General features: G+C 45.1%; 43 protein-coding genes and 1 tRNA gene (1 of these 44 running past the window's edge). 12 read left to right on the top strand and 32 right to left on the bottom strand.

The window, feature by feature from the left end:
* Positions 1–143: 143 nt before the first annotated feature.
* The 15 genes from AC1DFM_RS32415 to AC1DFM_RS32485 all read right to left on the bottom strand — a co-directional run bounded on the left by AC1DFM_RS32415 (position 144) and on the right by AC1DFM_RS32485 (position 14,977).
* Complete coding sequence (locus AC1DFM_RS32415; protein ID WP_477080936.1) at positions 144–1,988, bottom strand: hypothetical protein; 1,845 nt, start codon at positions 1,986–1,988, stop codon at positions 144–146.
* A complete protein-coding gene (locus tag AC1DFM_RS32420) occupies positions 1,988–2,476 on the bottom strand; it encodes an ABC-three component system middle component 2 (RefSeq protein ID WP_477080937.1) in 489 nt (162 codons plus the stop codon). Before AC1DFM_RS32420 ends, AC1DFM_RS32415 begins: the two co-directional genes overlap by 1 nt.
* Positions 2,467–3,546 carry an ABC-three component system protein gene (locus AC1DFM_RS32425; protein ID WP_477080938.1) on the bottom strand — a complete coding sequence of 360 codons (1,080 nt, stop codon included), beginning with the start codon at positions 3,544–3,546 and terminating at the stop codon, positions 2,467–2,469. The genes AC1DFM_RS32420 and AC1DFM_RS32425 overlap by 10 nt, the downstream gene beginning before the upstream one ends.
* A 270-nt stretch (positions 3,547–3,816) precedes the next feature.
* Positions 3,817–4,179: a hypothetical protein gene (locus tag AC1DFM_RS32430; protein ID WP_477080939.1), complete on the bottom strand. Its 363-nt coding sequence runs from the start codon at positions 4,177–4,179 to the stop codon at positions 3,817–3,819.
* A 17-nt stretch (positions 4,180–4,196) separates the two neighbouring features.
* Positions 4,197–4,880, bottom strand: coding sequence for a hypothetical protein (locus AC1DFM_RS32435; RefSeq protein ID WP_477080940.1), 684 nt, complete (start codon positions 4,878–4,880; stop codon positions 4,197–4,199).
* Positions 4,801–5,697 (bottom strand): hypothetical protein, encoded by an 897-nt coding sequence (locus AC1DFM_RS32440; RefSeq protein ID WP_477080941.1) that lies wholly within the window; start codon positions 5,695–5,697, stop codon positions 4,801–4,803. The genes AC1DFM_RS32435 and AC1DFM_RS32440 overlap by 80 nt, the downstream gene beginning before the upstream one ends.
* A complete protein-coding gene (locus tag AC1DFM_RS32445) occupies positions 5,697–5,975 on the bottom strand; it encodes a helix-turn-helix domain-containing protein (protein ID WP_477080942.1) in 279 nt (92 codons plus the stop codon). The genes AC1DFM_RS32440 and AC1DFM_RS32445 overlap by 1 nt, the downstream gene beginning before the upstream one ends.
* Positions 5,976–6,134: 159 nt before the next feature.
* On the bottom strand, positions 6,135–7,394 hold the full coding sequence (locus AC1DFM_RS32450) for a hypothetical protein (protein WP_477080943.1): 1,260 nt from the start codon (positions 7,392–7,394) through the stop codon (positions 6,135–6,137).
* A gap of 360 nt (positions 7,395–7,754) precedes the next feature.
* A complete protein-coding gene (locus AC1DFM_RS32455; RefSeq protein WP_477080944.1) occupies positions 7,755–8,336 on the bottom strand; it encodes a hypothetical protein in 582 nt (193 codons plus the stop codon).
* 141 nt (positions 8,337–8,477) lie between these two features.
* A complete protein-coding gene (locus AC1DFM_RS32460) occupies positions 8,478–10,757 on the bottom strand; it encodes a Mov34/MPN/PAD-1 family protein (protein ID WP_477080945.1) in 2,280 nt (759 codons plus the stop codon).
* Positions 10,735–11,940, bottom strand: coding sequence for a ComEC/Rec2 family competence protein (locus AC1DFM_RS32465; protein ID WP_477080946.1), 1,206 nt, complete (start codon positions 11,938–11,940; stop codon positions 10,735–10,737). Before AC1DFM_RS32465 ends, AC1DFM_RS32460 begins: the two co-directional genes overlap by 23 nt.
* Positions 11,941–12,508: 568 nt before the next feature.
* Complete coding sequence (locus AC1DFM_RS32470; protein WP_477080947.1) at positions 12,509–13,771, bottom strand: site-specific integrase; 1,263 nt, start codon at positions 13,769–13,771, stop codon at positions 12,509–12,511.
* A gap of 250 nt (positions 13,772–14,021) precedes the next feature.
* Positions 14,022–14,094 (bottom strand) — tRNA-Lys (locus AC1DFM_RS32475).
* A 56-nt stretch (positions 14,095–14,150) separates the two neighbouring features.
* Positions 14,151–14,612, bottom strand: a complete 462-nt coding sequence (locus AC1DFM_RS32480) for a DinB family protein (protein WP_477080948.1) — start codon at positions 14,610–14,612, stop codon at positions 14,151–14,153.
* Complete coding sequence (locus tag AC1DFM_RS32485) at positions 14,609–14,977, bottom strand: winged helix-turn-helix transcriptional regulator (RefSeq protein WP_477080949.1); 369 nt, start codon at positions 14,975–14,977, stop codon at positions 14,609–14,611. The genes AC1DFM_RS32480 and AC1DFM_RS32485 overlap by 4 nt, the downstream gene beginning before the upstream one ends.
* A gap of 146 nt (positions 14,978–15,123) precedes the next feature.
* On the opposite strand from AC1DFM_RS32485, the gene AC1DFM_RS32490 reads away from it, so the two are divergent.
* The gene (locus AC1DFM_RS32490; protein ID WP_477080950.1) at positions 15,124–15,657 is read left to right on the top strand and encodes an NAD(P)H-dependent oxidoreductase; all 534 of its coding nucleotides are present in this window, start codon (positions 15,124–15,126) and stop codon (positions 15,655–15,657) included.
* Between the two features lie 61 nt (positions 15,658–15,718).
* Here AC1DFM_RS32490 and AC1DFM_RS32495 read toward each other — a convergent pair whose 3' ends face one another.
* Entirely contained in the window at positions 15,719–16,879 is a 1,161-nt protein-coding gene (locus AC1DFM_RS32495; RefSeq protein ID WP_477080951.1) for an acyltransferase family protein, read from the bottom strand.
* A gap of 368 nt (positions 16,880–17,247) precedes the next feature.
* On the opposite strand from AC1DFM_RS32495, the gene AC1DFM_RS32500 reads away from it, so the two are divergent.
* The 6 genes from AC1DFM_RS32500 to AC1DFM_RS32525 all read left to right on the top strand — a co-directional run bounded on the left by AC1DFM_RS32500 (position 17,248) and on the right by AC1DFM_RS32525 (position 26,413).
* Positions 17,248–17,625, top strand: a complete 378-nt coding sequence (locus AC1DFM_RS32500; protein ID WP_477080952.1) for a hypothetical protein — start codon at positions 17,248–17,250, stop codon at positions 17,623–17,625.
* Between the two features lie 427 nt (positions 17,626–18,052).
* On the top strand, positions 18,053–18,607 hold the full coding sequence (locus tag AC1DFM_RS32505; protein ID WP_477080953.1) for an RNA polymerase sigma factor: 555 nt from the start codon (positions 18,053–18,055) through the stop codon (positions 18,605–18,607).
* 68 nt (positions 18,608–18,675) lie between these two features.
* A complete protein-coding gene (locus AC1DFM_RS32510; protein ID WP_477080954.1) occupies positions 18,676–19,734 on the top strand; it encodes a FecR family protein in 1,059 nt (352 codons plus the stop codon).
* Between the two features lie 136 nt (positions 19,735–19,870).
* Positions 19,871–23,272 (top strand): SusC/RagA family TonB-linked outer membrane protein, encoded by a 3,402-nt coding sequence (locus AC1DFM_RS32515; RefSeq protein ID WP_477080955.1) that lies wholly within the window; start codon positions 19,871–19,873, stop codon positions 23,270–23,272.
* Positions 23,273–23,282: 10 nt separating this feature from the next.
* A complete protein-coding gene (locus tag AC1DFM_RS32520; RefSeq protein WP_477080956.1) occupies positions 23,283–25,232 on the top strand; it encodes a RagB/SusD family nutrient uptake outer membrane protein in 1,950 nt (649 codons plus the stop codon).
* A gap of 20 nt (positions 25,233–25,252) precedes the next feature.
* On the top strand, positions 25,253–26,413 hold the full coding sequence (locus AC1DFM_RS32525) for a DUF1735 domain-containing protein (protein WP_477080957.1): 1,161 nt from the start codon (positions 25,253–25,255) through the stop codon (positions 26,411–26,413).
* Between the two features lie 92 nt (positions 26,414–26,505).
* Here AC1DFM_RS32525 and AC1DFM_RS32530 read toward each other — a convergent pair whose 3' ends face one another.
* On the bottom strand, positions 26,506–27,096 hold the full coding sequence (locus tag AC1DFM_RS32530; protein WP_477080958.1) for a hypothetical protein: 591 nt from the start codon (positions 27,094–27,096) through the stop codon (positions 26,506–26,508).
* Between the two features lie 117 nt (positions 27,097–27,213).
* Between AC1DFM_RS32530 and AC1DFM_RS32535 the strand changes: the two genes are divergently transcribed.
* Positions 27,214–28,254 (top strand): RNA ligase family protein, encoded by a 1,041-nt coding sequence (locus AC1DFM_RS32535; RefSeq protein WP_477080959.1) that lies wholly within the window; start codon positions 27,214–27,216, stop codon positions 28,252–28,254.
* A 64-nt stretch (positions 28,255–28,318) separates the two neighbouring features.
* On the opposite strand, the gene AC1DFM_RS32540 is transcribed toward AC1DFM_RS32535, so the two are convergent.
* The 7 genes from AC1DFM_RS32540 to AC1DFM_RS32570 all read right to left on the bottom strand — a co-directional run bounded on the left by AC1DFM_RS32540 (position 28,319) and on the right by AC1DFM_RS32570 (position 39,569).
* The gene (locus AC1DFM_RS32540) at positions 28,319–29,437 is read right to left on the bottom strand and encodes a redoxin domain-containing protein (protein ID WP_477080960.1); all 1,119 of its coding nucleotides are present in this window, start codon (positions 29,435–29,437) and stop codon (positions 28,319–28,321) included.
* Between the two features lie 23 nt (positions 29,438–29,460).
* Entirely contained in the window at positions 29,461–30,888 is a 1,428-nt protein-coding gene (locus tag AC1DFM_RS32545) for a RagB/SusD family nutrient uptake outer membrane protein (RefSeq protein ID WP_477080961.1), read from the bottom strand.
* Positions 30,889–30,912: 24 nt separating this feature from the next.
* On the bottom strand, positions 30,913–34,239 hold the full coding sequence (locus tag AC1DFM_RS32550) for a SusC/RagA family TonB-linked outer membrane protein (RefSeq protein WP_477080962.1): 3,327 nt from the start codon (positions 34,237–34,239) through the stop codon (positions 30,913–30,915).
* 258 nt (positions 34,240–34,497) lie between these two features.
* Positions 34,498–35,688 (bottom strand): FecR domain-containing protein, encoded by a 1,191-nt coding sequence (locus tag AC1DFM_RS32555; RefSeq protein ID WP_477080963.1) that lies wholly within the window; start codon positions 35,686–35,688, stop codon positions 34,498–34,500.
* A gap of 63 nt (positions 35,689–35,751) precedes the next feature.
* Positions 35,752–36,348: an RNA polymerase sigma factor gene (locus AC1DFM_RS32560; protein ID WP_477080964.1), complete on the bottom strand. Its 597-nt coding sequence runs from the start codon at positions 36,346–36,348 to the stop codon at positions 35,752–35,754.
* A 108-nt stretch (positions 36,349–36,456) separates the two neighbouring features.
* Positions 36,457–37,137, bottom strand: coding sequence for a hypothetical protein (locus tag AC1DFM_RS32565; RefSeq protein ID WP_477080965.1), 681 nt, complete (start codon positions 37,135–37,137; stop codon positions 36,457–36,459).
* Between the two features lie 95 nt (positions 37,138–37,232).
* Positions 37,233–39,569 (bottom strand): hypothetical protein, encoded by a 2,337-nt coding sequence (locus AC1DFM_RS32570; RefSeq protein WP_477080966.1) that lies wholly within the window; start codon positions 39,567–39,569, stop codon positions 37,233–37,235.
* A 298-nt stretch (positions 39,570–39,867) separates the two neighbouring features.
* On the opposite strand from AC1DFM_RS32570, the gene AC1DFM_RS32575 reads away from it, so the two are divergent.
* Positions 39,868–40,746, top strand: coding sequence for a helix-turn-helix domain-containing protein (locus AC1DFM_RS32575; RefSeq protein ID WP_477080967.1), 879 nt, complete (start codon positions 39,868–39,870; stop codon positions 40,744–40,746).
* 3 nt (positions 40,747–40,749) lie between these two features.
* Here the strand turns inward: AC1DFM_RS32575 and AC1DFM_RS32580 are convergent, their stop codons facing one another.
* From AC1DFM_RS32580 to AC1DFM_RS32605, 6 genes are all read right to left on the bottom strand, one after another.
* Positions 40,750–41,184, bottom strand: coding sequence for an L-rhamnose mutarotase (locus AC1DFM_RS32580; RefSeq protein ID WP_477080968.1), 435 nt, complete (start codon positions 41,182–41,184; stop codon positions 40,750–40,752).
* 9 nt (positions 41,185–41,193) lie between these two features.
* Positions 41,194–42,753: a sodium:solute symporter family transporter gene (locus AC1DFM_RS32585; protein ID WP_477080969.1), complete on the bottom strand. Its 1,560-nt coding sequence runs from the start codon at positions 42,751–42,753 to the stop codon at positions 41,194–41,196.
* 16 nt (positions 42,754–42,769) lie between these two features.
* Positions 42,770–43,942: an enolase C-terminal domain-like protein gene (locus tag AC1DFM_RS32590; RefSeq protein WP_477080970.1), complete on the bottom strand. Its 1,173-nt coding sequence runs from the start codon at positions 43,940–43,942 to the stop codon at positions 42,770–42,772.
* Positions 43,942–44,835, bottom strand: a complete 894-nt coding sequence (locus AC1DFM_RS32595) for an aldo/keto reductase (protein WP_477080971.1) — start codon at positions 44,833–44,835, stop codon at positions 43,942–43,944. The genes AC1DFM_RS32590 and AC1DFM_RS32595 overlap by 1 nt, the downstream gene beginning before the upstream one ends.
* Before the next feature lie 109 nt (positions 44,836–44,944).
* Complete coding sequence (locus AC1DFM_RS32600) at positions 44,945–46,828, bottom strand: glycoside hydrolase family 97 protein (protein WP_477080972.1); 1,884 nt, start codon at positions 46,826–46,828, stop codon at positions 44,945–44,947.
* A gap of 89 nt (positions 46,829–46,917) precedes the next feature.
* Entirely contained in the window at positions 46,918–49,188 is a 2,271-nt protein-coding gene (locus AC1DFM_RS32605) for a hypothetical protein (protein ID WP_477080973.1), read from the bottom strand.
* A 234-nt stretch (positions 49,189–49,422) separates the two neighbouring features.
* Between AC1DFM_RS32605 and AC1DFM_RS32610 the strand changes: the two genes are divergently transcribed.
* A complete protein-coding gene (locus AC1DFM_RS32610; RefSeq protein WP_477080974.1) occupies positions 49,423–49,932 on the top strand; it encodes a helix-turn-helix transcriptional regulator in 510 nt (169 codons plus the stop codon).
* Between the two features lie 78 nt (positions 49,933–50,010).
* Here AC1DFM_RS32610 and AC1DFM_RS32615 read toward each other — a convergent pair whose 3' ends face one another.
* Positions 50,011–50,583, bottom strand: a complete 573-nt coding sequence (locus AC1DFM_RS32615) for a hypothetical protein (protein WP_477080975.1) — start codon at positions 50,581–50,583, stop codon at positions 50,011–50,013.
* A 231-nt stretch (positions 50,584–50,814) separates the two neighbouring features.
* On the opposite strand from AC1DFM_RS32615, the gene AC1DFM_RS32620 reads away from it, so the two are divergent.
* The gene (locus AC1DFM_RS32620) at positions 50,815–54,951 is read left to right on the top strand and encodes a hybrid sensor histidine kinase/response regulator transcription factor (protein ID WP_477080976.1); all 4,137 of its coding nucleotides are present in this window, start codon (positions 50,815–50,817) and stop codon (positions 54,949–54,951) included.
* A gap of 201 nt (positions 54,952–55,152) precedes the next feature.
* On the top strand, positions 55,153–56,736 hold the full coding sequence (locus AC1DFM_RS32625) for a discoidin domain-containing protein (RefSeq protein ID WP_477080977.1): 1,584 nt from the start codon (positions 55,153–55,155) through the stop codon (positions 56,734–56,736).
* A gap of 170 nt (positions 56,737–56,906) precedes the next feature.
* On the opposite strand, the gene AC1DFM_RS32630 is transcribed toward AC1DFM_RS32625, so the two are convergent.
* Positions 56,907–57,671, bottom strand: partial view of a RagB/SusD family nutrient uptake outer membrane protein gene (locus tag AC1DFM_RS32630; RefSeq protein ID WP_477080978.1) — the 3' portion only. 873 nt of this gene lie beyond the right edge of the window; only the last 765 of its 1,638 coding nucleotides appear in the window; its start codon lies off the right edge, out of view; the stop codon is at positions 56,907–56,909.

Here is a 57,671-nt window from a genome sequence, read left to right on the forward strand (position 1 = left end):
AGTATCAAAAAAATGGACCATGCCCATTAGAAACTGGGGCATGATCCTAAATCAGTTTTTAACTATTTTTGATAAAAGAGTGAGAATCTAACTTTTAATTTGATCCCCCGATTTTTAAGTTTACACACTTAGTGAAATAGTCCCTAATTAAAGAATCCTTTTCTACCTACTGAGTCATTCCCGGTAAACAGTACAGTATGTATACCCTCTAAATCAGATTTCGGCCTTTTATTATCGAAAATAATAACCTGGCAATTTGATGTAGTATTAGCTAAATCCTCAAAGAAAGCATCTAGAATATCACCTTCAACCATACCATCTTCTTCCTTTCCTTTTTTATCTTCAAATGTAGTCAATGGAGAATCTATTACTATGAGATTAGAAAAAGGCATTTTCTTTTCGAGACAATAATCCAAAACACCTAAAATACATGCCGTATATGAGATAGCTCTTTTACCTTTGCCGAAACTACGTCGACTTTTCCCGGAAATAGCAATATCAAACACTCTTGTACTAGAGTCAAAAACAACATTGACATTTGGTAAATATTTCCAATTCACCAGGCGAGCATTTATAAATTTCGTCAATTCAAGAAGGTAATCATACTCAATAACAATAGTATTATCCTTAACTGCAGGTTTGGTCAATAAATTTTCAAAATAGGATTTGCTTGTAAATAAATCTTGAATTTGCTTATCAATGAATAATAGCTCATTATTTAACCTTTCAAAATCTATGTATTCCGACAACCTTATTTGTAAATCCTTTATCAGAGGGTTCAAATTATTGTTAAGGTCACTCACAATTTCTTCTATTTCTGAATCKACTCGGCTAACATTAGCCATCATCGCATCCCTTGATTTCATGAGATTGAGCACTCCAGTATTTAAATCTGTGGTTTTACGATCTATTCTTAGATACTCTTCAGTTATAGCAGCTTTGAATCCTTCTATCTCCCTTAAATGGCTGATGCTATTACTATCTAACGATGAAGCGCATACAGGACAGATGTCATCACCAAGCTGCGAGGTTAGATTTTCTGCTTCCATAACAAATTGCAGGCGTTGACGATCAGCATTATATTGCTTATTCAGTATTTTAAATCTTTCAATCAATTCGGTATCATACTGAATCTTTTCAAGATAGGTCTCTTTTGTAAGGGTTAATTCATTCTTTTTGTCTATAATTCTCCTTGAGGCACTAATGTTTTCATTCAATGTGGTTTCTAATCTCGAAATCTCATTTATATCGACGAAAATAGAATTATTCGCAACTATTTTCTTAGACAGTTCCTCTCTCTTTGTTGATAAATCAAGAATACTATTAGAGATATACTCTAATTTTCCTTTTAAACTTGTTTCCCGCTTTACCGGATCTTCTATAGGTTCGACAATAGAGAAGTCTTCCCCAGTTAACAATACTTTTAAAACAGACTGCTCAACTGTTACCTGGAAAAGTTGTCCGGACGGATAAAACGGAGATCCTTCAGTTATAATTTTTTGTTCGTGAATAGAAGTGAGGTCATTAATATTCTTAAAAGTCAAACTTATAGACTCGTTATTCGACCTATTCTTTAACAGCCTTTTCCCACTCAGGTTGCTAAGCTCCAAAAGAAATTCCGAAAGATTTCGTTCATTCTTTGCACTTCCTGACGTCCGAAAAACCCCTACTCTTTCCGATGTCGAAGTGAAATCAGCATAAGTAGATTGTTTAACGATTACACGATCTTTCCCAAGCTCGCGCTCTATGGTATAAATAACATCATCAAAAGTTGCAATTTCGAGATATAAGTCTTGATAGCCCATCGCTTCAGGTATTTCCTTCGGTTTCGTGGATCTACCCAGCAAGTAATTTATAAGAGAGAAAATATAAGACTTACCGGTATCAGAAGCTCCAGTAATCAAGTTAGCACCTTTTTTAAATTCGAGACTCGCCTCTTTGTTATTGCCTTTGGCTATAACTTTTCTTATATAAAATCCAGAAACCATTATTTTATCTCATTTATGTATATATATTCCCCACCCCACTTTTCTAAATTCTCACTGACAAATTTTTCTAAGTCCGAACTTCGATATTCTACAAATTTTTCAGTGACCCACTTGATTCGTTGATTTAGTGCTAAATAGTATTCGCTGCCAAAAAAGCCTAAGAAACTACGTCCAACCTGATTGATTTCATACAGAACACCAAAATTTGATATAGTAACATTAATCAGTTGCTTGGAAAGAAGTATTATTATTCCTTTTCTTATTATTTCTCGTCTGGCAAATGCCTGGATGCCTCTCCGGGGAATAGGCGCGTGCAAACTTTCAGGTCCACTGATGTCAGAAGTATTCAATGACAAATGATCGATGTACATCAAATAATCAAGATCAACTGAGGCCCGCAGATGATTCAAGATCATAAGGCTGCGAATTCCCAACTCCAATGGAGAATTATATATTTTCTGAAACCCATTATCCATAATCATATCCATTTAATCTCGTTTGCATTTACTAAATGATGGCAAATGCCATTTTTATCTAATGGTCTCAGTTCTAAATGCAGTGGGTTACTAACAAAGCTTTGTCGTTGAACTTCTTGTATTACGAATAATAATTTACGATAGGCCGTTTCCTCTTCATTTAATAAAAGGGTATTCCTTGCGACTAAAGCAGCATCCGACTTGATTTCCTCAAACGGTATTGGGTTTGCATCAGGAAAATTTTCTCTACTAAAAACTTCTAATGATTCTGCAGAATAAAAACTAYTTCTCTGTTCATCAAAATGAGAGGAATCACCTGGGCTCAATATTCTTAATTGCTCCTGGTCCTTAATTATGTTTGACAATTTCTGTTCATAGACTTTGAATAACTGGTCTACATAAACTAACTCTCTGGGATCAATATTTTCCGATGCTTTAGGAATAGATGATCGAAATTTTTGTATTCCTCCTCCAAACCTTGAAGCATAATATTGAGTTTCTTTATACTCTTCAATTAATTCCAATGGGGATTTATCTGTGATGATACTAAAATCAAAATTGTCTACATAGTCTGCAAATCCGGCAGTTAGTTCAATTACTTCCTTCTTAGTTATCTTAGTTCGGCAGGAGTTATTCCAATGATCTCTTAGTGCCTTATTAATTTGTGATGGATCTTCAATCATGGCAACAAGAGCTGGGCCAATTGGAATCGATGTTACAAGGTAGTATTTGTTAGGTATCGGATAAAGGTTATTAAAAGTATACCAGCATAACTTCCCCAACTCTACATATATTTGAGATGGAGATAAAGCGGAATTATAGTGTTTACACTGATAAACATCAATAGCTCCATTTTCATAATAACCAATAACATCACGTCCTTTATCGCCCGCCCCCCCCATTTGTCTAACTTTAACATACTTACCTTTCAGATAAGCAGTTGCCCACTCTAAACACATTACCTCAAATTCATCCTCCGACATTATCTGCAATTTATCTAAAGGAGGAATCGACGTTCCCATAAGGATCTCAGAACTACTTAGACGGCCTTTTCGGGGAATTGGGGACAATTCTTCGATCATAACTATAGGTTAAAACATATCAGAAATACTATTTAAAAGGAATCATTTCATAACATGCAGAGCGAATATAACAATTATTTAAATTCAAAATATAATACTTTGGCTGAAATTCATCATCTTAACAACAAAACTTATCCTGCCACCTCCTGCATATTTTTAAATTGGATATTTGGCAGTCCTATTGCGCAAGCTATTTCATCTAACTTAATTCCAGATTTCCTTTAAACTGAAACCATCACTGAATATTGAAACTTAGTGATGGCTCTTGAGCTATGAGATTTTAAAAACAGATTTATTAAAATTCAATTGTTCGCTATAAGAATTTTTAAATACGCTATCAGCATACCGGTACTCAGCATGAATAACTACTTCCACCCATTTCTGGCAACCCGCCAGTGTACGTATCCGCTGATATGAAATGTTATGGTCATGCTGGTAATTCTCTCTAATCCAATTACGCATGTGAAGGATACGCTGGTAGGTGATCTGATTGGGCTTCCAACGGGCGGCCAATTCTATGGCATCATCGATATACCAATCATAGCTGTATGCGGTGTAATCTTGTCCGCAAATTTTCATATGCCTGATACCGGCCACCTCTGTGCTGATGATGTCGATGAAAGATGGATACATGTTGTTGGGATTAAGAGTTATCGTCTTTTGTCAGTGGTGGCAGGGTCGAAAGAAATCAGGTTAAACATGGCCCTCATCCTGCTGCGCAACCGGTTGCCGTAATGCTCTTCCAACTCCTGGCTGTTGAGGTTAGTGGTTACATGGGTCAGCATTTTGTTGGTGATCATCAGATCGTATCTGGATAACAGTATTTCGCCCATGACGTTACAGTTGTTGCCCCAATAGTTCACCGTCTGTTCCAGTCCTAAATCATCAAAACAGTGTACCCGCGGCACGTTGGTGTAGGGAAAAAATGCGTTGGTACTGTACCGGTTGATCACATCGTAACCGATTTTACTGAACTCGAAACTGATCTCTCTGCAGGAAATCATATGCGCCCGGTAAGATTCTGCCGACAGTGGGCGCATAAGGTTTATCAGAGAGGTTTTGCCGCAACCAATCTTACCCATAAGTAAAATTCCTTTATGTAGGTCGATTCCCTCCGCAATGGCTATTGTCTGGTCTTGGAGGAAGTAAGCCAAGAGTTTAATAACTACCGGCCGGTCGATGTCTTCAATATGAAACGTAGGTCCGTATACATCCTTCCCGTGTTCTTCCAACTGCTGCATTAGCAGATAGTAATCATAAGGGCTCTGAATAGCTTTTGTTTTCATTGGTGTAGAGCCTTCCCGCTCCGGTTGCTGGTTTGGTATGTTTGTCATGATGTTCGGGTTTTGTTGGGTGAATGTTGAGTATCCATTTGTGCGCGGCGGCCTGCCAGTCGGTGATCAGCGTTTTGCCGCCCTGCCGCCAGCCGTTGGCCTGGTAGTGATGAAAAAATTTGCCCGCTTCTGCTTCCGGGTAGCTGCAGGTGATAAAGAATTCCTGCACCTGGGACAACGCGGGAAGAATCCGCGCGGCGCCAGGTGCATTTTCCGCGCCGGGTGCATCCTGATCGTGTGAGAGGTTTTCAGTTTCATTTTTATTTTTTTTTATTGGGGGCGGGTGCCTGTTTTCTCCCCCACGTTTACTATTGTTTATATGTTTATTAAAGTGGCCCACTTTGGGGCCTGTATGTGGCCCAGTTTTAGGCCACGTGTCAGGCCCAAAAGTGGGCCTCATGTGTGGCCCAGTTTTGAGCAGGTCTTGTGGCTCACTTTTGGGCCACATAGCAGCGCTTTCATCCTGAAACAGAAACAGCTGTTCCGGGTGAGCATCTGCCATAAAATCTGCTAGCGGAATGATGGACACATAACTGGCGGCGTAGGCTTTCCGGGCCTGTACGTAGATGATGTAACGACAATTGTCCAGGTGCTTCAGGCAACGTACATAAGTACTCCGGGAGCCGATGCAGGAAAGGCTCATGACTTCTTCGCGCAGGATGGGAAAAGGATTATGGAAACGGTGATAGTTCCATACCTGAAACAATGCCAGGTAAAGGCTTACATGATTGGCCTGTAAGCGGGTTTCTTTCCGCACCTGTGCGAAGAAAGCATTTAGATGCCTGATGTAGTTGGTATGAACTGCTGGTGCCGGCATCAGGAACGCTTAACAGGTTTCTTTGTGCCTTCCATCAGTTTGAGAATGTCGTCGTACTCGTAGAAGATCAAGCCGCCGATTTTGGTAAAGGAGAGCGTACCGTTGATACGCATGTTTTGAAGGGTGCCGGGAGAGATGCCGAGTAGGTCGCGGACTTCGTAGGACTTTAGCCATTTCCGGGGCTGAACAGCGGGAGCGTTTACAAGTTCCCGCAATTCCCGGAACAATTCTGTTTTGAAGATCGCCAGATCTTCACGGGTGAGGATTTCTGCTGCCATAAGGTTTGGGTTTGTTTGTTATGGCAGCAAAAGAAAAATTAATAGGCTTGCAGGAATAGTTGCAGGGGTGTTACCACCCCTGCTAACTGATTGACTATTAAAGAGAAGAATTTGGTATAATTATTTTTATAATATAATGTTTAGCGTGGAGTGATAAGATCAGAATTGTTGCAGGAAGCAATCGACGACTAAGGCAGCCGCCACGTTTAAACCCTTGTGCGACTGGTTGATCAATCGCATCAGAATGTCGCGTACGGATTTGGATACGGCTGCACTGTCGTTATAAAAGTTGTTGCGCAGGCTTCCTGGGGAAATGGCATCCTGCTTTACGGAGGTGAAGAAGTAAGAAAAGAAGTCCAGGACTTCCGCCCTGTTTTTATTCACGTAGATACCACCATCCAGCAACAACTTTAAAATATGTCCGATCTGCGGAACAGAAAAAATGGTTTGAATTTTAAAGTCTTTCCAGCGGGCTAATTCATCCGGGAGATGGACGCCGCCGGATGCGGCGCTGATTTCTTTGCAGTAAACAATTTCCTCCGTCAGCCAAGACTGCATTTTACTTTGAAGCGGTGGACGGAGGGCGTTAAATACAAAAGCGGGTTTCTGGGTGGCTTGACTGATTTTCTTCTGGAGGTACATTAATCTTTCTAGCTTTTCCCGGAAAGTAGAATAGTCGGCCAGTTCCGCCGCTGTCATGTTTACCCAGTATTCAAAGTAGTGTATGTTATTGAAGTTGATAAACAATAACAGTTCATGTAGTTTTTCCGGGAACTCCGCTTTATCTCCGCTCACGTCCAGCAATTGAAACAGTCGTTTATTCATTTCCGTGAGATAGTGTAACTGCTGGTAACTGATCGGGGAAACGGTGTGATTCTTTTTGGTGAGTTCCAGAAACGGCATAAATACAACGTTCTGTAACTGTTCATCGACACCTGAAGAAATGAATCCTTCTTTTAGCAATCGTACGTCAGCCCGGAATCTATCCTGGGCTTTTAACAGGTAGGATGGTGGAATTTTACAGTCAATGTCCAGGTATCGTTCAAACTTTTGTTCGAGGTAGGCCAATAGCTCTGCGAGATGGAGATAAATAATTTTGTACAGGTTTGACCAGGTGCTTTTTGCGGTGGATATGGAGTTATCCAAAAGGCTTTCCGTTGACAGCTGGGCTGCCACCTGGTCCATCAGTATGACCAGGTGTTGCTGGCTATGTTGAATAAACCAGCCTACCTCTTCTTTTGTCCGGAGGTCGTAAAGGTACTTTCCAAAGCCTTCAAGGGTCTTGTTTTTTTCGTTAATGACGTCATCAACAGCTTGTACAAAGAATAGCTTGTCGGGGTACTTCTGTTTGCGTGATGCCAGTTGTAGGTCAACATGGACTAATCTTTCAAAAAAAGATAATGGGTAATACTGTTGCATATTGTTGATTTTAGAATGTGCGCAGTATGAATTTTGGTTGCGTGTAATGGTCTTTCAGGTTTCACATGATCGGGGTTGTGATACACCGCGTATCAGCAGGGGTTGCAATAAAGCGTTTTGAGTAAGATTAAGATGTTAATGAATTGTTAATCAGCCACTTATCAAAGTAGACGGGCGTTACAACCCGTCTGCCTTGATAAGTTAAAATCACCTTACTCAGGACATATAACTTTATTAAAAAACGTCACCCACCGCAAAAATGAGTAAGTTGATATTAAATTTTGTTGTTGCCTCCTTATACAAATAAAGCTGGCTTACTATACAAAAATACTAAGCTCGATGCTGGTTATTTTCATGAAATTATAAGGTAGGTATAGCCTCAATTAACCTATCAGCATATGCAAAGGCAGCGGCTTTTACCCAGTCTTTTCGTATAACTACGATCCATAACAATAAAAGCACTACTTGGGCTCCTTGAATAAAATAAAAATTAGTGGACATACCTGAAAGCTGCCAGTTCTGATGTGAATATGCGGCATGCATATAATTCCCCAGAATAATCGCAATCAGCACCAAAATGCCAATTGGCCTAAGTCCCCACAGATTACGGCGGTAGCCATATCCAGCATTTTCTTTATAAATCAGAGGAAATTTTTTTATATCGCGGGTATTACCTAATAAAAAACGGTTCCAGGACTGATACACACTGTCTGCAACAACTGGATTCGCCATTTCAGAAACACGGTCCGGCAATACCGGCACAGGTGCGAGATGTTGCAAATGGTTATGATAGCGTTCTTTGGTATGATCATCTATCTCATCATTTCTCCAACGCAGGAGTTGTATTGATGGTGCACCGCCCCATTCCGCCCATAATTCTTTCTCTTTCTTCTTACCAAAAGTTCGACCCAGATGGGCAAGAAAATACCAGAGTGCTCCCACAATTATCGAGGACGTGAAAAACGGTATTAGCGTTGCGAACTCTATAGAGTACTGTACTCCGAGTAATAATATTGGAAAGAGAAGAATTATAGTAGGGTACACCCGTGCTCTTAATGTGTACGTGTCAAACATGTTATAGGTTTAAGTGTAAACGAATGGTAATACTGATGTCGGTGTTATAATCAGCAAGAAAACTGGTAATGGTGGATTCAGCTCCCGGTACTGTTGTAAAAATGCCTTCGTCGTAGCGGCATCTGTTGTACTCATATCATTCGGCCCACGCGGATGTGAGTGCCACTCACCAATATACCCAAGTTGTCCCCCTGTACAAGCATTAATCTCTGCGATGGTTTCCGGTAATCCTTCTGTACCTCGGAAGAAACAGTTTGCGTCAGCCCGACTGTCAGGTGGGGCAGGAAGACTCCTTGTTACGTGAATTGTTTTTGTCTTATGGTTGGCACATCCCACTAACACGCCGCCGATTTCATGAGGTGAAGCATCGCCCATTTTTTGCCGTAACTCGTCCAGTATCCCTGCTGCAAAACGCACCTGCCAATCTGATTTATTTCTCGAAGAAAAGACTTCCACKGGGCGGAAAGTAAGTGATGATACTTCATTGTGGAAATAAGGATCAAAATCGAGTTTATTGAAATAAACCCTTCCTCCCTTAGCGGATTTCTCCTTCGCTTGACCTTTGAATAGACCGGAAATCACAGCACCATGCAACGCCACCACATCATCAGACATAATTACCGTTTCCGAGTTGCATCCAATACCAGTAACCACCGTTTCCGTTTTCTCAGTTGCTCTGGACTCTCGTTGCAACCACGAAGAAATTACTGAATTGGTCATTGCTGCATCATAAAGCAACGCTTGTAGATCATCGATTCGAGGATTACGTGATGGACCTTCAAAGTAAAGTAAGCCGAGGTTGCCTTTGTCAGATATTAACCCTCTACATACCCGCACACTATGTTTAAGGTTGGTGGTCGTTAATTCATTAAAAAATGTCAATGAAGCGGTAAAATCCATTATCCATTCCCAACCACCTTTTTTGTCTTTTCTGAACTGCAATAAACTAACGTCAACTTTACGTGACAGACCTAACACTGTCTGTCCTGGATACAAAGCAGTAGCCTCCCTCTCAAACGCCACTGCTTTATTTACATGCACATGTCGGGCGCTGAGAGGGTGCCGAACAAAATTGTGCGCTAAAAATCTATCATGATCGCATACTACCAAATTGATTGTTCCTGACTTCAATAGATGAAGTGCAACTCGGCTTCCCAGCGCGCCTAATCCAACGATTAACGCCAGGGAAGTAATATCAACACTATATCCTGAAATTTCCTTGGCTTTCGATGGCACAAGTATTTGGACGTGCCTGCTAAAGTAGACTGGTGTTGCATCACTTACTGATTCATCTTTTCCGATGGCAACAACGAAGTTGATAAACTCCAGGGCGCCAGGAAAACCAATAATTGGTTTCGGGCGGAGAATCGCGACCGTTATAGGAATTTTTTCAACGGTAATGTCCCGACTTAAAACCATCGCCTTATTAAGGCCGGATAGCTCAATCCTATGCTCTTTACAGAAATGCTGAAACTGTAACCAGTTAGTTGGCAAAGTGGTCTGGTAGATATCGACAGGTGTTTTATCATCCGACCACACCAGAAATCCAGGTAAACGGTTATCCTTTAAATTTCCGTCCGTATTTCCATTCTCTTCAGCTGAGCTGCCTGTAGAATTTTCGGCTGTCAGTAATCGACTGAACCACAAATCAACCTCAACATCAGCATCTTTCGCGTAGTTTCTCCAGCTTATTCGGGCAAAATTGCCACCCACTTCAAAAGATTCTCGTTTGTTAACGATACCGAATAACGTCTGGTAGTTGTAAGTAAAAGAGCCGATATAGCCTTCTAATCGAATAGGATCAAACTGGGCTGCGTCAGTCACCAACTCCCCGGTACCTGCATCACGTAGCCAATTTTGCGTACGTATTAGTACGTCCTCGATTCTTCGATTAGCATACCACTCATCAAGCCCCTCCACTCCGCCTCTCGTCAGACAAAAAGCGGGCGGTTTGCCGGGGCGCGCAACGTACAAATGTGGCAACTGGCTACTTGGGAAATCAATCCTATCAGGAAAAACCAACGGAGCTTTATGTGGATAAAGCTTAGGGTCGAATACCAAAAGAATTGGTTCCATTCTCTGGATATCCACCCCCCCGGCAGTGCCGAGGGGTGGAAGATCCACTCCAATATCTATACCTACAGCAATACGGTTATCATCCCAACGATATTTGCGGACTGTTGTATGAGTACCGATTCTCTTTAGTGCTTCTATTGTGTGAGTTAGTTCACGATTCTGGATTATACCCGTATATTGTTTCAGACTATCACTGTACTTTCCCAGAGCCATAAGAAGATGTTGTTGATACCGAAGATAAACCAGCCCCACCTACTGCGATTGCCGCCCCCTCATCAATCTTAGGTTTCATCGGGCCGTATGGAGTTACTTCAAAGACAATCGGCTGTGGAGTTTTACCAATCTTTTTGTAAGTAGCGGTATTCAGAAAGTTGGTACTACCGACGCTCTTCACGTACAGCTCTTTTGCCTTATAATGAGGTGGGTTATCATCATTATTAACAATCTCTTTGCTGGAAGCAATCACACGGGCATTCTGCCGCTTATTCTGGAGCACTTCAAGCGAAGTATTTTTCGGTGTTGGGTTTTCTTTTTGAGGACAGTCGTTAAAAAAGGTCCAGGAACAATGATGAGGCGCCATCAGCAAATCCCAATTCAGTGCTTGATGTCGAACATCATTCCCATAACGCTTTGTCTTGTCAAGGATTTCCGCCCAGGCGATGTGGTCGGCATCACCACCAAACATTGCAAGTGTGCAAAAATCCGTTGAATAGGAATATGCTTTGAACCTTGCCTGAAAGACTACACTTACACGATTTTTTTCCACCTCTTCTTCTGAAAGGTGTTGTTGATATGGAGAATGAACAAAAATCGAAAACGTATTTAAATCACGGTCATTAAAACGCGTAACAATATTACCAGGCACATAACGCACAAGATCGAGGCCGTTCAAATCTTCATTTCCGTCATAGCCAATAATCACAATTCTATTTCCCGGTAGATTCGCATCTGCACTCTTTTCACGATGCAGTTTTATCCTGCGCTTTGCTTCCTTATTAAAGACCTTTTCATCTTCATTAGTGGCCACTCCCATTACCATGGGTGAAAACCAAAGTACATCGATAAAAATTTCTCCAGCATCTTTGTGCTTTTGCTCATATTTCCTTGGATCACCCTGATAGAAGTGCTTTTCGAAGCCGTGTAGGTGATCATCATCTCCATGTGTAAGTATGAAAGCATCCACATAGGTAATTCCTCTAATAGTGTTAACCACTTTGGTGTTCAGACTCTTCAAAAGGTCTGCTTTTACATCAAATAATTCAGGGTCGGAAGTCCCTTCTGCTGCATCGCGCATACGACAATCCACCATCAAATTTGTAACGTATCCATTCTCATCGATGGAAATCAACGACTGATCGCCGTTGTCAACTGGGTAGTACTTAATTTTGCTTCCCATTCTCTTTTAAAATTTTGTTTAATAATAAAATTAATACGACGCCGTTCCGGCATGTTACCATCCCGGGAGCTAAACCACCGTATTCATGTGGTAGTTCTGATTTTAAAAGAAGCTGTAGAAAGCAGGTAAAATGTACCCCTCTGTTAAGGTAGATTTGGTTGTATCATTTTTACGCATACTTTTGCGCAACAAAAAACAAAACAACAAGGGCTGCATCAAATTGATGCAGGGTTCCTACGCCTTTCCTTGAAGTTTTTGCGAGCCCGGGCTGAAGCCTGGGCTCCTTTTATTAAAAGAACTTCTCCTCATAGTTCAAACCTTCTGCCAAGTGGGGAAAAAATGACACAATTTCAGCGCAAATGTCGCATCTAACCCTTCTGATACTTTTTTTGCCGACCATTATATTATTTTGGCACTTTAAAGCTCAAAGGACTGCCATATTTTCACATTTATTTAACTTATCATGACAAAGTACATTTGTACAAAACGCCCTATTAATTGATTATCAATATTTTAAATCCCCACAGTTGATTCTAATTTTTTCCTTTCCAACTGAGAAGGCACTTTTTTAGGCTACCGCCTTGCTCAGCATGGATTCTGGCAGTGCGAGGTTAAACCGTTGCTTTAATGCCTGCATGTCTTCACTCACTTTACTGGCTACTATCTTGGCATAGATCTGCGTGGTCCGGATAGATTTATGGCCTAACATGGCGCTCACCGTTTCGAGTGGTACACCGTTGGCTAACGTGACGGTAGTAGCAAAAGTATGACGTGCGGTGTGTGTGGTGAGGTTCTTATCTATACCTGAAAGATCCGCAACTTCTTTAAGATACCCGTTGAATCGCTGATTGCTATTGATAGGCAATAGTACGTTATTGGCGATGCAATAAGGATGATTCTCATACTTTTTCAATATTTCCTTGGCAATTGGGAGCAAAGGAACATTTTCACGGCACCAGGTCTTTTCTCTATTCTTCACAATCCAGTCTTCTCCATCAAAGTACTTGACCACATTGTCGCGGGTAAGGAGCAATGCGTCTTTATAAGCGTAGCCGGTTAATGCCATGAATAAATAAGCATCCTTTGTTTCCTGCAGGCGACGTATTGTAAATTCCTTGAGGTATAATAAACTCAGTTCCCCAGCGCTTAAAATGTCCCTTTCCGGGTTAATATATGAACAAACATAATCTCCAATAGGATTCATGCTTATCCATTTACGGTTGACGGCCAGATCAAGTAATTGTTTTGTGTTTTTAATATGCTTCATTGCTGAATTATCCTGAAGACCTCCCGTTAACGTTAAGTAATCAAAGAAATCCTCAGCGAAAGCATACTCAATTCTCCCCAGCGGAATATCATTCATTTTAAAGACAGAGGTAAGGAAGGAGGAGATTTTGTCTTTAGTAGTCTTCCATTTTTTCATAGTACTCTCCTTCCGCTTGTCCTTATCTACCTTCTCCTGAAATTTTTTATTGTGAAAGTCGCAGACTTCCAGGAGAGTACTTTTTTCCCGGTTGATACCCCTGTAGGAATTTTTTATCATTGTTGGAGTTACTACTGGGTCCACCGCTCTCAACAAATTATAGTGTTTTATCAATTCATTGCGGACATGCTGAATTTCTTTATTGATCTCTATTGCTTCGGCTGATTTGCCAATAAGGAAGCCGCTTTTTTTGTTGAACTTGGAAGGGTCAATTTGATAGCCTAATGAAAAACCATCTCTGGGGTATCCGGTTACGGTGATACGAACGCAAATCGTTGCCTTGCCCTCAGGGTTTTTGTTATCGTACCGGAGATGAATAAGAATTGATAAATCTTCACTTACTTTCATAGTCAATAAAGTTTTAGGTTACCGATTTTTGGTTTTGTTTGGTGTGTTTTGTTTCGGTTTAAAAGTCCTAAAACCCTTTACTGATAAGCAATTCTGGGAAAGGATACACTAAACTTATATTTTTTTTGTGTATCCTATTTTGTATCCTTTCAGATTCGTTTGATATGGTTTACCTTTCTATGGTAAAAACAGAAAAGCCGCATAAATCCTAAGATTCAAGCGGCTTTAATTCTCTTTGATATTCTTGTTGTGATCCCCTTGGGACTCGAACCCAAGACCCATACATTAAAAGTGTATTGCTCTACCAACTGAGCTAGGGAATCATTCCCGTGAAGGGAGCGCGAAAGTAAACATTATTTCCAAACTACAAAAAAAAATTTCAATCAATCATTTTTTTCAGCAACGATATCTGTCCCAGATGATAATGCGTATGCTCTGTTACACCCAGTAAATTCCGGTGGTAGCTGCCATACTTAGGATCTGCAAAATCCTGCGAAAGTTGCGCTTCTTCCAGCTGTTCTATGGCCTGTGCGAGTTGTTCCGCTTCATTGAGTGCTTTGTTCACCAGCGCCTGCCAGTCCGCTTCCGACGTGAGTGGTGGCAAATCGAAACTATATTTATCGCTGGCATCCAGGGGGCCACCTTGCAAAACTTTCAGGATAACGCTGACATAATAGTTGATATGAAAAACCAGTACGGCGATGGTGTTCAGGTCCTGCACCTTTGTGGTGGCCTGTTCCCAGGTGATACCGGCCAGTGTATCTTTCAGGTTTACGCTGGTCCAGTTACCACCGAAATGAACATCTCTGAAATGTTTGGATAATATTTTTGTGGAAGTCATGGCAAAGCAGGAATTGTCTTTCTTTCTAAAATTTCTCTCAGTTGTGGACCGAAGTCGAGGCCCCATTGGTCAAGGGCTGCGATGAGTGGCAACAATGATTCTCCGGCAGTGGTGAGGTGGTATTCCACCCGCAGGGGGACTTCCGCATACACCGTTTTTCCTACCAGGCCGTGCATTTCCAGTTCTCTCAACTCTTTTTGTAACACCCGTCTGGTGATGCCATTAACGGCAGGCACCAGGTCCCTGGGGCGTTTGGCGCCTTTGGCGATTTCATCGAGTAAACAAAATTTCCATTTTGATCCTACCACTTCCATGGCGATGTTAAGACCACAACTATAATCAATGGGGATTTTCCGCTGGTACATACGCCGCTATTTAGGTTACAAAAGTAATGATCTGCCAGTAGGCTGGCATAGTGATAAATTCTTCACTACCGGATAACTTCAGCCCATATTGGCCAATAAAGATAAGAATTTCACCTTTGCCTGCAGTACAGATAAGATAACAAGATATGAAGAAAACACTGGTAATTATCATCCATCCTGATATGACTTCTTCTGTTGTCAACAAGCGATGGGTGGAAGAATTAAAGAAATATCCGGAGAAATATGTGATACATGATTTACATGAGCAATATCCGGACGGGCGTATCGACGTGCAGCGGGAGCAACAGCTATTAGCGGCACACGACAAAATCATCTTTCAATTTCCTTTCTATTGGTTTAATTGTCCGCCATTTTTTAAGCAATGGCTGGATGAGGTGTTGACAGATGGCTGGGCATATGGCGCCGGCAGCGGCTTCCAGGTAGCGGGGAAAAAGATCGCATTGGCCATTAGTGCGGGTGTTAACAAAAGCGATTATCAGCCCTCCGGGAGATATAAATACACGATGGCGCAGCTCACCGCTCCTTTTGAAATCACATTCGATTATGTAAGAGCCGACTATCAGCCATTCTTTGTTTTTTATGGCGTAGAACACCGGCCAACGCAGGAACAAATCGATCAAAGCGCCCGGGATTATATTGCTTATACGGAAACATGGTAATCCCATAAAAAAAGCGTGATACACCAGGGAGAGTGTATCACGCTTTTTTATGTAGTGATGATTATACTTTAAGAAATATCTTCTTCTTATACATAAAATACAGAAAGGCCCATTTCACCAACAGGAAGGTGATACTCATGGCGACTGCGCCAAATGGGTCACCAATCAATTGCCCCAGCCATTTGAAAAATGCATTATTAGTATAGCTGAAGTCAATAAAATGTCCGGAAATATAGATGAGTATTGAATTCATACCAATGACCTGGAAGAAGAATGCCCATTTTTTATAGCCCGCGATGTCGATCACATAATAGAAAAGTGCCAGCAGCAACAGGCTGATACCCCCTACCTGCAATACGAAAGAGCTGGTCCACAGATTTTTATTAATGGGAAAATCAAGGTTCCAGAGCTGTGCCAGCACCAGGAATACAACGCCTGTAAGTGCCATCACGCCTACCTTTTTCACCGGTTGCATGTCACTGTTACGCAATAAATTACCGGTAAGAATTCCCAGCAAAGCTGTGCTGATAGCAGGGAAAGTAGATGCCAGTCCTTCGGGATCATGGATACCGAGATACAGTTTACCCGGCATCAGCAACCGATCAATATAAGAAGCAAAGTTACCTTCCATGGTCAGGTCGCCAGGTGCAAAGCCGGGCGCTGCAGTGAATTTCAGCACCAGCCAATAGGTGAGCAATATCCCTACAAACCAGATCATTTGTGCCCTTTCTTTGGTATACAAATAGATGATGTTGGCAAACATATAGGCTAACCCAATACGCCCTAATACGCTACCAAAACGTATTTCCGATAGCGGATGTAACTGCAGACCGTTGTTGTAGATGATACCCAATAATACCAGTATGAGGCCTCTTTTGATAACACGTCCCAATAATTGCGTGCGGTTCTTTCCTTTTTCCAGTTCCCGTCCTACCGAATAAGGAGTGGATACGCCTGCCATAAACAGGAATAACGGAAATATGAGGTCGTAGAAATGAAATCCGTTCCAGGCAGGATGTTCCAATTGTACGTCTATTGCTTCCCAGAAAGGTGATTTCGTGGCGGCGGCGATGGCGTGGAAGATACCGCCTCCACCCATGATCCAGAACATGTCAAATCCCCGGAGGGCATCTAATGAGTAAAGGCGCCCCTTCTTTTCACCTCCGGCGGCGACGGCTGCTGCTTCTCCAGTTGGCGCTGGAGATGTTGTTAATGTACTCATGAATGATTCATTATTGAAGAAGTAAATTGATTTGTTTTTATCAGCGATTTTGGTCAAATGCGACTTACAAGCTAAGAAAAATGAAATTAAAAATTTTTAAAAATAAAGAGATCTATTAATTTTTAAATGTAATTATTGATTATCAATACATTAAATCATAGTCAACATTGGTGTATCATTGGCATTCTTCCCATGTATAACCACCCCTAAACAAGGATCAGCTTACCCATTTTGTGTATCCTTTCACCCGAAAATCCCGGTCACTGCCATAAAAAAACAGCCTTGCATATATATAATACCAGCTATCTAACTGGTATGCTAATTGCATTTTCAAGTTGGAACTATATTGAAAAACCAAAACGTGTGATATGAAATGGATGCTTAGAATTATTAGCGTATTATTTATTTCGGCTGTACTGTTTTCTGCCTGTAGTAAAAGTACTGACCCTGCCGACAGCGACATCTTTGCCGGTACCTTCAGGGGAAAAGTTGGCTACACTGCCGATGGTAAAAATGTTAACCAGGACAACGGAAGCGTTTTCGTCACCAAAGTGGGTACCCGGTATGATTTCCGGTTTTCAGACGGTATCCCCGATCTCACCGGTATTGAGTTTCAAAAGAAAGACGATAATACCATGGTAAGTATCGGCTCTTCCGGTACCGGCCTTATCACGATCAACAAAGACAAGCTGATCATCGGATTTACCCGGGATAATAAAGCCTKGTCTGCAGACTGCAACAGATAAGCGCAACAAAAAATTACGAATTACGGATTTGTGAGATGATAGTAAACGCGAATACCATCTTCGCTTATATCATCTCACAAATCCGTAATTCGTAATTTCTCCCTAACCCTCCCGCCTACACGATAAAAACTCCGCATTTATTGATATTATTTTAACTTTTGCTACTGAAATTTTGCCCGAATCTTTGTAAATCAAAAGGGATGAATTTAATTTAAACACTAATAGAAAAACGATTTTGGAACATCTGTAAGTTGCGGCAAGAAGATATATACGATGATCGCCAGAACAGGAATACCAATAAAATACTTACCGCCAGATCGCTTCAAACCTTCATCCTGCTTGGTACTCCACGAATTTAGTAACCATAAGAAACATATCAAGGCTGTATTATTAAACTTTTGTCTTTTAAAGCAGTGACCAAAACGTTATGAAAGGAGGAACCGAAGCAAGACTTCTATTCCAGCAGTTACCATCCGCCGAAGGGCCCGCAGTGCTCGTAAAATTGCACAACCTTTACTTCAGCAGAATTTTCAAACTGATTCACTCCCTGGTGAAACAGCGCGAGTCAGCAGAAGAATTGGCCAGTGACATATTTGTGCAACTCTGGCAACGCCGGGAAAAACTATTGGAGGTCAGCAACCCGGAAGTATACCTGTACGTAATGGCACGTAATAAAGCCTTCTCCTTTCTGAAACAACCACTTCACCTGACAGAGCCACTGGACAACATCGAAGACTTCCGGCTGGAAGTAGCCCGCTCTCCGGAAGAATTACTCATTTCTTCGGAAATGCTGTACCGCGTAAATACCGCCATCAATCAGCTACCCCCCAAATGCAAGCTTATTTTTATGCTGGTCAAAGAAKAATCGTTTAAATACCGCGATGTAGCTGAAATCCTTAATATCTCCCCTAAAACCGTGGAAACCCAAATGGGTATTGCCCTGAAGAAACTCAGCAAGGCCTTCACTTTCTCCACCACCTGATTTTTTTTCAGACACTTAAGGGTAAACGGTTGTTTTAGCACTCCTTCTAATAAACGACCGCCATTTACATGGACAGAATCTGGGAATTACTCGCCAAAAAATTTAGTCATGAGATCTCTGATCACGAGATTAAAGAACTGGAGTTCCTGCTAAAAAAACACCAGCAGGAATTACAGCAAGGGGAAGTGCTGGATGCTGTTTTCAACCTGGAAATTATTACGGGAGATGATCCCGCCATGTTGGAGCGAAGCGAAAAACGATTGCTCCAGCTGATCGGAGAAGTACCGGCCAACGAGGCAGCAACACCGGCAGACAGCCATTTTAAAAAACATTTCAGGCGCTATTCCAAACTATATGTAGCCGCGGTACTAAACTTAGCGGTACTCACAGGACTGTACCTGTTTGCCAGTCACAACGCAGCTGGTAACTTCGTGAATAAAATCAATACGGAACGCGGCGCCAAAACCACGGTGCATTTGCCGGATGGCTCTATCGTCATGCTGAATTCAGGCAGCCGCCTCACCTACGATAAAGACTTCGGCATAAAAAACCGGCAGATTAACCTGGAAGGAGAAGCTTACTTTGATGTAAAGAAAGATCCGGCCATGCCAATGCTGGTAACTACTTCGTCCGTAACAGTCACCGTACTCGGTACCACCTTTAACGTAAAAGCTTATGCAGAAGATTCAATCGTAGAAGCTTCCCTGTTTACCGGCGCCATTCAGCTCACCACGGAGAAAGATCCGGAACGGGTAATTCTGCTGAGACCCAGAGAGAAAGTCACCATCAATCAAAAACAAAACAGCTATATCAGCACACCAAAAGAAACACACGACGAAACCGTATCACTACAACACCTTACACTTAACCGTATCGATAACAGTTTCGACGAAACGGCCTGGCTAAAAAATAAATTAGTATTCCGTTCTGCCAGGTTCCAGGACGTGGCAAATGAGCTGCAACGAAAATTCAATGTATACATCTACTTTAATGATACTGTATTCCAGGACATACGCATCACAGGAACTTTCTCTAATGAGTCTATTCAAGAAATCATTCCTGCACTGCAACAAACTATTCCATTTCATTTCACCAGTTCAGGCAATAAAATTTATATCAACCAATAGCAAGTATGCAGATAACATCTGCACAGTAACACCATTTTAAAATCAGGATTACTTTATGTACCAGAGGTATTGCGGACGTCATGAAGTCCGCGGGTATCTGCTTTGCCTATAGTCATCATTTTAAACCATCAGTCACATGAATGTAAAAAAAAGCTGTAAGCTACTGCTGTATCTTATTATCATGCTATGTCTCTCTCTCAGGGGGTGGTCGCAGCAAATCGGTATTCCCACAGAGAAGAAGCCCATCCGGGAAGTGCTGGAGTATATCGAAAAAACAACCGCCTATCGGTTTCTTTATACAGAAGATCCGATGTTCAATAAAATGGCGGGCGCATACGATGGCAAAGCCACGGATATCTCCGTTGCATTAACGGCTATCCTGAAAGATACTGACATCTCCTTCCGCATTAATGCCAATAAACTGATCACCCTGCATACGCCACGTTCTGCGTTGCTGGCCACCAAAGACTCTGCCGGCGCTGCTATAACGTTATCAGGTACTATTACCGATCTACAGAATCAACCACTCAATGCGGTGACAATTTACTTAAAAGCGAATCCGCTGGTAGGTACCGTATCTGATAAAAATGGCTATTTCGTATTGGGCAATATTTCCCGCTATGCTACACTGGTGATTTCCTCTGTAGGCTATAGAACCCAGGAGGTGGAAGTAAAAACCATTCCTTATGCCAGTCTCCGGAAATTCCCTGTCATCATGGAATCGGAAAGTCTTACCAAAGACGAAGTAGTCGTAACCGCCATGGGTACACAAAAAAAGGTAAGTGTGGTAGGTGCTATTACCACCATCAACCCTTCGGAGTTAAAAGCCCCTACCCGTTCGCTCACCTCACAGCTGGCCGGGCGCGTAGCGGGTGTTACGTTTGTACAATCTTCTGGCCAGCCCGGACAAGATGGTGCCTCTTTCATCATTAGGGGAATTAACTCCGTGTCTGGTAGTACTTCTCCCCTCATATTAATTGACGGATTAAGAAGGAATATCGATGACGTAGATCCCAACGATATCGCTACTTTTTCGGTATTGAAAGATGCATCTGCTACTGCTGTATATGGCCTCGAAGGCTCCAACGGTATTATTGTGATTACCACCAAAACCGGTAAAATTGCCTCCAAGCCTACAGTACGCATTTCGGCCTCCCATTCTGTCAACAACGCCACCTACAAACCTACCTGGGTAGATGCGCCTACCTTCGCCAAAATGAAAAATGAAGCACTGGTGGTAAGAGATAAACGTCCCATGTATACCGACCAGGAAATCGCAAAGTTTGCAGATAATGATATGGACTTCTACCCCAATGTGGACTGGTACAAAACCATGATAAGACAAAATAATCCTGCTACCAAAGCGAACTTCAATATCAGTGGTGGTGGTAATGCGGTAACCTATTATATGTCCGGCGGGTTGTACAACGAAAAAGGTATGTTCAATAGCAAAAGTGCCTCCAATGCCAACTATAACCAGTTCAACTTCCGCTCTAACTTAAAAGCGGATCTAACGCCCATCACTACACTGGGAATTGGATTCGATGGGCGGTACAATACCACTACCGAACCAGGACAAGGCGCCGGCGCCCTGCTCGATATCATGAACAACGTAAATCCCACATTATTCCCTGCAGAATTTTCTGACGGCTCCGCACCAGAAGAACCAACCGGCATTGTGAACCCTTATTCACTGCTAACCAAAACCGGGTTCGTTAAAAACTATGCCAACTACATGTCCACTAACCTGAACCTGATACAGAAACTGGACTTTCTCACAGAAGGATTGTTTCTGAGTGGTATAGCCTCTTTTACAAAAAGTAATTACTACGCACACCGATATTATAAAGATTACCAGCGCCACGCTATTGACTATATGAATAGCTATCTGGGTACCGGCCGGGATAAAGACGGTAACCTGGTAACGATCAACAAAACCCCTGACATTAACGACAAAATGGGGTTCTATTACACCGCCCCTACCGGGGATCGTGTAGTAGAACTGCAGGGTAGTCTGAACTACGCCCACACTTTTTTCAAAAAACTGGCAGTTACAGGATTGATGCTGTATAAACAACGGGAGTATCTTACCGACGCCCCCAGCGGTGATGGCGGTACCCTGCTCATCAATGCATTGCCGACCCGCGAACAATCAGTGGCCGGACGCATTACCTTCGGCTGGGCCAACCGGTATTTTACAGATATCAACTTCGGCGCATCCGGATCACAAATGTTCACACCGGATAAACGCTGGTCTTCCTTTCCATCAGTAGGTTTCGCCTGGGTACCATCCGCAGAAAAATTCTGGAATGGCGGTATCGCAGATGTAATAGACTTCCTCAAATTCAGGGTATCTTATGGCGTGGTAGGTGCGTCTGGAAGCGCTTCCCGCTTCGGTTATATGGCCACCACCAGCGGACGTACCGGTTATTCTTTCGGATTCGGACAAGCTGCAGGTAGTGGCATTTATGTTCCCGGCGTAGGAGAATCCCGCCTGGAACAGTTGAATCTCACCTGGGAACGCAACCAGAAATTAAACCTGGGTACCGAAATAGGTTTGTTCAGAGATATGAAATTGATTGTGGATGCTTACCAATACGTGAACAGCGACCAGCTGATCTCTCTGAGCCGGCTGCCAGCTACACTGGGACTGCCATCCATCCCACAAGCCAATCTTGGTAAAACCGAATCAAAAGGTATTGATTTTGATCTCACCTACACCAAATCATTTGGCAACTTCAAAATCAACTATATCAAAGCAATTGTTAGCTACAATAAAAACAAGATCATAGAAAACGGACAACTGGATCCTAAAGTAGCCTACCAGAGCGGCATTGGACTCGATTGGGGCCGCGACCTGAACTACATTGCACTGGGATTATTTAAAGATCAGAAAGATATTGATAACAGCCCGGTACAAACCTGGAATAAAGTAATGCCCGGAGATATCAAATACAAAGACATTGATGGCGATGGCGTTATTACTGCCAACGACAGAATCTGGACCGGTAACCGGTATCCTAAATGGAGCTATTCACTCGCTATTGACCTGCGATATAAAAAATGGACCTTCGCTACCCGCGCCATCGGCAAGCTAAACCAGTTCAGAACCATTTACGGAAACAGAATTCCCTTCAATCCATATAATGCAGGCGGTAACGAAAACGGTGCTATATATGCGGCTGCAGTAAAAGACCACTGGACACCCGCCTCCTACTCCGGTAACCCCGCTACCGAAAATCCAAATGCTACCTATCCCAGGCTGGCGTATGGTTCCGATAATCTGAACAATGCGCAGATCTCTACCTTCTGGTTAAGAGAAGCCTCCTATCTCAGAATCGCAGACGCAGAACTGGGATACACCTGGACACCGAGATCAAAAAAATCACCGTTCAAAAGTATTTACTACTACGGCAGATGCGACAATGTGTACACCTTCTCTAAATTTAAAGACTGGAATCCGGAACAAACTTCTTCCTACGCCTACCCTTTAAAAAGAACCATCTCCCTGGGTTTGGAAATTGGATTTGACCTTTAAAATGACGTTCATGAAAAATAATATCATAAAATTACTTGTAGTCCTGTTCTTCGTCGTTCCTTCCTTCAGCTGTCATTACCTGGAAGCCGATGAATACCTGCACGAGGTAAACAATCTCAATAACATCTGGACACAACGTATCGATATCCGAAAAGCCTGGGCCGCCTGCTACGGCGCTATGCCCAACTATTCAGATATGATTGGCAGCTGGCCTTTTAATACCAATTACGATGAAGGCCACGCAGGACAGGATAACTATCCCAACCTCCTCTTCGCCCAGGGTAAATTCAACCCGGATATGCCGATATATGGCTTCTGGGGAGACTATTACAAAGCCATCCGCACCTGCAATCTCTTCCTGGAAAATTATCATAAAGCAAATGATAAACTGCTGGTACCAGGCGAAATAGAAGGATATGCCGCCGATGCCAGATTCCTGCGCGCATTTTATTATTCGCAGATGCTGGAGTTATACGGTCCTTTTCCTATCGTCAGTAAAACCATCGATTATTCTAAAACAGAAGAATTACCTACTACAAGAAACACAGAAGAAGAATGTGTGAACTTCATCACCTCAGAACTGGACTCCTGTATTAATCTCCTTCCGCCCAAAGAAAAAATACAAAACGTAGATCTGGGGCGTCCTTCCCGGGAAGCCGCTATGGCTATTAAAGCACGGGTACTCCTCTGGGATGCCAGCCCGTTGGTAAATGGCAACTCCGATTACAACACCTTCAGAGATGCTAAAGGAAAGCCTTACTTCTCCACTGCCGTTGATCCGTTAAAATGGAAAAAAGCGGCTGATGCCGCCAAAGCAGTGATTGATCTGGGAAAATTTGAACTTTTTACCGTTCCTGCCAACAGCGACAAATTAACGGTGCCATTAGGCAACTTCCCGGGTAATAATGTTCCCTGGCCTAACGGACCCGCAGGCATCGATCCATACCGTTCTTATAAAGGCCTGTTTGCCGGTGGCAAATCATTCTGGAATAAAGAAGCCATCTGGATTGTGAACCAGGGCAGCCAAACCTGGAACCTCACCATCATGGGCATTCCAAGGAATTACAACAATAGTGAAGGCGCCGCAAATGCAGGAAGAGTATATGCCACCCAAAAGCTGGTAGACGCTTACTTCATGAATAATGGTAACACCATAGATGAAGAAAACAGAAAACTATACAACGATATTGGGTTAGCTGAAAATGGCGATGGCCTCTACATCAGAGGAAATGGACCGGAAGATGCGAGCCCCATCACCACCGGGTTTAAGCTGTCTAACATCAACGCCAAAGTGCCCAGCCGCTGCCTCTTCCGCGAAGCCCGCTTCTATGCTACCATCGGATTTATTGGTCGCGGCTACCTGCAAAACAACGGTACCATGTACTATGCCGACTATAAAGCCAATGCATTGGACGGCTATATCCAGACGGACCGCCCGTCCGTACGTTCCGGCTACCAGATCGTAAAATGGGTAGCAGATGATGAGCAGAAAGCAGGTGGCAGCTTTGATAAACCTTACCATGCCATACGTCTGGCGGAAATTTATCTTTCTTATGCAGAAGCTTTAAATGAATATGCGCCCGGCGATGCAGATATCCTCAAATATCTCAACCTGATCAGATTCCGTGCAGGCTTACCCGGCTATGAACCCGCCAGCAAAGAAATCACCAGGGAGCGGATCAAACGCGAACGCTATGTGGAACTGGCTTTTGAAGCTCGACGCTATTTCGATTCGCGCCGCTGGAAAGATGCGATTAAAACAACCCGCGATAACTGGGGTAATAGCCTCGGTATGGGCGGTCTGGTATATGGCTGCAACTACCTTTCCCCTGACGGAGGGTTCTACGACAGAGCCGTGATCGATGGCTATGTATTCCGGCCTAAAAATTACTTCTTGCCTATTCCTTATCAGGAAGTAGCCAACTACTGGGGAACACTGATACAAAATCCGGGATGGTAATACACTTTAAATCAGACAACATGAAACGCATCTATCATATACTTTCTATCGCATTGTTTGCCGCCATCCTGCATGGCTGCGGCAAACCTGATTACGAAAACAAAGAATTCTACAAACAGGAAGTGTATATTATTTCCGCCGCCTCCACTTCCGCCACAGAAAGGGAAATATCCGACGTAGCGGTGCATACCTTCGTGGATACCCTTAAATACCTCAATGCCCAGTATGATTCTGATACCATCATTGATACCAAAACTTTCATGGCGGACATAAAGTTTAAAGTAGGTATCGGCGGCTCGCTGCCAGCCTCCCGGGATTACCGCGTAATCGTAGCTTTCGATACGGAGGCACTGGAAGATTACAACATCCTGAAAAATGATACCAAGAAAATACCTAACGCTAACGCCTACACAGCGAATGCACCTTTTGATACAAAAGAAAACGGGTTTGTAGTAACCATCCCTAAAGGCTCCTCTTCCTCTTCTCTCATTTTCACGGTGCCGGTGGAAAGAGATAAAATGAAGCAATACCAGGACTACGCCTTTCCATTGAAAGTAGTTCGTGCAGATAGCCTGCCGCTGAGCCGCCAATACACCCAATTCATGATTGCCGGCCTGCTGGTCACAAAAGATAAAATCGTGAACTGGTCCGGCTTCCCTATACCTAAAATCCCTATTGGCCGCTACTACTCTGTGCAGTTGGCGGGCAATGGTGGCGAAAACGCGCCGGACGGAAGACTCAGAAAATACAAGTTCATTACCCCCCTGAGTATGGCCGATGACCCTCAGCTCAACAACAAATACATGATCTGGGGATCCAGCGCATGGTCCTTTGAAGTACATGGTTTACACTCCGCCGGCTGGATGTATAATATGCTGACACTGGTAGATCAGAATTTTGGTTTATACAGACAGGATCCTATCCTTCCGGGCAATACCGATTTCCCGATGGGCACCTTCGCATATAGCACAGTACAGCAATCCACCGATGACAACTTTTATGATCCCCGGCTTAAACAACTGACCATTCATTACAAAAACGTTATCGGCCAGGATTACACAGATGTGCTGACCTATGTAAATGACGATTTCACCCTGGATGTACCCAATTACTGGAGTGCGCCCAAAAGCTGGCTGGAAGTAAAAAGCAAAGGATATAAATACYGGCTACCCCAACAATAACATCCGGCAGTTTTCAGCTGATGTTTTAGCCGTAGGTAGATGGATACCTGCGGCTTTTTTTATTTTGCTCCGGTTTTGCGCAGACTACACTATTATTTTGCTATTACCTGATAAAGCGCAGCAGAATCATTTTTATGCAATTCTATAAGCCCGATATTTGACAAAACAAAGCTTCTCAAAGCAGTATTAGGCGATTCCTGGTGATTAGCCCGCTTATGCTTTATGTTGTCAATGATAGCCCCGATAGTTTTAAAGATTCCCATAAAACTCCACCAACCTAATACCGCCGTTTTACCCAACGCTGCGTTATTCAACTCATCCAAACAATCAGGGCACCCTACATGCACCTTTGTTTTAGTCTGAGTAATCAAGATAAAACTCATTACTTCTGTTGTAAAAGTGCCATTTAACCGGGAAGAACTCCCCTCACAAACAGGGCACTTCAGGTTATTTATCAGGCTACAATAAGCATCTATTTCCCCGACGGTATATGTTTTATTCTGCACCTCCAGGGCATTGGCATAACCACCTTTTAATCCACGCTTTGCGATTTCATTTTTCGCAATCGCCAGCGCCTCCGCCGTCAGCCCTGACCCGTTCTGTGTAACCAGGTATATCAATTCATCATTGGACATCTTCTCATATCGCTCCTGCACAAATTTCACATCTATTCCGCTACTCATAGGTATATAGGATTTGATGATAAAAATAATCAAAAATATTAATCTGTATTTTCTATTAATGAACATAGCCTATATTTGCCGGTAAATTGTTTTGCMTTTAACCCATTATTTACCGCTATGAGCGAGCATGCTGCATATGAGAAAATGCCCAAAAATTCCAAAGGACTTCAACTATCAGAAAAAGAATTAAATAGTCTTCATAAACTAAAGTGGGTAGTAACGGAAAAAATACACGGCGCCAATTTCAGCTTTGTATACGAAAACCAGCAGTTACAATACGCTAAACGCAAAGGCTATCTCCAATGGGAAGATGATTTCTTTGGATTCCAACKGGTGGTGGCAGACCTCGAAGACCGCGTCCTTTCCCTGTTTGAGCAGTTACATCAGGATATGTCCGCCGACCGTTATATCATTTACGGAGAACTATTTGGCGGAAAATATCCGCACCCCGAAGTAGCGCCCGACGAACAGGTACAGGCCATTCAAACGGGTGTATATTACAGCCCGTTCATTCAGTTTTGCGCATTTGATATTGCGCTGTTAACGGAAGATACGGATGCAAAAATCTATCTCGACTACGACACCGCCATCACTTATTTTGAACGGTTTAATATTTTTTATGCCCGGCCATTATTCATCGGTAAATGGAATGATGCGTTGAATTTTGACATTCAGCGTTCCTCTACCATCCCGGCATTGCTGCATTTGCCGGAGATAACACCTAACCTCATGGAAGGCGCTGTGATTAAGCCGCTCCACCATTCGACGGTGGCGCTAAGCAGCCGGCCAGTGATCAAGCATAAAAATCCGGCGTTCGATGAAGAAGAAAAATTCCATGAAGCAGAAAAATGGTCGTTTATTCCTGACGTGCACTCCCGGTCGGAAGAACTGTCTTTTTTAATAACCGAAATGGCCGCTTACATCACCGAAAACAGGCTGCATAATGCCCTGTCGAAAATAGGGCGACTGGATCTCCTGAATGAAAAACGAATGGAAGAAATAAAAGAAGAATTTACAGAAGATGTATATACTGATTTTAATATAGACAATGGGAATATGCTGGCAGAACTGGATACCGCTCAAACCCGGTGGATAAGGGATCGTATCAGTGCACGGATAGCGGCATTCATGCAGGGATTATCTCATAACTACGAATAAAAAACGCCACGCAATATGCGTGGCGCTTTTATCTCACCCCAAAGGGTATACGTAATTGCGTTCATTAGTTCATTAACTCCGCCAGCTTTTTCTCCAGCGCTTCTCCCCGCAGATCCTTCGCGATAATTTTACCGTTTTTATCCAGTAACAGGTTAGCAGGAATGCTTCTGATACCGTATTGTGCGGCTACTTCATTCTTCCATCCTTTCAAATCTGACACCTGTGTCCAGTTCAATTTATCGGCTTCAACAGCTTTTAACCAGGCCGCTTTATCCTGGTCCAGGGAAACGCCGAAGATGGTGAAACCTTTGTCTTTGTATTGCTGAAATGCTTTTACCACATTCGGATTCTCCGCACGGCAGGGACCACACCACGATGCCCAGAAATCAATCAATACATATTTCCCATTGAAATCAGACAGCTTCACGGGATTGCCGCTGGCATCATTCTGCGTAAAAACAGGCGCCATTGCACCTACCGTGGTGAGTTTAGCGATGTCAAGCCGTTTTGCAAAATCAATGCCTGCCCTGCTATGTTGCGTGGCGGTAGATAATGTTTTAAACAGCGGCTCAATGGTGTTGTAATCGATACTGCTGCCGGCAAATTCCTTCAGTGCTGTCAGCGCGAAGTAGCTTTCCGGATGTTGATCAATATAGGACCGCTGCAAACGTTTCTTCTCTTCGAACAGTGGTGTGGCTACTGCCATGAGGCTGTCGCGCAGCGCGGTACCTTTTTTCTCTTCTGCGGTAGAGCGCGCCCATCTGGCATCCAGGCTTTTCAGCACCGGTTCTATCGCTGCAAAATGCTGCTGATAGGCCTTGTACGCATCATTGATCGGAGAGTTTTTGATAGTGGCGTTTTTAACAGAATCTTTCGCCACCAGCTGAAAATTACCATGGTCAATATAACAGGAAAGGATATCCATTTCCTTTGGATTGCCAGTGCCGTTATGGTCTACGGATACGGTAGCCATTACTGGTCCGGCTACTGCGCCCTTGAATTCAAAACGCCCTTTCTTCAGCAGGGCAGAATCGACCACATTGCCTTCGGCGGTGCGGTAAGACAGATACGCCTTTGCGGGCGCATCGAGTTTTCCGATACTACCTTTAATGTTAAACGTGGTGTCCTGCGCCATCATCATGGCAGGCCACAAAAGTAAGGAGGAGAATAAGATTCTTTTCATTGGGTTGGTTTTTATACGAGCTATTAGTTATTGTATGCGTCATTTTGTATCAGTGCCGGATTCGCCTTTATTTCCAGGTCAGGAATAGGATACAGCACAGATCCTGCTTTCCAGGTGTTGGGCGGAGAAAATGGTTGCAACACGGCCGCAGCACGATTGGTTCTTTTCAGATCCAGCCAGCGATGGCCCCATTCTGCAAAGAATTCTGTTTGGCGTTCTTTCTCAATGGCCGTCAATAAGGAAGGCTGATCTGTTGCGGTGGTAGGCGCCAGGCCGGCACGGCTACGCACCACATCGATATCAGCCTGCGCCTGTGATACTTTACCACCCTGATGTGCCCTGGCTTCTGCTCTTATGAGGTATTGTTCTGCCAAACGGAATACGATGTAATACTCTGTGAGTGCACCAGCACCGGCTTTGTATTTGGCAGGAAATGCCCATCCCGGATTATTCACCGGATCACTGAATCCAATCCAGGTTGTTTTGCGGGTATCACCGGGTTCAAAAGCACTCAGCAGTTGTGGTGTCAGCTCATAATTAGGACGGGTAGTACCGGTTACAAGAAACTGTCCTCCTTCCACTGTATTGGCGTTAGCTATTACCGGCTGTAATTGCCAGATGGCTTCTGAGCTTTCTTTTTTAAAAGCCAATGCTGGTGCCGGTAATGTGGTGCTATAAATCCCTGAGTTAATAATGTTACTGGCTTCGTTTTCTGCTTCCTGCCAACGGTTGTTATACAGGAAGGCTCTCGCCAGCAATGCACCGGCGGTATAACGGTTAGGGCGCAGCCTTTCCGCGGTAGGGTACTTATCAGACAAGAGCGATTTTGCATCTTTCAGGTCGTTGATGATCTGTTCCCATACGGTAGCAGCCGGCGTTCTGGGAAGATGCATATTTTCTTTATACGCCGTGGTGAGTACCAGCGGCACATCTCCATAAAGATTCACCAGGTAGAAATAACAAAAAGCCCGCATAAACTTTGCCTCCCCTGCCAGTTGCGTTTTAACGCTATCTGTAACGGCGGTTGCTTTGCTGAGTCCTTCTATGATGGCATTGGTGCGGTAAATATATTCATACCCATCTGACCATAAGGAGCCAATGTAGCGGTTATCCGGCGTGAGTGCATGATCAGAGAACTGCTGATAATAGGGTGCGGTCGTGTTATTCTGTGTCCAGGTCATTTCGTTGGCCGACATGCCAGCCAATGACGACATGGTGAAACAAACAAATGAACCATTGCTGCCATACTGATCATTCATCATACTTATATAAACAGACAACATGGCGGCGGTAGCCGATTTATCGCTGGTAAATATTTTATCGCTGGTCAGGATGTCTGGCGGATTTTCTACGGTAACAAATTTCCGGCAGGAAGCAAAAATGGTGATCAGCACCAGGCTATTTATCACCCACCACCAACGGGCCCCTATTCCACTTTGTATATTTTTCATGACTACTGCTTTAGATTGAAATAATTAAAAAGATACCTGTGCACCTACGGTCACCATTCTCATTGGCGGCATAGAACTGAACGACATGGTTTCCGGATCACCAATTTTATAATGCGTGAAGGTGAGCAGGTTTTGCGCCTGCATGTACACGCGGATATTGTCGGCTTTGATGCGCTTGATGATGTTTTGTTCAAACTGGTACGACAACGACACATTCTTCAATCTGATGAAAGAAGCATCGGTGATGCGGGCATCTGAGTAGTTGGCGTAATAGCTATAGGTAGTTACCGCGGCACCGGTAGTGCTAAAGCGCTGTACATCGGTGATATCGTCGGGATGTTGCCAGCGGGCCAATACTTCCACAGGCTGATTGGTTCTGGCGCCGGGTGCCTGGAACTGGATGCTTGTTTTCCCCCGTTGTTTCACGAAGTGAAAAAAGAAATCCAATGTCCAGTTCCGGTAGGTAAAGGTGTTCTGCAATCCGCCATACTGACGTTGCGCCATATCGTATACGGCTGTTTGATCTTTAGGAACAGACATTCCTGCCAGTTGGTGAATACCTGTTTTCGGATCTACCCCCAGGTACGGGATATATTTGGAAATCGTGACCGGCTGGCCAATAGACCATATGCTGGCATAGTAAGTATCTTCCAGTCCCGGATAGGCAATGAGTTTATTACGCGGGATGGTGATATTAAATGCTGTTTTCCAGCTAAAATGTTTTTGTTGAATATTGGTAGTATTCAACATCAGCTCCCAGCCGGAGTTCTGGAGTATGGCATCGCGGTTGGCGTTTACATCACCGAAGCCTACCTGTGTAGGCAGTGTGAGTCCGGTGAGTTGATTGTCTGTTTTATTCAGGTAGTAGTCGGCGCTAAAGAAAATACGCTCTTTGAGGAAAGAGAGTTCCAAAGCGGCCTCCCATTTTCTGTTACGTTCCCATGCATAGTTGGGATTGTCGAGGTTGGCCGGATAAAGGCCACTGGCGCCCTGGTAGGGCAATGCGGAATTAGTAGATGACCAGCGGGAAAGGTATTGGTAGTCGCCGATGCGGTCGTTCCCGGTAACACCCATGCTGGCGCGGAGTTTACCGAAGCTGAGGAAAGATAAGTTCTTCATAAAACTTTCCTCCGTGAAAATCCAGCCGGCGCCTACTGCACCGAAAGTTCCGAACTGCTTGCCAGGTCCAAATCTGCTGGAGCCATCATGACGGGCCGATACATTCAGCAGGTATTTTCCATCCCAATTGAGGTTTACTCTTCCGAATAAGGCAGCGTAGTGATATTTGCTGTAGTTGCTGGTCACGCTTTTAACAGAAGCAGGACCGGGAGTCAACAGCAGGTCATCATTCGCATAACCGCTGGCGCTGATTTTAGTATTCTTATCCAATTGCTCCTGGAAGCTACCACCCACCAATACCTGCAGGGCTGCTTTGCCGAGGTGCCGGGAATATTCTGCCTGTGGTTCTATGATCCAGTTGCGGGAATTTTTAGTGAAGAAATCAGCGGTGGCGTTAAGCGTAGCGCTGTACGGGCTCTGCGACTTAATCGGATTGGTAACTGTTTCATCGACGCGGATAGAATTGTATCCCGCATCCAGTTTCAGTTGTAATCCCTCTATTACCTGGTAGCGCAGATTCATACTACCGAGCATATTTTCTGTATTGGCGATAAACTGTTTAAACGTATAGGCCAGCGGGTTAGAGAAGTTAATCCCTTTATCGCGCCATACCAGGTTACCATTGGAATCCAGCGGCGACGGTGCATTGGGTACGGTAGTGAGAAGCTGCATCAGGTCAGTGGTGGTGATCTTGTTGTTGTCGGAGCTGAAGCCACCGCTGAACGACATCGAGAATTTATTGTCTAAAGAACGATGTGTCATGTTAGCGCGTACGCTGGCCCGGTTATCCGGCATATTGCCATAATAGATGGGGGTTTCCCGGTGGAAGCCTGCCGCCAGCGATACCTGTGTTTGCTGGCTACCGCCGGATACGCGTACCTGTGCGTCGTTGCTGCGGGCTTGTTTGCCCAACAACAATTTACCCCAGTCGGTATAACGGGTAGTATCCCAAACCATCAGGTCGGTGGCGTTTGAAGCGGTAGGAATGATGCCATCGTTTTGAAAGGCTTCCTTCCGCATCATCACATATTGTTGCGTATTCAGCATTTGCGCCATGCGGGTGGGTCTGGCCCATCCGGTGTAGTAGTTGACATCTACGGAAGTTTTACCTGCTTTGGCTTTACGGGTGGTAATAAGTACTACGCCGTTGGCGCCGCGGGAACCGTAGATAGCGGTGGCATCTGCATCTTTCAATACTTCTATACTTTCTATATCTGCCGGATTAATGGTAACGAAGGGACTCACGCCAGAGTTGGCGCCGTAGAGACCTCCCATGTTTTGTGCAGAGATGCCGTTGGCAAAGGTGACGCTTCCGAGCGAGTGTGCAAAGGGCACCCCATCAATTACGTACAAGGGGTCAGATCCAGCGCCCAGCGTGTTTTTTCCACGTATGGTTACGCTCACGGGAGCGCCTGCCAAACCGCTGGTTTGGGAAATCTGCACACCAGGCAACCGGCCGCTAAGGGCCAGCAGCGGGCTTTCTACTGGCTGCTTCCGGATGTCTTCTCCTTTTAATTTAGCGATGCTGCCGGTGCTGACACGGCGGGTGGTGGAGCCATAGGCTATCACCTGTATATCGTCCAGCACGCTGGTAGCGCGGGATAAAGTAATGGTAGCGGTACCGGTGCTGATCATGGCAGCGGTTACCGTATATTCTTTCTTCTCATAGCCGATGAAGGTCACCACCAATATATCACCTGCATTTACCGGCAATGTAAAAACGCCTTCTGCATTGGTAACGCCGGTATGTTTACCCCCTTTTACCGCGATGGAGGCGCCGGGGAGTACTTGTCCGTCGGTGCCGGTAATGCGTATGATAACCGGTTGTGCTACCACGGGCGCCACCCATGCTGCGGGCGTCAATGGTAACATCTTCGCATATACGAAAATGCTCTTTCCCTTTATGCTGTATTGCAGTGGCTGCGACCGGAAAATATCTGTCAGAAATTTCTCCAGCGGTGCTCCTTTTTCATCCACGGTAACGGGTTGGGATGTACGAAGTAGTGATCCTGTATACATAAAAACATAGCCAGTCTGTTGCTTAACAGCGGCAAACACGGTTTCCAGCGGTACATTTTTCCCGGAGAAACGGATGTTTTGAGAAACCCCCTTGGCATACACATGCATCAACCCGGTGGTCAATAGTATCATGGTTAATTTCGTCATGAGCAGGATTTTGGCAATGTCAGGGCGCCACCTGGCCCTCCGCGTGCGATTCGCAGAATTTTGCATAATTTCGTTTTGTTTGGTTGGTAAATAAGAAGTCTTTACAAGGGACCTTCGTTGCTGATCAGCCAGACTTTCACCGGGAGTGCGCTAACACTTCCGGTTTTTTGTTGGATGATGTTTATCTGTGTTGTTCTTTTGTTTGTGGAAGGCATAAGCATCTCCGGGCACGCTGCTGCAGCAGCGCCGCCGGTTATCTACTGAAGCCGTCCGGATGAATTGTTTTAAATAATGGTTGATATTTATTACATACTGTTTCCTGCGTTAACCATTTACTATTAATACTTTGCCCTCCATATGACATTTCACGCCCATGGCGCTCAACATTTCCAACACATCTGATAGATTTACATTTTTATACATCTCTCCTTTAAAAACTATATCGGATACGGGCCCTTCATACCGGACCTGTATATCGTACCATCGTTCCAGTTGTCGCATGACGGTGTGAATGTCTGCGCCATTAAAATTAAACAAGCCATTTTTCCAGGCCAACACTTGTTCCAGATCAGTACTGGCATTGACATTCACCGTAGCGTGCTGGTTATCGGCAGCGGCCTGCTGTCCGGGTTTCAGTTGCCAGTCGTGGTTGCCCGCGCTGATTTTCACACTTCCGGTTACCAGGGTAATTTTCGTATATTCTTCATCGTTATAAGCATTCACATTGAAACTGGTGCCCAGTACTTTCACAGCAACGCCATTGGCGAGCACCGTGAAAGGCTTCGTGGCCGACTGTGCCACTTCGAGGTATACTTCTCCCTTAATAGTTACCTGCCTTTCCTTTCCGGTAAAAGCTGCCGGAAAAGTAATCGCCGAAGCCGCATTCAGCCAGGCTTTGGTGCCATCCGGCAATGTTACCTGGTATTCGCCTCCCCGTGGTGTGCTAACGGTATTCCAGAGCGTATTGGTATTGGCGCCACTACCCACCTTATAGGTCAGTTGCCCGTTGCCCTGTTTCAGAATCTGTGCATTCCCCTGTTGCGCGATGGCGCCTTTCTCCGCATTGTCAAGCGTAATGGTACTGCCATCTGCCAGTATCAGCATAGCTTTTTGTCCGCCGGGCGCTATATTCACCGCCATTTGCCTGGTGGTATTACCGGTATTTGTTTTAGGTAATTTTGTGAGATAGATAACGGCGCCGGCTACTCCTCCTACCAGGATTACAGCCGCGGCTATTCTGCTCCAATACATCCGGAAAATGCCACGGCGAGGTGTTGCTTTAGTCGCCTGCAATTGCGCTGCCAGTCGCTGGTGCAGCCGTTCCCGCACATCGGGTAATGCTGCGGCGTCTACATCATATCGGCCCTCTTTTAAGTCTTCCAGCAACAACCCGGCTGCCTGGTCTGCCCACTCCGGATCACGCAACGCTGTTAACAGCTGTTGTCTGTTTTCCGGTGAAATGGTGCCCATGGCATATTCATCCAATAGTTGTTGTAATATTTCGGCTGTCATCATAGCTGCTTATATATAAAGACCCCTTTTCTCAGCAGGTGGGTGGTTCCTCCAGAAAAAAAATTTCTACCGCCACCAGGTGCTGGCCGCAAAAGCCAGTAGCGACAGCATGGGGCGGCCATGAACGGCCATATAATTCCGGAGAAAATGGAGTGCTTTCACAATATGTTCTTTCACCGTATTACGCGATACACCCAATTCCTGGCAAATTTCTTCATACGACTTCCCTTCTATCCTACTCATAGTAAATACCTGCCGGCGGGCCGGGGGAAGTTCCGCGATACCTGTCAACAGCAGCGTGCGTATTTCCCGGAACTCTGCCTGCTGATCCGGCAACCAGATATCTTCCGCCAGATGTATATCTTCCAGGGCCTCTGTTTCTTCCAGTTTTTTCCGGATGACTTTAAAGATCCTGTTACGTGCCACAATAAAAAGGTAATTATCGAAATGTTCGATGGCAGGGAGCTTTTCACGGTGATGCCACAGGTCCATAAAAACGTCCTGGGTCACTTCTTCTGCTATGTGGGGAGATTTGGTGTAGGCCAACGCATGACCATACACCCGGGGCCAGTAATGATCTACCAGCATGCTGAATGCAACTTCCTCTCCTGCGGCTATTTGTAGGAGTAATTTTGGCTCATTATACGAATCGCTATTATTCAATAAAATATCTCAATGTAGCGTAAACATAAAATAAAATTATGAGATCCGGGCGCCTGCCAGGTTAAATATAGGAGGTTAACAGCAGGAGCGGTTTACCGGGAGCACAGCCTATACACCCAGAAAAACATTCATATGAGTGATCAATTCCTCTTTGGAAACATCATCTATCCCCGGGTGGGACATTATTGTTTCAAATGTGTCTTTATCAATGTCCTCAAACTCCAGATAGCATCTGAAATTCTCCCACGAATGCTTCTCATAGGAAATCGTAGAGATGTATATCAGCTTATCGTCTTTGATAAATCCGATTGCATATTTATCCGCTTCCCAGAAATCACGAAAATTAAAAAAGCCGGTGCCAAATGTATCTATAATATGCTGTATGATATAGATGATCTTTTTCTCCTTATACTTCAACACTTGCATTTTGCTGCTGATCATGGCAGTAGCCGGGAGCTGATCTGGTATGTACTTATACCGCAAAAATTCGCTCATTTCAGCGATCAACCCACTCCGGGTAACATTTTCCATGGCTGGTTTATATTCCACCATGTTAAGCGCCTCTATATCGATAAATTCCAGCTCCAGATGACATCTGAAGTCCTCCGGTGCATTTTCGGGATATTCTTCTGTAGAGATAGTTATCAGCTTATTATCTTTCACCAACCCAATGGCATAGTTATCCCAGTCGCAAAAATCTTCGGGGTCAAAAAAATCATCTCCGAAAACTTCTACAATATAAGTGGCTATGGATTGAATACTTTTCTCTTTACATGGTAATATTTCCATGTCTTGCTATTTTATGCTGTAGTAAACATAAAATAAAAACGGGAGATTCCGACGCCAGGGTTGTTAAATTACTAAGCACCAACAATGCATTGTCCTTATAAACGCGATAACTGTCCGTTGGCCAACACCTGCACCTGCATGGTTTCCCCTGCTTTCACTGCTATTGTAGGCCACTTCAGAAAAGCGGTATATGCCAGTGGTGTGGCTGCCTGCCGGCTGGATTCCGCCATTACGGAAACGGAAGCATCATAGGCAGTGGGATTGGTTATTTCCAACGTAGTGATACCGTTTTTTCGTGTCTTTATTTTAGCGGTTAGGTGATMAAAAACAAACAGGCGGCCATTGTCTGTTTGCAGATAAATGCCCGGAATTTCCATGGCCATGAGCATCCCGTTTGTTTCCGTCCAGGAGTTGCGGGTGTAAATAAAATTGCCGATGCTCCCGCGTCCTTCCGCATCGCTGGGTTGTATGCGTTCCATGCAGGAACCTGGTAAATAATTAGAAGTAATATGTCCGGGCATATTCACGGCTTCCGTATGGGCGTGTTGAATATCGCGCAGCAATGCGGCATAGGCTTCTTTTCCGGTGGCGCGGAATAATTTAAAAAGATAATCGCCGGAAGCCGTGCAGATGCCTGGTGCGGCGTGTTTATTCTGTATACTGGCCCATACTGCCCCGGTCATATTGCATTGCAGTTTACCAATGGTGCTGTTGGCAGGAAATGTTACCGGGTAAGAAATAGTCCATGTAGCGCAAAGGGCGGCCTGTACTTCTGCTTTCTGTAGCCATTTGGTATCATTGGTATGATAATACAATGCCATTAATGATTCCAGGAAGCCAAAGGCAGATTCTGAATTGGCGTCTTGCGAAATATCGCCACAATCGCCGCCGGTAAGACCTTGCTTTACCACATCCCTCTCGTAATAAAAATCAGCCGCTTCTTTGGCCGTTTGCAGCCATTCCGGGCGGTTAAAATAGCGGGCCGCCATGGCCAGTCCTGCCGGGGCAATGGCGCCTGCGGTGGAGTTATAAACGGCTATTTCACCGGTGGCCGGTGCAATATACTGACCAAATTCATGGTGCTGTTTCCAGGAGTTGGTAAAAGCAGCAGCGAGYTTTTGTGCCGCAGCTTCCCAGTCTTTGTTAATGCTGGCGCTATACCCCTGCGCTTTGAACAACAGCAGGTGCTTCATTAACCAAAGGAGGGCATCTGCATTTTTCCGTACCATGGCCTGCAGTTCGGGGAAGTGAGGATTCATTTTTTCGGGCCTTATCTCGCCGGAGGCGGTCATACCTCCATAAAAATACCCGCTTTTACCCTGCAGCTGATGCACTACAAAATCCAGTTCTGCCATCACGCGTTTACGTTCTGTTTCATTATTCATGGCCAGCATGGGATAGGTGTTCATCATACCACTCACCCAGCCTAGTTGAAAGTCGTTGTTGTTTTCGGGTTTATAATAACTTCCTGCGGGCACGGTCACGAAGTTGTTGCTACAGATGCCACGTCCCAGTTCCAATAGCTTGCTCATGGGCACCTGATTGCGGAGTGGACTTTCTTCATTCAGGTCTTTACGCACCTGCCGGAAACGGGTGAGCAATGCAGGAATGCTGCTGGCATCAAATGTATAAACGCGGAAGTGCAGGGTCACTTCATCACCGGCTTTCCAGTTGGGCGCGATGTCTCCGCTGGGGTGCCAGTCGCCKAAGCCGGCCGCCAGGTTACGCACCGCAGGCGCAGAGATGCGGAAAGCGCAACTATCTTTTTGTGCATTTTCTTCGATCGTCAGGCCGTTATTGCCATAGGGCGTTGCCTGTGTGGTTAGCACAATAAATCCTTTCTTCTCCTGCGGAGAAAAAAAACACATGGCAGGCGTAGCGGCACTGGTGGTTTGTAATTCAATCAGCGAAGCGGCGCCTTTCTCTATCTGCAAGCGTGGATTGTTGGAAATGGTCAATGGCACCTGCGGCTGATAATACATATCATCCGGATAGTCCGGACTGTATCCATTACCGATAACGCGGTAGCGGTTGCCGTTATATACAGCGGCTGGTACCATCACGTAGTTGTTTGGACTCCAGTGGCTAAAATCAAAACTAACGTTAACGGCTGTATGATTAGCAGTACCGCTGCTAAGGCGGAAACCAGCGCTAACATCTACCGCTTCCGGATGGCCGCTTACAGGTGTGGTGGTCACGGCCAGTTGCCAGCTGCCATCAGGAGTATTCAGTGTGGAAGCGGTAAAGCGCTGCTCTTTTATTAGCGTAGTGCCGTTATATTGTTTGGTGGAAAAATAACAGGTACCGTTCAGCTGTTGCAGCAGCTGATTTACCGGTGATTGCTGGGCAGTGGCAGCCATGCCGGCACCACTGCTGCATAAAAACACGACGAACCATCTCAAAGAAAATAGCGAAACCTTTCTGTTACTCATTGTTACCATTTAAAAAAGCATATACCAGGCCGCCTGATATATGCTGTCCTTATCATCAAAAAACGAATCATCAACAGCTCACTGTAAGTACGTGGAAGGAATATAATTGGACCTGGTGCCTGCTGATAACGCTATAAAGATCGATATATCATGCCCGCTGTACCACCCGTAATTTGACCATTACCTATGCTTTCTTTGCTGCAAAGAGGCGAAATATCTGTTTAGAGAGATATTCACTTTTTATAGTACTTTTGGAGGAAGGATAAATCGTTTTATCAACAATTTTATCAGGAGCAGCATGCAATACATTTATGAGAATTTCACGTTTCCACCAGACCAGTCGTTTACGGTACGTTCAGACATATTGGAGATAAAAAAATATACATCCCTCAAATCACATATCAACTTTGAAATAGCATTACTGGAAAATTGCAGCGGCAAACGATTCATCGGCGATCATATTGCAGATTTTGAAGGACCGGAACTGGTGTTACTGGGTGGTTATCTGCCGCATTGTTGGCAATACTACCGGACCATTGATCCGCTGGTGCAGCCACAGGCGATTGTGATCCACTTCTTTCCTGACTTCCTGGGGCAACAACTGCTGGAAAAACCGGAAGCACAGGGACTCAACGTACTTTTCAATAAAGCAGCGAAAGGCGTTTTATTTACAGGCCCTACGGTGGTAAATGCCAAAATGATTATGCAGCAAATGCTGTTTGAATCCGGCTTAACCCGGGCTGCACTGATGCTGCGCTTACTCGACACCCTGGCACAGTCCACCACGGCTCAGGTGCTGTCTTCCCCATATTACAACGTGATTGATAATTCCGGCGAGGCAAAAAAAATAAACAAAGTATTCGATTATATTTTCCAGCACTTTAAAGAAGAAATTGTTTTACAGGATGTAGCTGAGCTGATACCCATGTCATCCGCGGCTTTCTGTCGTTTTTTTAAACGCAAAACCAACCGTACCCTCATCGACTTTGTCAAAGAAATACGGATAGGACATGCCGCGAAGCTTTTACTGGAAGGAGATTATAATGTCACCGAAGCCTGCTACCAGAGCGGGTATAATAATATTTCGAATTTCAATAAACATTTCAGAGAAGTAAAAGGACTATCGCCACGTGAATTTCTCCGTCAATACCGGCAGGATACAGAAACGCTCCCTTAGCCACTATTGCCCGTTGAAATGATAGAAACGGCTGGCTTCTACCCAGGTTTGTCCGGGAGCCGTTCCCGGCACACCTGCCTGATAGCCGGCCATCACTTTATTCCATTCGGCGCAACGGGGATGATAAGACTCCGCTATTTTCCCCATGCTATCCAGGTTGGCATTTTCCGGAACGGTGATCGTCATGACCAGCAAATGCTGATAACGGTACAATGAAATATCCCGATAGCCGGCTTTATGAAAGCCCGCTTCTACTTCAGGCCAGATATGCTGATGATAGTCCAGGTACTCTTTTAATGGTTGTTCACCAGGCACCACTTCCACCACAAATACACGCTGTGTCAGCTTCTCCGGTGCAGTAACCCTTCCACAGGCTATGAACAGTAAAAAGACAGTAGCCAGGGAGAGCGCTCCCATAACAGAAAAGTGCTTATTCATCTTACTAAATTATTTAAAAACGATATAAATAATAATCATGACCAGCGCCAGCAGTCCCCACCCCATCCATACGCGGGAGCTATTCCGGAACAATGGCTGAGAGGAAGTCCATACCGTTGGCGAAACGGTATTTTTGTTGGGATCAGATAACAGCGTAATCAATACCATCCCAAAAGATAAGGCGATAAAAATATACACCGACAGCAACAGAAAATGAGGCCAGTACCCCTTATATGGGAAGTTTAACACATAGCAGGAGCCTATTACCACACATATCAGTCCGCCGCCATACAACACCACTTCTGCCGCCAGTTTATTAACGCGTTTCCAGAAAATGCCGCCCAGAAACACCACCGATAAAGGGGGCGCCAGGATAGAAACAAGTCCCTGGCTTAACTCAAAAAGCCCTTTACCAGAGCGGGCAAAAAGTGCGGCCACGCCTACACCCAGGAAGGCCGCCAATACCGTCACCCATTTACCGATGCTGCGCTTGGCCGGTTCTTCCAGCGTGGTAAATTGTCCCACTACATCGAGTGTAAAAACGGTGCTGAAAGAATTAAGTCCTGAGGAGACGGTATCTATCAGCGCGGCTATCAACGCCGCAATACAAAGCCCGCGCAAACCAGCAGGCATCAGCTTTTCCACCATGGTGATGTAGGCGTTGTCGGGCGTAGTAGTATCCCGGAACAGGATAAAACAAATGATGCCTGGCAACACAAAAATCAAAGGGGTAATAATTTTCATCGCAGCAATCAGCATAATACCATATTGCCCATGGCGGATATCCTTTGCCGCCAACACTTTCTGTACAATGGTCTGATCCGCACACCAGTAGTAAATGGCCACCACCGGATACCCCATCACAATGGCCAGCCAGGAATATTCGGGATCTGAGCGGGGATGAAAAAGTTTCCAGTAATCAACTGGTGTATCCTGCGCCCAGCCGGGTATAGCAGTCACTTTCTTCAGCGCCAGGATCGTTAATATCACAGAAGAAATGATAATAATAACAGATTGAAAGATGCCGGTACGTACCACTGCTTTCAACCCACCAATGGCGGTATAACTGGCCGCAATCAGCGCTATCACTGATATCGACTCCAGCAATGGCCGGTGAAATACCTGCGCTATTACCAGTCCCCCGGCATATAAGGCGCTCGCCAGCCAAACAATTAAAATGGATACCAGGCTATAAATGACCAGGAAGTTATAAGATCTTTTTCCGTAACGTATTAACAGGAATTGTGGAATAGTATGAATGCCCGCGGCGATATAACGCGGAAAAAAAAACATGGCCAGCAACAACAGGAAGATCCAGGCCAGCCACTCAAAATTACTGCCTACCACGCCATGTGAAAAACCAAGACTCGACAAGCCGATCAGCATTGTAGCGCCGGCGTTGGCACTGAACATGGAAAAGCCGATCTGCCACCATTTTAATGACCTACCTCCTAAAAAAATATCTGTACTTGCTGTACTACGCCTGTTCAGGTAAAAACCGAAAATAAACAACGCGACGATATATAGCAATAATACCAGGTAATCAATCTTCGTTAAAAGTATCGTCACATAATAAGCTTATAGCTCATAAAGATACAATCGCCTGATATTTCCTGATATTCTTTTTGGTCCAAAGGTTGTTTTTCGTGATAGCCTTGTGCTGATCACAATAATCCCAGTCGATGCGCACGGGCATGCCGGGAATTTCCGGTAAATAAAATCGTCCATTTTTCCAGTCGGGGCGCACGTTAAAATACACTTCCAGTCCCCGCATAATACAATACAGATACTCTACCTGGCATTGCGCACCGGCTGATGCCATCAACCCGGCGGTAAACAAAGAGTATCCACCGGAGGAAAACTCCAGCTGATGCCGGGTAGCGAGGTCCCGCACATTCATCCATTCCTGTATGGCCGCCAGATGCGTGGGCACTGGTTGCAGATGTCGCACCCCCAGCTCCACCAGCGTAGGAAATACTTTGCCACTACGCTCCGACTCCCCGTAAGAAATAGCCAGGGGCGTACGTTTACACAACTCACCAATCTGTTGCAGGTCTGCAGAATGAACGGGTTCTTCAAACCAGGCCAGGTTTTCGCCTGCCGTCAGATCAATGAACCGTAGCGCTTCTTCGCAGGTCCAGATCTGGTTGGCATCTACTGCCAGGCGTATGTTATTGCCTAATATGCGGCGTACAAATTTTACTCTTGCTACATCTTCCGCCATGCGGGTACCGAAATCCATTCCCACTTTCATCTTGTAACAATCTGCTCCGGCGGCGGCAAAGTAGCTGGCTTCCCGTTCCAGTTCTTCCAGGGAATAATTGGTACCGCCACCGCTGCCATATACTTTTACGCTATTGTTGGTCGTGTTCAGATAGCGATGCAAAGGTACACCGGCACGACGAGCGGCCAGGTCGTATAATGCCAGCTCTACTTGTCCCAACATGGCCGCAGCCGGGCCTCTGAAGCCTTCGTTGCGGATCGCCCAATACAATTGTGGATACAATACGCCATAAGGAACATCCTGGCTATGCAGCAAAATGGGCAGCAAACAATTCTCGAGGATATGGTTGTAAGAGCGAAATACCGGTGCCTCACCGATGTGTCCATCTTCATCGGTAATGGTAATAACAGCCAGGCCGAAGGTGGGAAATGGTCCCATAGTGGCGTCCTGTATAGGCGTTGTTGCCGCTACCGGCGCCAGTTCCCTGATCTGTACGCTGCTGATATTAAAAATTTCTGCATCAAAACTGTACATCAAATCGCCAATTTTCCTTTATTGCAATTCAGTATTTCTTTCATCAATGTGGCCGGCAACGGCCCTGCTGCTATATCCTGCAGGGTGGCCGTTAATTCCGTTTGATTGGCTGCTCCCAACACGATATTAAAATGATAGGGTATGGACAACAGGAAACGGTGTGCCAGTGAGGATAAGCTCATCTGATGATCCGCGGCCAGCTGCTGCAGCAAAACGGCTATGTGTAAGGTGTCTGCTGGTAGCCAGTCCGGCTTCATCTGCGCATAAGCCGTGATACATCTCCCTAATAATCCCATATTCAACGGGCTGGCAGCATAATACCGGATATTATTAGCCAGGCAGAAAGGCAGGCTATCCTGCAACGCCGATACATTAGCAGCGTTTAAATGATTAAACTCCATCACCACATCAAATATCCCGGATTGGATATAGGGCGCCAGCCACGCGGGCCAGTTCCCTCCTACGCCAATTTGCCGGATATATCCGCTTTCCCGAAACCCCTGCAGGGTGTTAATAATCCCGTCAATTTGTTCGGGCATCACCGCTTCCGGATCATGCAGGAATAATATATCCAGTGTGGGTATGCCTAATGTTTCCAGTGTGCGATGTAAACTATCCGACATGCCAACAGGAGAGTAATCGTAGTGTGCTACATCCGCCGCATAAGATTTCAGGCGGCCCACCTTGGAACTGATGACCGGCATTTTTCCGGACCATTGCTTCAATGCCATGCCCACATACGTTTCCGCATCTCCATAGGCAGGCGCCGTATCAATGGCGCCGATACCGGCCGTTAAAGCAGCTACTATTGTTTGCACTGAATGTGCTGGTGTTACCGGTCCCCATACACCGCCCAGCCCCGCTGTTCCCAGCACTATACGCTCCAAATTCATATGTAAACGATTGCATAACCGAAGTTAAAGGAAACGGGGAAAATACAGCACCTTTATATTGACGGGATACGATGTTATTTTGATCTGATTTTTCGTTTATACGTTTACGTTATATCTGCTTTATCAGGATCGCTTGTCCGCCGGAAGCAGCTAGTGATACCTCCAATACAGTAGCGTGATCTATGACCTGCTCCTTGCGGGAAACATGGGTACGCGTGGGCGTTGCCGGATCATCGTTGTACAATATGGCCTTATACTTTTTTCCCGGTGTTAAAAAAGAGCAGTCTATGGAAACCGTTCTGGCGTCGTTATTGGTAACCGTTCCCATGAACCAATCCTCTCCGCTGCGACGGGCCACCGTTATGAATTGTCCGATTTCTCCCGCTACTATTTTTGTATCGTCCCATACCGTAGGCACCTGGTCAAAAAATTCCAGCTCCGGCTCATTTTGTACATCTACCGGCTGATCGTACCAATACAGAAACTGCAACGGACTATACATCACCACAGCCAGCGCCAGCTGATGCCCGGAAGTGGTTTTCATGATGTGCGTGTCTTTCGTTTCAGCCAGCCGTTTCTTTAACTCCGGCCGATGATAATAGCAGATGGTGTGATCCGCTGCACCAGCCAGTAATCGCGTGAACGGCAGGATAGTACTGTTGGTGGCTTCCGGCATTTCTTCATTTCCCCGCACCCCTTCCTGGGTGAGCAAATTAGGATAAGTACGACTAAATCCCGTAGGCCGGTATTCATCATGAATATCTACCAGCAGCTGATACTTTGCACATTTTTGTACGGCCTCGTGCAGCCAGGTAGTCCAGCGATGCGACCCCACATGTACAAAGCCGAACTTAATACCCGCTACGCCCCATTGGTGATACAAAGGCAGCAGCGTATCCAGCTGCTTCGCCAATGCCCGCTGGTTTACATACAGGAAAACGCCGATGCCATGTTCCTTCGCATAGCGGATCACTTCCGGCAGATTCAAATCCTTATTGGGATTGCGGCGTGGGTCTACGTTGACTTCCGTGGCATCAGACGCGGTGGTATATTCAAATCCGTACCAGCCCGCATCAAAATGAATGTATTGCAGGTGATGCTTCACCGCAAAATCCACCAACGCTTTGGCTCCTTTTGTGGACAACGTAACTTCCCGTATAATTTTACCGGGTTTAATCCAGCTGGTATTTTTAAGCTGATTAGGCGCATTCAGGTTCAGCACCAGGTCGTTGTTTTGCAGTAGCTGCGTAGCTTTGCTGGCCACCATGATCATGCGCCAGGGCGTAGCAAAAGGGGTGGTTAACTCCACCTTGTCGTACATAGCGCAACTAATAGTATTGTCCTTTGATGCATCAAGGGTAAACTTTGTACGGCAATAATCCACCATGCCCGCTTCGCCCAATGCTACGTATATCCCGTTACTCAATTGCAGGGTGAGTGGCCGTTCTGCCTCACCGGGCCAGTTACGCAATGGCAGCAAACTATAGGCTCCCTGGGCATGCCCCGTAAACCAGGCCCTGGTACCTTCAGGTAAAGTGAAGGTTGTCAATTCCTTGCTGATGGTGACATCAGCGCCGCCTGCCGGATGCTCCGGGAAAACATACCGGAACGCGATCCCTTCATTATAAGCCCTTACTTCTAACTGCAACACCTGCCGGTCGTTGTTGTTGCGGAAGAATGTAAACGTTTTCCCCTGCCAGGCATCGTGTATGTGACTTCGTTCTCCATACACAGGTTGCCATACTGTATCTCTTGCAGTGGTGGCAACGTTCCGGAGTATTAAGTGACTGCTCCACCCATCCAGCCCTAACGTAGAAGGGAGTACGATTTCCTTTCCGTTATAGCTGACAGTATACCTGATCCCTCCTTCTTTGCTGGTTTGCAAATCAAACTGTAGTTGTCCGTTGGGAGATGTGAACCGCAACGAGTCCTGCGCGCTCAAACCTTGTCCCATGGCCACTAACATTCCCAGCAGCCAACATATTCTTTGCATCCTATTCATGATCTCTAAATAGTGACGGCGCCATTGCTGGCGCCGATTGTCAATGGAATTTTAAAACAGAAAACGTTTCCATGATTCATTTAATGTTGTGTGCTTACCAATCGCGCAAACAACTGCTGCTGCGTGCCGTCCCGGCCTGTCTTATACAGGTTCCATTCCTTGCTATTAACTTCCTCCAGGTGAAAAGAGTTAGCCGGATCAGCCAGGGCTGTTTTTACCCAACGCGGAAACGCATTGGCAGCTCTCGCATTTTCCCAGGTACGGATCACTTTAAAAATCGCTTCTTTTTGCGGGCAGCTTTCCACATCTTTCTGGTTCAGGTAAAGACTATACGTAGTCCCTATCCCCACAGAAATAGCCTGTATATGCTCATACTCCGCCGCGGTGGAATGCTCCTTAATCGGAAAATTCCCTCCCATGCCCACCGGGAAAAAGTTGGCGTAAGTAACATCGCGCAAATCTTTCCCCTGACTGGTAGCACTTCCCCATTCCCGCGTAGCGGCATCATACAAGTTCTTTCCACCACCCACATTCCAGATACTCTGATAATGCCAGGAGCCCTCCGACAAGGTAGCGCCGGTAAAACGAATCGACGGCAGTCCCAGCTGGGCAGCCTTTTCGAACATCTTACGGAAAAAGCGCTTCGCGGAGTAATAGCCATGGCCATTGTTAAACAGGAATTCCTGTCCGTCGAAATCGTAGTAGCCCAGGCCATTGACCTTACACACCTCCGCATAATACGCGGCAATTTCATCCTGCAACGCCATATTAGGAATGATGCCATCATAGCCATAATTCACCGTTACCTGCAATTTATACACCGCCTCTCCGGCCGCATGCACCGCAGGTTGCGTGCCCCAGTAACCACGTTTTACGTTCAGCAGCCGGTACGGCGCTTTATCAGAAACACCGAGGTAATGTATCAGCTCCTTGCCAATTTTGATCATATTTAAATTGGCGCAATGCCCTTCCCAGCTGGCAATTTCTTCCAGATGAGTGGGATCATCTACCAGGATAATAGTATCCGTGGGTTGAATAGCTGCTGCCAGCAAACGTTTCTGCTGATAACACAAACTATCACTGGGCACCGGACTTGCATCCAGCGTTCCAGGCGCCAAAGCGTTGGTAATGGTGGTTCTGCCAATGCTGATGCCATACTTTGCCGCCATCTCTGAAAACGCTTTGTGCGACACATTTCCCGCCGTCAGATGGATAGGCTTTTTCTCAAAATTTCTTCCATCAATGTATCCCCCATTGCCCCGGTCAGGTCTTAAAAATCCCTGGTCGTATAAGCTGATAGTTTTAAATCCCAGTCTGGCCGTATAAGCAATGATACTATCATTCAGGTTGCCACTGGTAATAGCATCCGGCACATAAGCAGCCGGATCTTTTACCCATCTCCCATTAATAGTTGGATAAGGTAATTTCTCTGATAACACAATATTTTGCACCACATCCAGCAACGCGGTGCTATCCGGGCTCCCCCATAAAGCAATGGAAGAACCGATATAATCTACGCCCGACAATGGTTCCACTTGTATGTGATTAGGCGTATTCGCCGCCATATGCGGGATTAAAGAATAATTCACTTCACGTTCGAAAGTCCGGTCCCTCGACTGATACGTAATAGATATCCGGCCTTTGTCATCTACCTCAGCAGCATTCCCATACATAATCCGGTAATACGGTTCTTTATGCGCATAAAACGCTACATCACTGATACCATCGCCTCCCAGCGAAAACACTTGTCCTTCGTGCAGCTCCTTGGGTAAGGGATAGCGGCGGGCATCCGGTGAATGAATGATATACTGAAACGGCGCCGCATCTGCTACCGTTTCAACGGTTCCACCCAAGGTATTATCATTCAGCGCCAGCATACCAATAGCGTAGTTCACCGCCGCACTGGTATCGCGGCTTACGCCAATAATTTCTCCTAACAGGTTGGTGATATTAGTATGGTAAGTCCCCCACTGAATAGCATCCACACCATTTCGTGGCGCCAACGATTGCAGGGTGAGTTTAAAGTATTTTTTATTTTGGGAGATGATGACCGTAGCCACTGACCCATTGGCATATCGCAACTGCAATGACTTGTTGCCTTTATTATACGTAGCCGCCACCGGCTGATAGTATGCTTTCTTCCGGCTATCATACAAACTCACCACAGGGGAAGGCTTATCGGCCGGGCTGAATTCCCGTGCCGGGCGCAGGGTGGTATTCTTCATACTGGTAATCCATCCTTTGTTGTTGATATGAATTTTAAAATAGGCGGTATTAAAATCATATTGTGCAAAGAGGGAAGAAGAAGAAGCTAGAGCTATCAATAATGCAAGGGCATTTTTAGTGGACATTGTGTATGTGGTTGTGTAAAGATCATTAACAATCAACGTCAAATATAAGCCACGGTTGGGCAAAGAGGCCAGCTTTATTTTGACGGATTCAGATGTTTTTTTGATCCTGGGCGGGTTGCCGTAAGTTCAATGGAACCGGGACCAGCAAAAAAATCATATTTTTTTATGGTACAATTTGTACCAAATTAAATTATTGGGTAACTTTAGATACTTAAATCCAGAAGCACAATTACAATGAGAAAACTAAAGCAAGCCAGTAAAAAAATTGATGCTACTATTGTCCCCAATGATGGCTACAATAGAAGCTCAAAGAAAAAAGCTTTCATTGACGCAGCAGCTAAAGCACACCACTTACAAAGAAGTCCTGCCCGATTACTTAAAAATGAAATGTTATCTGTTTTATACACGATGGAGGCTTATCTATTGGATGAAAGCGTCACGCTTAAAAACATGAAAACGATAAAGGATTTCGCCGGCGATTTTCTTGCAGTGCTGAATCTGAAAAAGGGAGAATTTGCGTCACATATTGAAATAGACCTGTCTAATCTGAATAAATATTACAAGGATGACCGAAAGTTTAATCCGCAACTGGCGATAAAATTCGGTCACTTCTTTCATACTCCGGCTGACCTGTGGCTAAAAGTGCAGTTTAAAAACGAAATGATTGTTTTTGAGCAGGAAATTAAGTTGGAGAAAAAATATAAAAAATATGACTACGAGAAGGTATTACAAAATGCATCATAGATATACTAGTCGTGCATAACGACCGTCAATATTGAAAGTATTAGATCTACCCACATCATTTAAGCGGCCTGAGATATTTCACGGCCTCTTCACCACCACCGACGAATCCGGTGAACATTTATTAAAATTAAATCCAGCCTCGTCAAATTTAATCCAACAGCTACCGGTTGTATCGTCATCTCTTTTCACCTCCATCTTTTTAACAAATATCGGAATCATACCGTACTTGCTCAATTGATACGTCATTAAAGGCCCACCAGCAAAACCCTGATCTTTCACATAGGTCACTCTATAACCTTTTAGCCGCCATTCCTTTTCCACTGTAATACTGCCTGCAACCCCTCCAATAAAAGAAAAGAAGCCACAAAAAAGGAAAAGCAGTACAGAAATAACTGCCGTTGGTCCAAACTTATACTCATCTGTTGTAAGAATATACGCATATCCGGAGGCCAATGAAATATAACTCAGATAACCGTAAGCGTTATTCAGTACATAGCTATACCCTGTCAGTGCAGGTAACAGCAGCCCTATAGCTGTAAAGAATATAATAGCAATTGCTTTTTTGGGGTACTGCTGGTGCAGGAACCAACCCAATAGCGGAAAAGTAAAAAGAAATAATATGAAACCTGGGTGTTCAACGATGTATGACATAAGCGGGTATAAATAGATGTTTTATGTTATCATCGCAACTTAATAAAAAAACTAATTAACTCCGTTCTCCCCTGCAATCGATATCCCTGCAAAATCCGTTCTGTAATAAACAAAATACTATCACTCATGCGCTGAACTATTCTTTATTTTTGGATAGAACAATGACATGTAATAAGAAGGGAAACCGCTACTGATCACCTTATTCCACTATCAACCAAAAAATCTGCTGCATTGAATAAGCTTTATTTCGCCGCCCGAAAGTTAGCCTGTTGCTTCGTGATGACCTGTTTGTGGGTTGTCCGGCCCAGTAGTACTGTTGCACAGCTAAAATTATCTTATTTAGGCATTGAAGAAGGATTATCCAACAATACCGTAGCTGCCATTTGCCGGGATACTTATGGCCTCATGTGGTTCGGCACTTACGACGGACTGAATTGCTACGATGGAAATAATTTCAAAAAATTCCGGAACTGTCCCGGAGATCCTTCCTCACTCGCCAACAATGCCATTACTGCTGTTACGGAAGATCGGCAATCTAATATCTGGGTAGGAACGCATAAAGGTGTTGGTATCTATAACAGGCGCACAGAACGTTTTACAGCAGCATATTATACCAGTCGCTTCCCGAAAAAAATTATCCCCGGCATCAGCCGGAAGCTGGGCAATCAGGTCACCGCTATTAATCGAACCGCAGCCGGTGAAATGCTGGTAGGTACCGCATCAAGTGGCCTGATTATATATACGACTGATCACACACCAGGCATCCAGATACCTCTTGATGTAAACGGCGCCTTCAGCACTCATTATAGCGTAAATGCGATTTTAGTCAATCATGACGGGCGTACCTGGGTGGCTGTTGAAAATGGCGGCCTTTATGAACTCGATTCAAAACGGGAAAGACTGGTATGGCAAAGCGATGTGCCAGCTATTACCGGCTGTATTATTGCAGATAAACCCGGCAGTTTATTACTCGGTACGGAAAGAGGTTTATACCGCTACGATATCCGCCAACACCAGGTGCAGGATTATCTGCTGGCAGGGCAACCTCCCATCAGGTATAACATTCAATCCATGTACATCGATAGCACAGGCCTGCTCTGGCTCGGCAGCGATGGCAACGGTATCACCGTTATTGATAGGCATACCAATCTGGTAAAACCGTTGTCAGATTATACCGGAAAAGAAAATGCCTTAAGCAGCAATGCTATATATACCATCACAGAAGATAACCTGGGTCGTAAATGGATTGGTACCAACAGAGGTGGCATCAATATCATAGACAACCAAACCCTCCCCTTTCGGACTATCAGAAAAAAACCCACCACAAACACCACGCAGGCCGACAACTTCATCTTCTCCTTTTGTGAAACCAGCCAGCATAAAATATGGATCGGCACCGATGGTGGCGGCATCTCCATATGGGATAAGGCAAAAGGCAGTTATGAAAAAAGTATCAGCGGCAGCGACGCCGGCACCGGTCTTACCAACAACAAAATCARTAGCATCGTGGAAGACAGGGAAGGCCATATATGGGTGGGCACTTACGGTTCCGGTGTTTTTATGACCGACCAGCAGGGTAAACATTTCCATCCTGTTGGTAGTCCCCTTTTAAGAAGTCGCGCTATCCTGACATGGCGCTTGTACAAGAGTCCGCAGGGCGAAATATATGCAGGCACCCTGAACAACGGCGCCGACGGCCTGCTACGGTATGATACAGCGAAAAAGGATTTCGTCCGGGTAAAAAACTCGCTTTCCTCCATTTTATCAGTTACCCACGACCACCAGTCAAATTTATGGATGGGTAGTTTTTTTGAAGTGCGTTGCCTCGATGCACATGGCGACATTCTCCTCCATCGCAATATTGGTGTAGAAGTACGCGATATCCACGTAGCCGCCGATGGCAGCATATGGATCGCTACGCAGGGGCAGGGATTACAGCATTACGAAGAAGGTAAAGGCTGGAAAGTCTACACCGACAAAGAAGGCCTATGCAATAACAATGTGTTGAATATTCTGGAAGATAAAGCGGGTAACCTCTGGGCCAGTACGTTATCAGGACTCAGCAAATTTTCTGTGGCCGATAAAACGTTCGAAAACTTCTCCATGGCAGATGGGCTGCAAAGTGATCAGTTTTACTATAATGCCGCATTGAAACTATCATCCGGCGAATTCATTTTTGGTGGTATCAAGGGTTTTAACTTATTCAACCCGGATAATATTACCGCACCACAGGCCGTTTTTCCGCCGCTGGTGATAACAGGCATTCGTGTACTCAACCAGGCTATTACCACGGAAGGAAACTACCTGAACGGCAGCAGCATTCATGATGTGAGCCGTATTACCCTGCCCAGTGAAAAAGCGTATCTCTCCTTAAATTATAGCGCACTGGAATATTCTCTTCCCTCAAAAATAAAATATGCTTACTTCCTGGAAGGATGGGATAAAACATGGAACTATGTAAATGATATCAAAACAGCCAGCTATTCACAGCTACAGGAAGGACACTACCTGTTGCGTATTAAATGTACCAACGCCTACGGCAAATGGAGTACGAAAGAAACCGCGATCGCCATTATCATACTCCCTCCCTGGTACAGAACCTGGTGGGCTTATACCCTATATACCATCGCTATGCTGGTAGCCCTGGTCACCGGATTTTATTATGTAAGAAAGCAATCGCAACTGAAATATGAAATCAGACTGGCCGATATTAAACTGGCGCATGAGCAAAAACTGCATGAAAGCAAGCTCGCTTTCTTCACTAACATTTCCCATGAATTCCGGTCTCCGCTGGCAATGATCATTAACCCGGTCAGGGAATTGTTATATAGCGATGGTAAAGCGATAGATACGTTCTCGCTCGGCGTCATCTATAAAAACGCCCGGCGCCTGCTGAACATGGTCGACCAGCTGCTATATTTCCGGAAAGTAGAAAACGAAACGGGCGCGTTGAATATCGGGCAGGTCGACGTAGCCACACTGTTGAAAGAAATATTCCATTGCTTCACCAACGAAGCAAAAATGAAAGAATTGGTCTATGAGCTGCATTGTCCGGATGAACCGCTCTATTTGTGCGCCGACAAAGAAAAGCTGGAAATCGCGTTATTTAATATCGTATCCAATGCCATCAAATTTGCGCACTCGGGTATCCAGCTTTCTATCAGCAGCCATGAAACGGAGTTACAGGTTACCATAGCAGATGATGGCGCAGGCATCCCACCGGAAGTAGGCGATAAAATATTTGATAAATTCTATAACAGCCAGGACTTTGCAGCTGCCGCCTCCAAAGGTAAACGAGGCTTCGGTATTGGCCTTTTCCTGTCAAAAACCTTTGTGGAAATGCACCAGGGCACCATCTCCTATCACTGTCCCGATCATGGGGGCACTGTATTCACGATTGTGCTCAACAAAGCGGCTATGCAGCAGCAGTCGCCCGATCAGATGGAAGTAATTGCAGCGGCGCTGCCAGGGAAATCCAACCCCGAAGCCATATACGAAACAACCATGTTGCCGGCGGAAGATACAGCCAACACCGGACTGGACGAACTGGTGATGGACAAACGGGTATTGCTGATCATTGACGATGATCCCGAAATCAGGGAATATATCCGCTACCTCTTTGAGCATAAATATACTATTTCAGAAGCCGATAGCGCGGCCACCGGTTATGAACAAGTCAGCGCAAAAGAACCGGATATTATTATCTGCGATGTGAATATGGAAACCACCAGTGGCATTGACTTCTGCAATACACTGAAAGCAAATCCGCTATATAGCCATATACCGGTGATTATGTTAACAGGCGCCAGTTCTCCTGAAATAAAACTGAAGGGGCTGGAATGCGGGGCCAATGATTATATTACCAAACCTTTTGAAAACGACTTACTGATAGCCAGGGTAAACAGCATATTACAGGGACAGGACCGTTTGAAGCAGTTCTTTTATGATAATATTACCCTTAAAACAAGTAATTCCAGGGTACCCGAGGAATACCGGACATTTCTGGCCAACTGCATCGCTATTATAGAAGAAAACTGTGATACAGATGATTTTGATATCGCCAAATTCTGTGCAGCCATTGGTATGAGCCGATCCAATTTATACCGGAAAGTCAAAATTGTTTCCGGGCTTACCGTCAATGAATTCACCCGTTTAATCCGGCTACGTATTGCTGCAGGGTTGCTCATCAACACCGATTGTCAGGTAAAAGAGGCGGCCTTTCGTGTAGGCTTCAGCGATATTAAATACTTCCGGGAACAGTTTGTCCGGGTATTTGACATGCCGCCTTCCAAGTATATCAAGAAATACCGTACTGCTTTCAGTTCCCGGAGTACCCTCAGTGATCAGTTTTCCCGGGTCAGAAAATAAATAATGGGGGGCAGGCGTTTCTATTTACAACCCGGATGGAACATCTGTCCCCCTTTATTGGCTATTTACCCCCTCCTATATATACGTATTTTAGCGGACCTTCCCGTCTTATTGATAACAGTTTGAAAACCTGGTAGCACTTAAGTGAACATACATCTGTCAAAACCGTAATTCTTCATTTTAAACCTTAAACAGCAAACAATGACCAAAATCTTCCATTTCGTGTTAGCCGTCGCCGCATTTATGGTGGCAATAACCGCGTGTCAGAAACCGTCGGAATCTGCCACACTCCAAAAAAATGACGCTAAAAAAAACCTGGGCGTGGCGAATAGCGTTAGCAACGGCACCTATATGCTGAACGTAGTGTACTTTGTTCCCTCCGACCTCGATACCGTGCCGGGATATCGGGCAAGGCTAAACGGCGTATTCATGTACATGCAAAACTTTACCTCCAAATGGATGAACCAATGGGGCTATGCCGGCAAAACAATGGGACTGCAAACAGATTCCAGCGGGCTGCTGAAAGTACCGGTGATACGCGGGCAGCTGGGTAAAAACAGTTACCCTTACGACGGTGGCTCCGGCGCCGTGATGACAGAAGTAAATGCCTGGTTTGCCGCTCACCCCACAGAAAAAAAGAGCGATCATATCATGGTGATCATGCCTACGTATACTTATGGYGCCAATGGAGATCCCAGTGGCGGCCCGTTCTATGGTATTGGCCGCTGGTGCTTTGCACTGGACTACACCGGGCTGGATACCATCAACCTCGGCAAACCCGATGATAAATTTTCCACTAAATGGATTGGCGGTATGGCCCACGAAATGGGACATGGCATCAACCTCCCCCACAATGGTGGCGCCCAATCAGAAAATATCCTGTATGGCACTACGCTGATGGGTTATGGTAACGGCACCTTCGGTAAGGCGCCTACCTATTTCTCTCCAGCAGATGCGGCTATATTGGCCAATGGCCAGGTATTCAGCACGGTTACGCGGAGCGACTGGTACACCGATCCGGGATGTCAGGTAAAGCAGGTATATGCCAACTATAACAGCGGCTCCCAGAGCATTATCGTGTCGGGTAAATTTTCTGCCACCAAAGCGGTGAAGGACATTGCTTACTATAACCGCAACACCGGCAACGACAATGGCGGATACAATTCTGTCACCTTCGCCAGCAAGCCCATTGGCACCGACAGTTTTCGTATCGTGATGCCCGTTAGTGACTTCAGGGATAAAGGCAATACCAATTACGAATTCACCATCCGCTTATGCCATGAAAACGGCAGCATCAGCAGCTATGTGGCATCCTTTAGCTTCGTAAACGATGTGCCGGTGGTTACTTTCGGAGATAAAGTAGTATATGATAAAACCGGATGGTCCGTAGTTGCATTCAGCTCACAGGAAACGGCCGCCGAAAGTGGCGCCGCAGTAAATATCATTGATGGCTCCGGTAGCACGTTCTGGCATTCCCGTTGGTCATCCAATGCCACCAGCTATCCACACTACATTACTGTAGATATGGGTCAGGCGCTGGATGTAAACCGCTTTACTTTCAAACAACGGGATAGTCGCATGGTAAAAGTGGTAGAAATACTGACCAGCAATAACAACTCCACCTGGACTTCCCTCGGTGATTTTACGCTGGCACAAACCACCAATCCACAAAACGTCGTGTTGTCGTCCACCAAAAACTTCCGCTACTTCAAACTGAATATGAAAAGCGCTTATGATGGTCAGCAATTTGCGGCCATGTGTGAAGTAGGAACTTATAAAGATTAACAATGATAGGGATATACAAATTATCTAACCCCTCCATGTTGCTTTTTTGATTCACTGTTGATAAAAACCATCCGGGTATTCTTACCCGGATTTTTTATGCCCCTTCTTAAAAACAAACAGGCCAGCATCCGTGTGAATGCTGGCCTGTTGATTATACTAATTGGCTGGTATTACCATCCCTGATTCTGCGACAACTGTTTATCAATGTCTATCTCCGATTGAGGAATGGGTAAGTACCATTGTTTGGGGTCAAAAATCCTGTTCTGAAATATGGTGATCTTATAGCTTGTTCCAGCGGTATTCCATTCTATGGCTTTCATGTCGCCACCAAACGTCAGCTTCCATCTTCTGTCGTCGAAAAAGCGATGCTCTTCGTAAGCCAGCTCAATATTCCGTTCATGCCGGATAGCCTGGCGCATGGCGTCTTTCGACAGCCCTGCCGGTAATCCGGGCAATCCTGCTCTTGCGCGTATGATGTTAACGTAGCTGTAAATGAGCGGATCAGCAGTAGGATCAGCTACTGCCTCGTTTTTGGCTTCTGCATAATTTAAATACATCTCTGCCAGTCTGAACCACACCCAGAAATTAGGTCTGCTGGAGCCATCATACAAAAAGTTGGCATTGTGTGTATCTACCCATTTAGCGGTGTAGTAGCCGGTGTTGGTGTTATTGTTACCTCCTCTGATGCCATCGGCGCCACCTACAAAGGTTTCCAGCTTATAACTTCCACCCACTATGGCGCCGTTGTATAAAACGGTACCATAGAAGCGCGGCTCTCTGTTTGCATATGGTTTTTGCGGATCATAACCGGAAGAAGGATCAGTGATCGCCTTGCCATTGGCCATCTGGTACAGGTCCACCATATTCTGCGTGGGCACTATACAGCCCCAGCCACCCAGTCCTGGCGGAAAATAGTTTTGTTCCAGTCCGTTATC

It is taken from the genome of Chitinophaga sp. 05T412 (assembly GCF_056396465.1).

What these genes read in the sequence shown, in the direction of transcription:
- AC1DFM_RS32530 (WP_477080958.1), bottom strand. Translation starts at nt 27,096, where the DNA reads ATGAGTAGCGGAATAGATGTGAAATTTGTGCAGGAGCGATATGAGAAG.
- AC1DFM_RS32480 (WP_477080948.1), bottom strand. Translation starts at nt 14,612, where the DNA reads ATGACTTCCACAAAAATATTATCCAAACATTTCAGAGATGTTCATTTC.
- AC1DFM_RS32470 (WP_477080947.1), bottom strand. Translation starts at nt 13,771, where the DNA reads ATGAAAGTAAGTGAAGATTTATCAATTCTTATTCATCTCCGGTACGAT.
- AC1DFM_RS32545 (WP_477080961.1), bottom strand. Translation starts at nt 30,888, where the DNA reads ATGAAAAATATACAAAGTGGAATAGGGGCCCGTTGGTGGTGGGTGATA.
- AC1DFM_RS32430 (WP_477080939.1), bottom strand. Translation starts at nt 4,179, where the DNA reads ATGTATCCATCTTTCATCGACATCATCAGCACAGAGGTGGCCGGTATC.
- AC1DFM_RS32445 (WP_477080942.1), bottom strand. Translation starts at nt 5,975, where the DNA reads ATGGCAGCAGAAATCCTCACCCGTGAAGATCTGGCGATCTTCAAAACA.
- AC1DFM_RS32420 (WP_477080937.1), bottom strand. Translation starts at nt 2,476, where the DNA reads ATGGATATGATTATGGATAATGGGTTTCAGAAAATATATAATTCTCCA.
- AC1DFM_RS32605 (WP_477080973.1), bottom strand. Translation starts at nt 49,188, where the DNA reads ATGTCCACTAAAAATGCCCTTGCATTATTGATAGCTCTAGCTTCTTCT.
- AC1DFM_RS32595 (WP_477080971.1), bottom strand. Translation starts at nt 44,835, where the DNA reads ATGAATTTGGAGCGTATAGTGCTGGGAACAGCGGGGCTGGGCGGTGTA.
- AC1DFM_RS32555 (WP_477080963.1), bottom strand. Translation starts at nt 35,688, where the DNA reads ATGATGACAGCCGAAATATTACAACAACTATTGGATGAATATGCCATG.
- AC1DFM_RS32440 (WP_477080941.1), bottom strand. Translation starts at nt 5,697, where the DNA reads ATGCCGGCACCAGCAGTTCATACCAACTACATCAGGCATCTAAATGCT.
- AC1DFM_RS32550 (WP_477080962.1), bottom strand. Translation starts at nt 34,239, where the DNA reads ATGCAAAATTCTGCGAATCGCACGCGGAGGGCCAGGTGGCGCCCTGAC.
- AC1DFM_RS32510 (WP_477080954.1), top strand. Translation starts at nt 18,676, where the DNA reads ATGGACAGAATCTGGGAATTACTCGCCAAAAAATTTAGTCATGAGATC.
- AC1DFM_RS32575 (WP_477080967.1), top strand. Translation starts at nt 39,868, where the DNA reads ATGCAATACATTTATGAGAATTTCACGTTTCCACCAGACCAGTCGTTT.
- AC1DFM_RS32615 (WP_477080975.1), bottom strand. Translation starts at nt 50,583, where the DNA reads ATGTCATACATCGTTGAACACCCAGGTTTCATATTATTTCTTTTTACT.
- AC1DFM_RS32485 (WP_477080949.1), bottom strand. Translation starts at nt 14,977, where the DNA reads ATGTACCAGCGGAAAATCCCCATTGATTATAGTTGTGGTCTTAACATC.
- AC1DFM_RS32610 (WP_477080974.1), top strand. Translation starts at nt 49,423, where the DNA reads ATGAGAAAACTAAAGCAAGCCAGTAAAAAAATTGATGCTACTATTGTC.
- AC1DFM_RS32495 (WP_477080951.1), bottom strand. Translation starts at nt 16,879, where the DNA reads ATGAGTACATTAACAACATCTCCAGCGCCAACTGGAGAAGCAGCAGCC.
- AC1DFM_RS32540 (WP_477080960.1), bottom strand. Translation starts at nt 29,437, where the DNA reads ATGAAAAGAATCTTATTCTCCTCCTTACTTTTGTGGCCTGCCATGATG.
- AC1DFM_RS32565 (WP_477080965.1), bottom strand. Translation starts at nt 37,137, where the DNA reads ATGGAAATATTACCATGTAAAGAGAAAAGTATTCAATCCATAGCCACT.
- AC1DFM_RS32450 (WP_477080943.1), bottom strand. Translation starts at nt 7,394, where the DNA reads ATGCAACAGTATTACCCATTATCTTTTTTTGAAAGATTAGTCCATGTT.
- AC1DFM_RS32465 (WP_477080946.1), bottom strand. Translation starts at nt 11,940, where the DNA reads ATGGGAAGCAAAATTAAGTACTACCCAGTTGACAACGGCGATCAGTCG.
- AC1DFM_RS32590 (WP_477080970.1), bottom strand. Translation starts at nt 43,942, where the DNA reads ATGTACAGTTTTGATGCAGAAATTTTTAATATCAGCAGCGTACAGATC.
- AC1DFM_RS32515 (WP_477080955.1), top strand. Translation starts at nt 19,871, where the DNA reads ATGAATGTAAAAAAAAGCTGTAAGCTACTGCTGTATCTTATTATCATG.
- AC1DFM_RS32520 (WP_477080956.1), top strand. Translation starts at nt 23,283, where the DNA reads ATGAAAAATAATATCATAAAATTACTTGTAGTCCTGTTCTTCGTCGTT.
- AC1DFM_RS32490 (WP_477080950.1), top strand. Translation starts at nt 15,124, where the DNA reads ATGAAGAAAACACTGGTAATTATCATCCATCCTGATATGACTTCTTCT.
- AC1DFM_RS32600 (WP_477080972.1), bottom strand. Translation starts at nt 46,828, where the DNA reads ATGCAAAGAATATGTTGGCTGCTGGGAATGTTAGTGGCCATGGGACAA.
- AC1DFM_RS32435 (WP_477080940.1), bottom strand. Translation starts at nt 4,880, where the DNA reads ATGACAAACATACCAAACCAGCAACCGGAGCGGGAAGGCTCTACACCA.
- AC1DFM_RS32580 (WP_477080968.1), bottom strand. Translation starts at nt 41,184, where the DNA reads ATGAATAAGCACTTTTCTGTTATGGGAGCGCTCTCCCTGGCTACTGTC.